Origin of the sequence: Nocardia seriolae NBRC 15557, assembly GCF_007990715.1 — a bacterium.
GTDB lineage: Bacteria > Actinomycetota > Actinomycetes > Mycobacteriales > Mycobacteriaceae > Nocardia > Nocardia seriolae.
Genome location: NZ_BJWY01000001.1, coordinates 55883 through 113553, shown reverse-complemented (window position 1 = coordinate 113553; position 57671 = coordinate 55883). Strand labels below are relative to the sequence as shown.

At 69.7% G+C, this 57671-nt stretch carries 33 protein-coding genes (2 of these 33 running past the window's edge); 13 read left to right on the top strand and 20 right to left on the bottom strand.

The annotated features are described in order from the left end of the window. Window positions 1–27903: the 3' portion of a non-ribosomal peptide synthase/polyketide synthase gene (locus tag NS2_RS00450; RefSeq protein WP_147207044.1), read on the top strand. The gene continues 16476 nt to the left of window position 1, outside the view; the window shows 27903 of its 44379 coding nt (coding positions 16477–44379); the start codon falls outside the window, past its left edge; it ends in the stop codon at window positions 27901–27903. A 161-nt stretch (window positions 27904–28064) separates the two neighbouring features. Beyond that, complete coding sequence (locus tag NS2_RS00445; protein ID WP_033085691.1) at window positions 28065–28634, top strand: Uma2 family endonuclease; 570 nt, start codon at window positions 28065–28067, stop codon at window positions 28632–28634. A 19-nt stretch (window positions 28635–28653) separates the two neighbouring features. Here NS2_RS00445 and NS2_RS00440 read toward each other — a convergent pair whose 3' ends face one another. Then, a complete protein-coding gene (locus NS2_RS00440) occupies window positions 28654–29457 on the bottom strand; it encodes an enoyl-CoA hydratase/isomerase family protein (RefSeq protein WP_033085692.1) in 804 nt (267 codons plus the stop codon). A gap of 179 nt (window positions 29458–29636) precedes the next feature. Between NS2_RS00440 and NS2_RS00435 the strand changes: the two genes are divergently transcribed. From NS2_RS00435 to NS2_RS00425, 3 genes are all read left to right on the top strand, one after another. Further along, window positions 29637–30404: an ABC transporter ATP-binding protein gene (locus NS2_RS00435; RefSeq protein WP_147207043.1), complete on the top strand. Its 768-nt coding sequence runs from the start codon at window positions 29637–29639 to the stop codon at window positions 30402–30404. Further along, a complete protein-coding gene (locus tag NS2_RS00430) occupies window positions 30389–31957 on the top strand; it encodes a hypothetical protein (protein WP_071343552.1) in 1569 nt (522 codons plus the stop codon). Before NS2_RS00435 ends, NS2_RS00430 begins: the two co-directional genes overlap by 16 nt. 232 nt (window positions 31958–32189) lie before the next feature. Continuing rightward, window positions 32190–33608 carry a vanadium-dependent haloperoxidase gene (locus tag NS2_RS00425; RefSeq protein ID WP_052085983.1) on the top strand — a complete coding sequence of 473 codons (1419 nt, stop codon included), beginning with the start codon at window positions 32190–32192 and terminating at the stop codon, window positions 33606–33608. Between the two features lie 31 nt (window positions 33609–33639). Here the strand turns inward: NS2_RS00425 and NS2_RS00420 are convergent, their stop codons facing one another. Next, window positions 33640–34773 carry a GDSL-type esterase/lipase family protein gene (locus NS2_RS00420; RefSeq protein ID WP_228102532.1) on the bottom strand — a complete coding sequence of 378 codons (1134 nt, stop codon included), beginning with the start codon at window positions 34771–34773 and terminating at the stop codon, window positions 33640–33642. A 110-nt stretch (window positions 34774–34883) separates the two neighbouring features. On the opposite strand from NS2_RS00420, the gene NS2_RS00415 reads away from it, so the two are divergent. After that, window positions 34884–35357 (top strand): MarR family winged helix-turn-helix transcriptional regulator, encoded by a 474-nt coding sequence (locus NS2_RS00415; RefSeq protein WP_033085696.1) that lies wholly within the window; start codon window positions 34884–34886, stop codon window positions 35355–35357. Between the two features lie 94 nt (window positions 35358–35451). Then, window positions 35452–36294 (top strand): patatin-like phospholipase family protein, encoded by an 843-nt coding sequence (locus tag NS2_RS00410; protein ID WP_045435825.1) that lies wholly within the window; start codon window positions 35452–35454, stop codon window positions 36292–36294. 6 nt (window positions 36295–36300) lie between these two features. On the opposite strand, the gene atzF is transcribed toward NS2_RS00410, so the two are convergent. The 6 genes from atzF to NS2_RS00385 form a co-directional block, all read right to left on the bottom strand. Further along, complete coding sequence (atzF, locus tag NS2_RS00405) at window positions 36301–37908, bottom strand: allophanate hydrolase (RefSeq protein WP_033085697.1); 1608 nt, start codon at window positions 37906–37908, stop codon at window positions 36301–36303. A 38-nt stretch (window positions 37909–37946) separates the two neighbouring features. Further along, window positions 37947–39881 carry a 5-oxoprolinase/urea amidolyase family protein gene (locus NS2_RS00400; protein WP_033085755.1) on the bottom strand — a complete coding sequence of 645 codons (1935 nt, stop codon included), beginning with the start codon at window positions 39879–39881 and terminating at the stop codon, window positions 37947–37949. Window positions 39882–39955: 74 nt separating this feature from the next. Next, on the bottom strand, window positions 39956–40591 hold the full coding sequence (locus tag NS2_RS00395; RefSeq protein ID WP_033085698.1) for an urea amidolyase associated protein UAAP2: 636 nt from the start codon (window positions 40589–40591) through the stop codon (window positions 39956–39958). 8 nt (window positions 40592–40599) lie between these two features. After that, on the bottom strand, window positions 40600–41334 hold the full coding sequence (locus tag NS2_RS00390; protein ID WP_033085699.1) for a DUF1989 domain-containing protein: 735 nt from the start codon (window positions 41332–41334) through the stop codon (window positions 40600–40602). Then, window positions 41331–41480 (bottom strand): hypothetical protein, encoded by a 150-nt coding sequence (locus tag NS2_RS35745; protein WP_155239121.1) that lies wholly within the window; start codon window positions 41478–41480, stop codon window positions 41331–41333. Before NS2_RS35745 ends, NS2_RS00390 begins: the two co-directional genes overlap by 4 nt. Before the next feature lie 16 nt (window positions 41481–41496). Continuing rightward, window positions 41497–43080, bottom strand: a complete 1584-nt coding sequence (locus NS2_RS00385) for an amino acid permease (RefSeq protein ID WP_045435802.1) — start codon at window positions 43078–43080, stop codon at window positions 41497–41499. A 185-nt stretch (window positions 43081–43265) separates the two neighbouring features. Between NS2_RS00385 and NS2_RS00380 the strand changes: the two genes are divergently transcribed. Further along, entirely contained in the window at window positions 43266–43940 is a 675-nt protein-coding gene (locus NS2_RS00380; RefSeq protein WP_228102531.1) for a TetR/AcrR family transcriptional regulator, read from the top strand. A 25-nt stretch (window positions 43941–43965) separates the two neighbouring features. On the opposite strand, the gene NS2_RS00375 is transcribed toward NS2_RS00380, so the two are convergent. After that, window positions 43966–45279 carry a TerD family protein gene (locus NS2_RS00375; RefSeq protein ID WP_033085701.1) on the bottom strand — a complete coding sequence of 438 codons (1314 nt, stop codon included), beginning with the start codon at window positions 45277–45279 and terminating at the stop codon, window positions 43966–43968. Between the two features lie 136 nt (window positions 45280–45415). Here NS2_RS00375 and NS2_RS00370 point away from each other — a divergent pair, with 136 nt between their 5' ends. Next, the gene (locus NS2_RS00370) at window positions 45416–47047 is read left to right on the top strand and encodes an MFS transporter (protein WP_147207042.1); all 1632 of its coding nucleotides are present in this window, start codon (window positions 45416–45418) and stop codon (window positions 47045–47047) included. Here NS2_RS00370 and NS2_RS00365 read toward each other — a convergent pair. From NS2_RS00365 to NS2_RS00345, 5 genes are all read right to left on the bottom strand, one after another. Next, complete coding sequence (locus NS2_RS00365) at window positions 47035–47541, bottom strand: hypothetical protein (protein WP_143161174.1); 507 nt, start codon at window positions 47539–47541, stop codon at window positions 47035–47037. The two genes, NS2_RS00370 and NS2_RS00365, sit on opposite strands and share 13 nt — an antisense overlap. 116 nt (window positions 47542–47657) lie before the next feature. Beyond that, window positions 47658–48053, bottom strand: a complete 396-nt coding sequence (locus tag NS2_RS00360; RefSeq protein WP_033085704.1) for an NUDIX hydrolase — start codon at window positions 48051–48053, stop codon at window positions 47658–47660. 33 nt (window positions 48054–48086) lie between these two features. Next, window positions 48087–48542, bottom strand: a complete 456-nt coding sequence (locus NS2_RS00355; protein ID WP_033085757.1) for a hypothetical protein — start codon at window positions 48540–48542, stop codon at window positions 48087–48089. A gap of 160 nt (window positions 48543–48702) precedes the next feature. Further along, window positions 48703–49233 (bottom strand): hypothetical protein, encoded by a 531-nt coding sequence (locus tag NS2_RS00350; RefSeq protein WP_033085705.1) that lies wholly within the window; start codon window positions 49231–49233, stop codon window positions 48703–48705. Window positions 49234–49335: 102 nt separating this feature from the next. Further along, window positions 49336–49926, bottom strand: coding sequence for a cysteine hydrolase family protein (locus NS2_RS00345; RefSeq protein ID WP_033085706.1), 591 nt, complete (start codon window positions 49924–49926; stop codon window positions 49336–49338). 137 nt (window positions 49927–50063) lie between these two features. Here NS2_RS00345 and NS2_RS00340 point away from each other — a divergent pair, with 137 nt between their 5' ends. Then, window positions 50064–51050 carry a GlxA family transcriptional regulator gene (locus tag NS2_RS00340; RefSeq protein WP_033085707.1) on the top strand — a complete coding sequence of 329 codons (987 nt, stop codon included), beginning with the start codon at window positions 50064–50066 and terminating at the stop codon, window positions 51048–51050. On the opposite strand, the gene NS2_RS00335 is transcribed toward NS2_RS00340, so the two are convergent. The 5 genes from NS2_RS00335 to NS2_RS00315 all read right to left on the bottom strand — a co-directional run bounded on the left by NS2_RS00335 (window position 51051) and on the right by NS2_RS00315 (window position 54751). Continuing rightward, complete coding sequence (locus NS2_RS00335; protein WP_033085708.1) at window positions 51051–51848, bottom strand: family 1 encapsulin nanocompartment shell protein; 798 nt, start codon at window positions 51846–51848, stop codon at window positions 51051–51053. Next, window positions 51845–52942 (bottom strand): Dyp-type peroxidase, encoded by a 1098-nt coding sequence (locus NS2_RS00330; RefSeq protein ID WP_071811581.1) that lies wholly within the window; start codon window positions 52940–52942, stop codon window positions 51845–51847. Before NS2_RS00330 ends, NS2_RS00335 begins: the two co-directional genes overlap by 4 nt. A 62-nt stretch (window positions 52943–53004) precedes the next feature. After that, complete coding sequence (locus NS2_RS00325; RefSeq protein ID WP_033085709.1) at window positions 53005–53331, bottom strand: cupin domain-containing protein; 327 nt, start codon at window positions 53329–53331, stop codon at window positions 53005–53007. A 113-nt stretch (window positions 53332–53444) separates the two neighbouring features. Then, a complete protein-coding gene (locus tag NS2_RS00320) occupies window positions 53445–53948 on the bottom strand; it encodes a dihydrofolate reductase (protein WP_036546060.1) in 504 nt (167 codons plus the stop codon). Next, on the bottom strand, window positions 53945–54751 hold the full coding sequence (locus NS2_RS00315) for a thymidylate synthase (RefSeq protein WP_147207041.1): 807 nt from the start codon (window positions 54749–54751) through the stop codon (window positions 53945–53947). Before NS2_RS00315 ends, NS2_RS00320 begins: the two co-directional genes overlap by 4 nt. A gap of 45 nt (window positions 54752–54796) precedes the next feature. Between NS2_RS00315 and cobF the strand changes: the two genes are divergently transcribed. The 3 genes from cobF to NS2_RS00295 all read left to right on the top strand — a co-directional run bounded on the left by cobF (window position 54797) and on the right by NS2_RS00295 (window position 56990). Beyond that, window positions 54797–55561, top strand: a complete 765-nt coding sequence (gene cobF / locus NS2_RS00310) for a precorrin-6A synthase (deacetylating) (RefSeq protein ID WP_036546065.1) — start codon at window positions 54797–54799, stop codon at window positions 55559–55561. Window positions 55562–55712: 151 nt separating this feature from the next. Beyond that, complete coding sequence (locus NS2_RS00300; protein WP_033085713.1) at window positions 55713–56066, top strand: VOC family protein; 354 nt, start codon at window positions 55713–55715, stop codon at window positions 56064–56066. Window positions 56067–56123: 57 nt separating this feature from the next. Beyond that, window positions 56124–56990, top strand: a complete 867-nt coding sequence (locus NS2_RS00295; RefSeq protein ID WP_033085714.1) for an Fpg/Nei family DNA glycosylase — start codon at window positions 56124–56126, stop codon at window positions 56988–56990. On the opposite strand, the gene NS2_RS00290 is transcribed toward NS2_RS00295, so the two are convergent. After that, window positions 56983–57671: the 3' portion of a pyridoxamine 5'-phosphate oxidase family protein gene (locus NS2_RS00290; RefSeq protein WP_033085715.1), read on the bottom strand. It continues 4 nt past the right edge of the window; 689 of the gene's 693 nt are visible here — the last part of the coding sequence; the start codon falls outside the window, past its right edge — the gene reads right to left on this strand; its stop codon occupies window positions 56983–56985. The two genes, NS2_RS00295 and NS2_RS00290, sit on opposite strands and share 8 nt — an antisense overlap.

Below are 57671 nucleotides of genomic sequence, written 5' to 3'. Positions count from 1 at the left end.
TGGTTCCTCAACCAGTACGACACCTCCTCGGCGGCCTACAACCTGCCGCTGGCCATCCGCCTCACCGGCGAACTCGACACCGCCGCACTGGAACTCGCGGTCGCCGACGTGGTCCGCCGCCACGAGTCGCTGCGCACCCGCTACCCGGAGCACGGCGGCACCCCGATGCAGGTGGTCGTCCCGGCCGAGGAGATCGCCCTCGACCTGCGCCCGGTCACCGTCACCGCGGCGGATCTGACCGCCACCGTGACCGCGTTCGCCACGCTCGGCTTCAATGTGGCCGAACAGGTTCCGCTGCGCGCCCGCCTGTTCCGGGTCGGCGGCGAGGACTCCACCGAGCACGTGCTGGTGGTCGTCGTCCACCACATCGCCGGTGACGGCTTCTCCATGTCGCCGCTGGCCCGTGACGTCATGCTGGCCTACACCGCCCGCAACCAGGGCGCGGTGCCCGGCTGGGCCCCGCTGGCCGTGCAGTACGCCGACTTCGCCATGTGGCAGCGCGAAGTGCTGGGCTCGGAAGAGGATTCGTCCTCGATCATGGCCCGGCAGGTCGCCTACTGGCAGCGCGTGCTCGGCGGCGTGCCGGACGAGCTGGCGCTGCCCACCGACCGGCCGCGCCCGGCCATTGCCTCGCACCGCGGCGCTACGTTGCAGCGGGCGCTGTCGCCGGAGCTGATCGGCAAGCTGGAAGAGGTTGCCCGCCAGCGCGGTTCGTCGCTGTTCATGGTCATGCACAGCGCCCTCGCGGTGCTGCTGGCGCGGCTCTCCGGTGGCGATGACATCGCCGTCGGCACCCCGGTCGCCGGTCGTGGCGAAGCCGCGCTGGACGACCTGGTCGGCATGTTCGTCAACACCCTGGTGCTGCGCACCGGGATCGAGCCGGGCGAGTCGTTCACCGATCTGCTGGATCGCGTGCGGCACACCGACCTCGACGCCTTCGGCAATGCCGACGTGCCGTTCGAGCGGCTGGTGGAACTGCTCGCGCCCGAGCGCTCGCAGGCCCGCAACCCGCTGTTCCAGGTCATGCTGGCGTTCCAGAACCTGGACCGCACCAGCCTGGAACTGCCGGGGCTGACCGTCTCGACACTGGATCTCGACGAGAACATCTCCCGCTTCGATCTCCAGTTCACACTGTCGGAGCAGGACTCCGGCATGACGCTGGCGCTCACCTACGCCACCGACCTGTTCGACGAGGCCACCGCGGCCGGGTTCGCGCAGCGGTGGATGCGGGTGCTGGAAGCCGTCGCCGCCGACTCGGAGATCGGTGTCGGCGCGATCGACATCCTGGATTCGGGTGAGCGCGCGGATCTGGTGGCCCGTTTCGGTCTGCCCGCCGTCCCGGCGCGCACGCTGCCGGAGCTCATCGCCGACGCCGTCGCCATCGACCCGGCCGCGCCCGCGGTCGTGTTCCAGGGGACGAGTCTGTCCTACGGCGAGCTGGATTCCCGCTCGAACCGCCTGGCGCGCTTGCTCATCGAGCGCGGCATCGGCGCCGAGGACCTGGTCGCCATCGCGGTGCCGCGTTCGGATGACTCGTACTTCGCCGAGTGGGCGGTGTCCAAGACCGGTGCGGCGTTCGTGCCGGTGGACCCGAACTACCCGGCCGACCGCATCGCGCACATGGTCACCGACTCCGGTTCGCCGGTCGGCCTCACCGTGGCCTCGGTGCGCGCGGACATGCCGGATTCGGTCGAGTGGCTGGTGCTCGACGAGCTGGAGCTGAACGCGTTCGCGGACACCGCGATCGCCGACGCCGAGCGGGTCCGCCCGCTACGTCCGGAGCACCCGGCCTACGTCATCTACACCTCCGGTTCGACAGGTGTGCCCAAGGGCGTCGTGGTCACCCACGCCGGTCTGGCCAACTTCACCGTCGAGCAGGCCGAGCGGTACGCGCTCGACTCCTCCTCGCGCGCACTGCATTTCGCGTCGCCTTCGTTCGATGCGTCGATGCTGGAATTCCTGCTCGCCATCGGCAAGGGCGGCACCCTGGTGGTCGTCCCGCCGGGCACCTACGGCGGCGAGGAGCTCTCCGAGCTGATCCGCCGCGAGGGCGCGACCCACGCGTTCATCACCCCGGCCGCGCTGTCCACCTTCGGACCGGCGGGCCTGGACTCGCTGCGCGTGCTGGTCGCCGGTGGTGAAGCCGTACCGGCCGATCTGGTCGAGAAGTGGGCGGTGCCCATTGGTGAGGGGACACTGCCGGACGGCGCCATTCGTGCCTTCCACAATGGCTACGGTCCGACCGAGACCACCATCATGACCAACATCAGCGACGCGCTGGTGCCGGGCGATCTGGTCACCATCGGCGGCCCGATCCGGGGTATGCAGTCGCTGATCCTCGACAACCGGCTGCGGCCCGTTCCGGTCGGTGTCGCGGGTGAGCTCTACCTGTCGGGCATCCAGCTGGCGCGCGGCTACCACGCGCGTCCGGGCCTGAGCGCCGACCGGTTCGTTGCGAACCCGTATGTCGCGGGCGAGCGCATGTACCGCACCGGTGACGTGGTGCGCTGGACCCCGGACGGCCTGGTCGAGTACGTCGGCCGCTCCGACTTCCAGGTCAAGGTGCGTGGTTTCCGTATCGAGCTCGGCGAGATCGACGCGGCCCTGGCCTCGCACGAATCCGTCGACTTCGCGGTCACCGTCGGCCACAAGAACGCCGCGGGCGCGACCTCGCTGGTGTCGTACGTGGTTGCCACGCCGGGCCATTCGATCGATGTCGCGGCCGTGACCGCGCATGTCGAAGGCCGCCTGCCCGCCTACATGGTGCCGTCCTCGGTCATGGTCATCGACCGTGTCCCGCTGACCCCGGTCGGCAAGCTGGACCGCCGGGCGCTGCCCGAGCCGGTCTTCGCGACCGAGGTGGTCTTCCGCGCGGCGCGCAATGCCCTGGAACAGACCATTGCCGAGGTCTTCGCCGAGGTGCTCGGCCTGGAGCGGGTCGGCATCGACGACTCGTTCTTCGCGCTGGGCGGCGACTCCATCGTCTCCATCCAGCTGGTGTCCCGCGCCAAGGCGCGCGGCGTGGTGTTCTCGCCGCGCGACGTGTTCGAGCAGCGCACCGTCTCCGGCCTGGCCGCCGTCGCGGAAACCTCGGACGGCCAGGGTGATTCGGCCCCGCAGCTGACCGAGCTGCCGGGCGGTGGCGTGGGTGTCATGCCGCTGACCCCGGTGGTGCGGTTCATGGCGGGCCGCTCCGGCGAGTTCGGCCGCTTCAACCAGACCATGGCCCTGGAACTGCCGATCGGCATCGATCGCGTGGGCATTGCCGCCACCGTCGGCGCGGTCATCGACCGCCACGACATGCTGCGGGCGCGCCTGCGCCGGGTGCCGGACGCGGACTGGATCGTCGAAACCGCCGCCCCCGGAACCATCGACGCGGATTCGCTCATCGACCGCACCGAGTTCGACGCGGGCGTCACCGACGCCGAGCTGGTCGAGATCGCCACGGCCGCACTGGACGCCACCCTCGACAAGCTGGATCCGGCTGCGGGACAGGTCATCCGGTTCGTGTGGCTGGAACCGTCCGACAGCTCGCGCGCCGGTCGCCTCGTCGTCGTCGCCCACCACCTCGTGGTCGACGGTGTCACCTGGCGAATCCTGGTGCCGGACTGCGTCGCCGCCTGGGGTCAGCTGTCCGCCGGACAGACCCCCGAGCTGGTCGCGCCCGCCACCAGCATGCGCACCTGGGCGCACGCCCTCGAGCGGGAAGCCGCCACCGAGGAGCGCGTGGCCGAACTCGCGTTCTGGCGCAATGTCGTCGAGGGCCCGGACCCGCTGCTCACCGAGCGCGCCATGGATCCGGCCGTGGACGTCACCTCGACCATTGCCAAGCATCGCGTCGAGCTGTCGGCCGAGGCCACCAAGGCGCTGCTGACCACCGTGCCCGCGCTGTTCCACGGCGGTGTGAACGACGGTCTGCTCACCGCACTCGCGTTGGCGGTGGCCAAGTTCCGCGCCGCCAAGGGACTGGGGGAGAAGGCCGGGGGGCAGGACACAGCCCTCGTCCGGCTGGAAGGCCACGGGCGTGAGGAAGAGGTCGTGCCCGGCGCCGACCTGTCCCGCACGGTCGGCTGGTTCACCGCGATCTTCCCGGTGCGCTTCGACCTGTCGGCCATCGACGTGGACGCCGCCCTCACCGGCGGGCCCGCCATGGGCCGGGCCATCAAGGCCATCAAGGAACAGCTCCTCGCCGTGCCGGACAAGGGCATCGGCTACGGCCTGCTGCGGTACATGAACTCCGACACCGCCACCCAGCTGCCCAAGCAGCTGCCGGGGCAGGTCAGCTTCAACTACCTGGGCCGGGTCAACGAGGGCGACGTGCCCGAGGCGCTGCGCGGGTTCGGCTGGATCCCGGCACCCGAGCTGGCCGATCTGGCCGGTGCCTACGACGGTGACATGCCCGCCATGGCCCCGATCGACATCAACGCCATCGTGGTCGGCGAGAAGCTGACCGCGAATATCGGCTACCCCGCCACGCTGCTCAGCGCCGCGGAGATCGCCGAGTTCGCGGCGCTGTGGACCTCCGCGCTGGAAGCGGTTGCCGCGCACGCCGATTCCGCGCAGGCGGGCGGGCACACCCCGTCCGACTTCGGACTGGTCCGCATCACCCAGCGCGATATCGACGGCTGGGAGAAGCAGTACGGTGCGCTGAGCCAGGTGTGGCCGCTGTCCGCGCTGCAAGCCGGTCTGCTCTTCCACGCGCAGCTGGCCGCCACCTCGGTGGACGTGTACACCGCGCAGGCCGTGCTGACCCTCGAGGGCCGCGTGGACGCCGACCGGCTGCGGTCGGCCGCGCAGGCGCTGCTGGGTCGCCACGAAATCCTGCGCACCGCCTACGTGAACGACGCCTCCGGTGCGCCGGTGCAGATCGTCATCGACGGCGTGAAGGTGGCGTGGACCTACCACGACCTCACCGATATCGCCGACCCGCAGGCACGCACCGCCCGCGCGGCCGAGATCCTGGACGCCGACCGCGTCCAGCGCTTCGACCTGACCGAACCGCCGCTCATCCGCTACACGCTGGTGCGCACCGACGCGACCAGCTACCAGCTGGCCGTGGCCAACCACCACATCCTGCTCGACGGCTGGTCCATGCCGCTGCTCATGCAGGACCTGCTGGTGCTCTACGCCACGCACTCCGACACCGCGGTGCTGCCGCCGGTGCGGTCCTACCGCTACTTCCTGGAATGGGTTGCGGCGCAGGATCGCTCGGCGTCCATCGCGGCGTGGCAGAACTCGCTGCGCGGCGTCTCCGAGCCGACCCTGCTCACCCGCCCCGACGCGGGCCGCGAGATCACCGCCCTGTCCGGTGAGTACTTCTTCGACCTGGACGAGACGGCGACTTCACGCCTGACCGCGCTGGCCGCCGAAATCGGCGTCACCCCGAACACCGTGCTCCAGGTCGCCTGGGGCATCCTGCTCGGCCGCCTCACCGGCCGCGAGGACGTGCTGTTCGGCACCACCGTCTCCGGCCGCCCGGCCCAGCTGTCCGGCGTCGAATCCATGGTGGGCCTGTTCATCAACACCGTCCCGGTGCGGGTCGCCTTCGATCCGGCCGAGTCGGCGCGCTCGCTGCTCACCCGCACCCAGGGCGAGCAGGCCGACCTGCTGGACCACCACTACGTGGGCCTGGCCGACATCCAGTCGGCCGCGGGCATCGGCGGACTCTTCGACACCCTGGTCGTGTTCGAGTCGTATCCCGTTGACGCCGACGGCATCCGGTCCCAGGCCGCCGATATCGACGGCATGGCCGTCACCGGCCTGGACGCCGCCGACGCCACCCACTACCCGCTCACCCTCATCGCCCAGCTCGACAGCCGCCTGCGCATCCGCGCCGGTTACCTGCGCGACTTGTTCGACGAGGACACCGTTCGGCGCATCGCCGATCGCCTGCTCCGCGTGCTGACCGCCATCACCACCGAGTCCGCCGCGGCCGTGGGCGATATCGAACTCGTCGATGCCGCCGAGCGTGAACAGGTTGTGACGCTGTGGAACCGGACCGAGTTCGACACCGAGCCGGTCCTGCGTGAACTCACCTCGGCCGAGCCGACCGGTACCGCCGCCGCGACGCTGGTCGCGCTGTTCGAGGCGCAGGCCGCACGGACGCCCGACGCGGTCGCGGTCAGCTTCGAGGGGACAAGTCTGTCCTACGCCGAGTTCGGCGAGCGGGTGCACCGTCTGGGGCGCTGGCTCATCGAGCGCGGTGTCGGCGCGGAATCGTTTGTGGCGCTGGGTATGCGGCGCTCCATCGATCTGGTGGTCGGCATGTACGCGGTCGCCGTGACCGGTGCCGCCTACGTGCCGCTGGATCCCGATCACCCGGCCGAGCGCACCGAGTACATTCTCGAGACCGCCGACCCGGTGACCGCGCTGACCTCCGGTGAGGATCTGCCGATCAACACCGCGCAGGTGCGCATCGACCTGCTGGATCTCGCCAGCTACTCGGCCAAGCCGATCACCGACGCGGATCGCCGTGCCCCGCTGCGGGATTCGAACACCGCCTACGTCATCTTCACTTCCGGTTCGACCGGTCGGCCCAAGGGCGTGGCGGTGCCGCACGCGGCCATTGTCAACCGCCTGCTGTGGATGCAGTCCGAATACGGTCTGACCGCTGACGATGTGGTGATCCAGAAGACCCCGGCCACCTTCGACGTGTCGGTGTGGGAGTTCTTCTGGCCGTTGCAGATCGGCGCGAAGCTGGTCGTCGCCAAGCCCGAGGGCCACCGCGACCCGTCCTACCTCGCCGATCTCATTGCCCGCGAGGGCGTCACGGTCAGCCACTTCGTGCCGTCCATGCTCGCGGTGTTCGTCGCCGAGGAAGCCGCCGCGCGCTGCACCAGCCTGCGCATGGTCTTCGCCTCCGGTGAAGCGCTGTCGCCCAAGCCCTCGCACAAGCTGCGCGAACTGACCGGGGCCGAGCTGCACAACCTGTACGGCCCCACCGAGGCCGCCGTCGACGTCACCTACCACCAGGTCGTGGACGCCGACGTGGACTCGGTGCCGATCGGCCGCCCGGTGTTCAACACCCAGGTGTACGTGCTGGATTCGCGACTGCGGCCGGTGCCGGTCGGCGTCGCGGGTGAGCTGTACCTGGCGGGCGTCCAGCTGGCGCGCGGCTATGTCGGGCGACCGGACCTGTCCTCGGATCGCTTCGTGGCCAACCCCTTCGGGGACTCCGAGCGCATGTACCGCACCGGTGACCTCGTCACCTGGACCGCGGACGGCGAGATCGAGTACATCGGCCGCACCGACTTCCAGGTGAAGCTGCGCGGTCTGCGCATCGAGCTCGGCGAGATCGAATCCGCGCTCACCGCACTGGATTCCATCGCGCAGTCGGTGGTCGTGGTGCGCCACGACCCGCACGCCGGTGATCAGCTGGTCGGCTACGTCATTCCGGCCGCGGGCCACACCGTGGACGTGGAGAAGGTGCGCGCCGAGATCGGCGAGAGCGTGCCGTCGTACATGGTGCCGTCGATCCTGATGGTGCTGGACGAATTCCCGCTCAACGCCTCCGGCAAGCTGGACCGCAAGGCGCTGCCCGCACCGGTGTTCGAGGCCGCGGTGTTCCGCGCCCCGACCACCCCGGTCGAGCAGATCGTGGCCGGTGTGTTCGCCGAGATCCTCGGACTGGACCGGGTCGGCCTGGACGACGACTTCTTCGCGCTCGGCGGCAACTCGCTCATCGCCACCCAGGTGGCGGCGCGACTGTCCGCGGCGCTGGACGCCCAGCTGGGTGTCCGCGAGATCTTCGAGGCCTCGACCGTGGCCGCGCTCGCGGCGCGGGCCGAAACCCATTCCGGCGCGGGCACCCGCCAACCGCTGGTGGCGCAGGACCGGCCGGAGCGGCTGCCGCTGTCGCTGGCCCAGCAGCGCATGTGGTTCCTCAACCGGTTCGATCCCGAATCGGCCGTGGACAACATCCCGGCGGCCGTGCGCCTGTCGGGTCTGGTGGACCGCCAGGCCCTGCAGATCGCCGTCGCCGACGTGCTGGCGCGGCACGAGTCGCTGCGCACCCGCTACCCCGAGATCGACGGGCAGGCGTTCCAGGAGATCGTGCCCACCGGGCAGGTCATCCCGGACCTGACCCCGGTCGAGGTCACCGAAGCCCAGCTGCCGCAGGCGCTTTCGGAGCTGGTGCTGACCGGCTTCGACGTCACCGTGGACGTGCCCTTCCGGGCCCGGCTGTTCGAGATCAGCCCCACCGAGCACGTGCTCGCGCTGGTGGTGCACCACATCTCGGCCGACGGCTTCTCCATGGGCCCGCTCACCCGGGACGTCATGACCGCCTACGGCGCTCGCGTCGAGGGCGGCGAACCGGGCTGGCAGGCACTCGATGTCCAGTACGCCGACTACGCGCTGTGGCAGCGCGCGGTGCTGGGTGACGAGCGCGACGCCGAATCGGTGATCTCGCAGCAGATCTCGTACTGGCGCGACTCGCTGGCCGGGCTGCCCGACCAGCTGGACCTGCCCGCGGATCGGCCGCGTCCGGCCGTGGCCACCGGCCACGGTGCCACCCACGTCTTCACCATCGACGCCGAAACCCATGCCAAGCTGGCCGAACTCGCGCGCACCCGCGGCGCGACCCTGTTCATGGTCATGCATTCCGCACTGGCCGTGCTGCTGTCGCGCCTGTCGGGCGAGCAGGACATCGCCATCGGCACCCCGGTCGCCGGTCGTGGTGAACGCGCCCTCGACGACCTGATCGGCATGTTCGTCAACACCCTGGTGCTGCGCACCGAGGTCGACGGGGGCCGCGGCTTCACCGAACTCCTGGACGCGGTGCGCGGCACCGACATTCAGGCCTTCGGCCACGCCGACCTGCCCTTCGAGCGCCTGGTCGAGATCCTCAACCCGGTCCGCTCGCAGGCCCGGCACCCGCTGTTCCAGGTCATGCTGTCGTTCCAGAACACCGGCATCACCGAACTGGAACTGCCCGGCCTGACCGTCAGCGCGGTCGAGCTGCCCATCGACACCGCCAAGTTCGACCTCCAGCTGGTGCTGACCGAGCAGGTCGGCGCGGGCCAGGGCAACGGCCACGGTGCGACCCCGGCCGGTATCACCGCCGAATTGATCTATGCGACGGACCTTTTCGACGCATCGACCATGACCGCCTTCGGTGAGCGCTTCGCCCGCCTGCTGGCGGCCATCGCGGCCCGTCCGGAACTGCCGGTCGGCGATATCGACCTGCTCGATCCCGCCGAGCGCGCGCTGGTCCGGTTCACCTGGAACCGCACCGCCGGTTCGGTGAGCGACCTGCTCGCCGAGCGCACCGGCGCGGTGCTCGCCGACGACGCCTCGCTGGGCTGGGCCGATGTGCCCGAACAGCGACTGGCCGATGCGCTGCACCTGGCCTCCGGCGATGCCGCGGACACCCTGCTCACCCAGTTCGAGGCGCATGCCGCACGCACGCCTGAAGCGATCGCGCTCAGCTCCGACGGCCACGCCCATACCTCCCAACGGGCTGCTCTGTCCTACGGCGAGTTCGCGTCTCGCGTGCACAAGCTGGCCCGCCACCTGATCGCGCAGGGCGTCGGCCCGGACACGCTGGTGGCCCTGGGCATCCGCCGCTCCACCGACCTGGTGGTGGCGATGTACGCGGTGCTGGCCGCCGGTGGCGCGTACGTGCCGCTGGATCTGGACCAGCCCGCCGACCGCATCGACTATGTGCTGGAGACGGCGCAGCCGGTGGCCGTGCTGACCACCACGCGCGACGGTTTCGGCTACGACGCCGCGTCGGTACTGGTCGTCGACGCACTCGACGCGGAGCTCGCGGACTACTCCGACGCGCCGCTGACGGATGCGGATCGGCTTGCCCCGCTGCGGTCTTCGAACGCCGCTTACGTCATCTTCACCTCGGGTTCGACCGGTCGCCCGAAGGGCGTGGCGGTGCCGCACGCGGCGGCCGTCAACCAGATCGCGTGGATCACTTCGGAATACGGCCTCTCGGCCGATGACGTGGTGCTGCTGAAGACGCCGCAGACCTTCGACGTGTCGGTGTGGGAGCTGTTCGGCACGCTGGCCGTCGGTGCACGCATGGTCGTGGCCACTCCGGACGGACATCGGGATCCGCAGTACCTGGCGGATGTCATTGCCGCCGAGGGCGTCACCATCACTTCGTTCGTGCCGTCCATGCTCAGCGTGTTCGCGAGCGGCGCGGCAGCGGAACAGCTGTCCTCGTTGCGGGCGCTGCTGATCGCCGGTGAGGCGTTCACCTCCGACGTGGTGCGTGCCTTCCGCAAGGTCAGCTCGGCCGAGCTGCACAACCTGTACGGCCCGACCGAGTTCACCGTGCACGCCACCTACGCGCCGGTCTCCGACGACGTGCAGGGCGCGGTTCCGATCGGTCGCCCGGTATGGAACGCCCAGGCGTACGTGCTGGATTCGCGTCTGCACCCGGTTGCCCCGGGTGTCGCGGGTGAGCTGTACCTCGCGGGCAGCCAGCTGGCGCGCGGTTACGTCGGCCGCGCCGACCTGACCGCGGATCGCTTCGTGGCCAACCCCTTCGGCCCCGGCGAGCGCATGTACCGCACCGGCGACCTGGTGCGCTGGAACAGCGACGGCTCCGTCACCTACCTGGGCCGTACCGACTTCCAGGTGAAGTTGCGTGGTCTGCGCATCGAGCTCGGTGAGATCGAATCCGCGCTGACCGCACACGCTTCCGTGGCGCAGGCGGTCGTGGTGATGAACTCCGACCCGCGCACCGGCGACCGGCTCGTCGGCTACGTGGTGCCCGCCGCAGGTGCCATCGACCTGGACGCGCTGCGTGAGCACCTGCACGCGCAGCTGCCGTCCTACATGGTCCCGGCGGCCTTGGTGTCGCTGGATGTCATGCCGCTCAACGCCAATGGCAAGCTCGACCGCCGGGCCCTGCCCGAGCCGGAGTTCGAGGCGCGCGAATTCCGCGCTCCAAGGACCAAGGTTGAACTGACAGTCGCCGACGTCTTCGCCGAGGTTCTCGGCACCGACGCCGCCATCGGCCTCGACGACGACTTCTTCGAGCTGGGCGGCAACTCGCTCATCGCCACCCAGGTGGTCGCCCGCCTGGGCGCGGCCCTGGACACCCGCATCCCGGTGCGCGTGCTGTTCGAGGCCCCGACCGTGGCCGGACTGGCCGCGCGTCTGGAGACCGAGTCCCGCACCGGCCGCCGCCCCGCCCTGGTGGCGGGGGAGCGGCCCGACGAGATCCCGCTGTCGCTGGCTCAGCAGCGCATGTGGTTCCTCAACCGCTTCGACACCGCCTCGGCCGTCAACAACATCCCCCTCGCGGTCCGCCTCACCGGCGACCTCGACGTGGACGCCCTGCTGGCCGCCGTCGGCGACGTGCTGGAACGGCACGAGGTGCTGCGCACCATCTACCCGGAGAACGCCGAAGGCCGTGGCGTGCAGGTCATCCTGCCCGCCGACCAGGTCCGCCTGGACTCGGCCGCCAACGCCGGCATCTTCGGCGGCGGCACCGGGCTGGCCCCGATCGCGGTGGCCGAGGCCCAGCTGCGCGAGCGCATTGCCGAACTGGTGCTCACCGGCTTCGACGTGACCGCCTCCGCGCCGGTGCGCGCCGGGCTGTTCCGCGTCAGCGACGCCGCCGCGCCCACCCACGTCCTGGTCTTCGTGGTGCACCACATCTCCGGTGACGGCTGGTCGGTGCGCCCGCTCGCCCGCGACGTCATGGTCGCCTACGCGGCCCGCGCCAATGGTGAAGCGCCGCAGTGGGCTCCGCTGCCGGTGCAGTACGCCGACTTCGCGCTGTGGCAGCGCGAGACCCTCGGCGACGAGAACGACGCCGACTCGCTGATCTCCCAGCAGGTCTCCTACTGGAGCAGCGAACTGGCGGGCCTGCCCGACCAGATCGACCTGCCCTCGGACCGCCCGCGCCCCGCGGTCGCGTCCAATGCCGGTGGCGTGCACGAGTTCTCGATCGACTCCGACCTGCTGGCCGGACTGCACGGCCTGGCTCGTGAGCACGGCGCGTCGCTGTTCATGGTCGTGCACGCGGCCTTCGCGGCCCTGCTGGCGCGACTGTCCAACGGCGACGACATCGCCATCGGCACCGCGGTCGCCGGTCGTGGCGAGCAGGAGATCGACGACGCCATCGGCATGTTCGTCAATACCCTGGTGCTGCGCACGGCCGTCGGCTCCGGCGAGACCTTCACCGAGCTGCTGGCCCGCACCAAGGACACCGACCTGGCCGCCTTCGGCCACGCCGACCTGCCCTTCGAGCGCCTGGTGGAGATCCTCAACCCGGCCCGCTCGCAGGCCCGGCACCCGCTGTTCCAGGTCATGCTGTCGTTCCAGAACACCGGCCCGGCGACCTTCGCCCTGCCCGGACTGGAAGTGGCGGGCGTGCCCCTGGACGTGGTCACCGCCAAGTTCGACCTGCACCTCAACCTCACCGAGCACGCCGACGGCAACGGCATGACCGCTGAATTCGCCTACGCCACCGACATGTTCGACGCGGGCACCATCGCCGGGTTCGGCGAGCGCCTGGTGCGGATGCTGTCGGCCGTGGTCGCGACCCCGGCCGCGCTGATCGGTGACATCGAGCTGCTCGACGCCGCCGAGCGCCGCCAGGTGCTGCGCGGCTGGAACGCCACCGAATACGACGTCAAGCGGGTCGCGCTGGGCGGCAAGAAGATCGCCGCCGAGGTCACCCTGGCCTCCATGTTCGAGGCGCAGGCCAAGCAGACTCCGGGCCTGACCGCGCTCGTGTTCGAGGGCACGGAACTGTCCTACGGCGAGTTCGCCTCGCGCGCTCGTCAGCTGGCCCGCCACCTCATCTCCGAGGGCGTCGGACCGGACTCCTATGTGGCCCTGGGTATGCGCCGCTCCTTCGAGCTGCTGGTCGGCATGTACGCCGTCACGCTCGCCGGTGGCGCGTACGTGCCGCTGGACCCGGACCACCCGGCCGAGCGCAACCAGTACGTGCTCGATATCGCCGAGCCGGTGTGCGTGCTCAGCACGACCCGGGACGGTTTCGAAACCACCACGCGCACACTGCTGATCGATGAGCTGGAGCTGTCGGGCTACTCCGACGCCCCGATCACCGACGCGGACCGCGTGGCCCCGCTGCGCGGCGACAACACCGCGTACGTGATCTTCACGTCGGGTTCGACCGGCCGCCCGAAGGGCGTGGCGGTGAGCCACAGCGCCATCGTCAACCGCCTGGTCTGGATGCAGACCGAGTACGGGCTGTTCGACGACGATGTGGTGCTCCAGAAGACCCCGGCCACCTTCGACGTGTCGGTGTGGGAGTTCTTCTGGCCCTTGCAGATCGGCGCGCGCCTGGTCATCGCCAAGCCGGACGGCCACCGCGACCCGGCCTACCTGGCCGAGCTGATCATCGAGAACGGTGTCACCACCGCGCACTTCGTGCCGTCGATGATGTCGGTGTTCGTCGCGGAGGAGAAGGCGGCCGAATGCACCTCGCTGCAGCAGGTCTTCGCCTCCGGTGAGGCGCTGCCCGCGCCGACCGCGCAGAAGCTGCGCGAGCTGACCGGGGCCCGCCTGCACAACCTGTACGGCCCCACCGAGGCCGCGGTCGACGTCACCTACCACGAGGTCGAGGACACCGACGTGCTGTCGGTGCCGATCGGCGCGCCGGTCTTCAACACCCTTGTGTACGTGCTGGATTCGCGTCTGCACCCGGTCGCCCCGGGTGTCGCGGGTGAGCTGTACCTGGCGGGCGTCCAGCTGGCGCGCGGCTATGTCGCGCGGCCGGATCTGACCGCCGACCGCTTCGTCGCGGACCCGTTCCACGACGGTCAGCGCATGTACCGCACCGGTGACCTCGTGAAGTGGACCGGCCGTGGCGAGATCGAATACCTGGGCCGCACCGACTTCCAGGTGAAGCTGCGTGGCTTGCGTATCGAGCTCGGCGAGATCGAGTCCGCGCTCACGGCAATCGATGCCATCGCCCAGTCGGTGGTCGTGGTCCGCAGCGACGAGCGCCTCGGCGAACAGCTGGTCGGCTACGTCATCCCGACCGCCGGACACGGCATCGACGTCGAGGCCGTGCGCGCCGAACTCCAGGACGGCCTGCCCGGCTACATGGTCCCGACCGCCTTCGTGGTGCTGGACGCCTTCCCGCTCAATGCCTCCGGCAAGCTGGATCGCAAGCAGCTGCCCGCGCCGGTGTTCGAGGCCAAGGTCTTCCGCGCCCCGTCCACCCCGATCGAGGAGATCGTGGCGGGCACCTTCTCCGACGTCCTCGGCGTCGGCCGGGTCGGCCTCGACGACGACTTCTTCGAGCTCGGCGGCAACTCGCTGATCGCCACCCAGGTCACCGCCCGCCTCGGTGCGGCCCTGGACACCCCGCTCGCGGTGCGCGATCTGTTCGAAGCGTCCACCGTCGCGGCGCTGGCCGCCCGCGTGGAACGCAATGCCGGTTCGGGACGTCGTCCCAGCCTGGTGGCCGGTGAGCGGCCCGCGCAGCTGCCGCTGTCCCCGGCGCAGCAGCGCTACTGGTTCCTCAACCAGTTCGACACCAGCACTTCGGCGGTCGACAACATCCCGCTGGCGGTGCGCTTCACCGGCGCGCTGGACCTGTACGCCATGCAGCAGGCCATAGGCGATGTGATCGCGCGTCACGAGGTGCTGCGCACGGTCTACCCGCGCTCGGCCGACGGGCCGCACCAGGTGGTGCTGTCCACCGCGCAGACCGATCTGACGCTGGTGCCGGAGGCGGTGACCGAGGCCGAACTGCTCGGCAAGATCATCGAATTCGCCATGACCACCTTCGACGTCACCGTCGAGGTGCCGCTGGCGGTGAAGATGTTCGCCATCACCGACAGCGCTGTATCAATTGACGGCTCGGCCGTCGCAACCCAGCACGTGCTGGCTTTCACCGTTCACCACGTCTCCGCCGACGGCTCCTCCATGGGCCCGATGGCGCGCGACATCATGGCCGCCTACGTGGCCCGCGTGAACGGCGATGTCCCGCAGTGGACCCCGCTGCCGGTGCAGTACGCCGACTACGCGCTGTGGCAGCGCGCGGTACTGGGCACCGAGGACGACGCGGAATCGCTGTCGGCCAAACAGGTCTCGTACTGGACCCGCGCCCTGGCCGGGCTGCCCGACCAGCTGGAGCTGCCCACCGACCGGCCGCGTCCGCCGGCGCAGTCGTTCCACGGCAAGGCGCTGCGCTTCGATATCGACGCCGAGCGCCACGCCAAGCTGCACGAGCTGGCGCGGGCCAATAACGCCTCGCTGTTCATGGTCGTGCACGCCGCCCTCGCGGTGCTGCTGGCCCGCCTGTCGGGCACCGACGACATCGCGGTCGGCACCCCGATCGCGGGCCGCGGCGAACGCGAACTCGACGACCTGATCGGCATGTTCGTCAACACCCTGGTGTTCCGCACCCAGGTCGACGGCAACGACACCTTCGCCGAACTGCTCTCCGAGGTCCGCGAACGCGACCTGGAAGCCTTCGCCAACGCCGAAGTGCCGTTCGAGCGCCTCGTCGAGGTGCTCAACCCGGTCCGCTCCACCGCGCGCAACCCGCTGTTCCAGGTGGGCCTGTCGTTCCAGAACCTGGCCGAGACCGCCTTCCAGCTGCCCGGCCTGCACGTGGCCGCGGTCGAATTCGACTCGCAGCTGGCCAAGACCGATCTGCACGTCACGCTCTACGACCGGTACACCGAGGACGGCACCCCGGCCGAGATCCTCACCGAATTCGGTTACGCCACCGACCTGTTCGACGAATCGACCGTGCGGTCCTTCGCCGACCGGTTCGTGCGCGTGCTGGACGCCATCCTGGCCGACACCTCGGTGCCGGTCGGCGATCTCGACCTGCTCGACGAGGATGAGCACGCGCGAATCCTGAAGCGGTGGAACAACACCGCGCAGGATGTCGACAACGTGTTCCCGGGTGCGTCCGAGGCCACGCTGATCTCGCTGCTGGACAAGGCTGTCGCCGACGACCCGAAGGCCGTGGCCATCGTGGCCGACACCGCCGACGGCGCGGAGAATGTGACCTACGCCGAGCTCGACGCCCGCGTGAACCGGCTCGCCCACGAGCTCATCGCGCGCGGCATCGGCACCGAAGACCGTGTGGCGCTGGCCATCCGGCGCTCCACCGACCTGGTCGTCGCCATGTACGCGGTCGCCAAGGCCGGTGCCGCGTACGTGCCGATCGATCCGGATCAGCCCGCCGAGCGCGTCGGCTACATCCTGGAGACCTCGGCTCCCAAGGCCGTACTCACCACGGCGGCAGTCGGTTTCGAGACCGAACTGGCCGAGGTGCTGACCATCGACGAGCTGGACCTGTCGGGCCACTCGCCGAAGCCGGTCACCGATGCGGAGCGGGTGCGCGCGCTGACCGCCGCCAATACCGCCTACATCATCTTCACCTCCGGTTCCACCGGCCGCCCCAAGGGTGTGGCGCTGCCGCACGGCGCGGTCGTGAACCAGTTGCTGTGGAAGGTCACCGAATTCGGGCTCGACCCGGCCGACGCGGTGCTGCTCAAGACCGCCGCCACCTTCGACCTCTCGGTCTGGGAGTTCTGGGCGGCCGCGGCCTGCGGTGGCCGCATGGTCATCGCCGCGCCCGACGGGCACAAGGATCCGGCCTACCTCAACGAGCTCATGGCGCGGGAATGGGTGACCACCCTGCACGTGGTGCCGTCGATGCTGGACGCGCTGCTCACCGACGGGCTGCCGGATTCGCTGTGGCGCATCCTCGCCATCGGTGAGGCGCTGCCCGGACCGCTGGCGCAGCGCGTGCTGCGGGAGCGGCCGCGCACCGAGCTGTTCAACCTGTACGGCCCGACCGAGGCCGCGGTGTCCATCACCAACCACCGGGTCACCGAGCGCGACGAGCTGTCGGTGTCCATCGGCTCGCCCGAATGGAATTCCCAGGTGTACGTGCTGGATTCGCGTCTGCGGCCGGTGCCGGTGGGCGTGTCCGGCGAGCTGTACCTGGCCGGTGCGCAGCTGGCGCGCGGCTACTACGGCAGCCCGGACCTGACCGCGGACCGCTTCGTGGCGAATCCGTTCGACGGCAACGGCTCCCGCATGTACCGCACCGGTGACCTGGTGGCCTGGCAGGCAAACGGGGAGCTGGAATACCGGGGCCGCACCGACTTCCAGGTGAAGATCCGCGGTTTCCGCATCGAGCTCGGCGATATCGAATCCGCGCTGCTGCGCGTGGATTCGATCGCCTCGGCCGCCGTGGTCGCGCACACCGACCCGGTGCTGGGCGACCGCCTGGTGGCCTACGTGGTCGGCACCGACGGCGAGCCGGACAAGGCACAGTTGCAGTCGGCGCTGGCCGCCGAGCTGCCGTCGTACATGATCCCGTCGGTCTTCATGCCGCTGAACGCGTTGCCGCTCAACGCCAACGGCAAGCTCGACCGCAAGGAACTGCCCGAGCCCACCTTCGAGAAGGCGGTCTTCCGCGCGCCCGTCAGACCGATCGAGCAGATCGTGGCGGGCGTGTTCGCCGACGTGCTGCGCGTCGAAGCCGGGCGCATCGGCCTGGACGACGACTTCTTCCAGTGGGGCGGCAACTCGCTGCTGGCCACCCAGGTCGCCGCGCGCCTCGGCGAGGCGCTCAACACCCGGGTGCCGGTGCGACTGCTGTTCGAGGCGTCCACCGTGTCCGCGCTCGCGGCCCGCGTGGAACGCGACGCCGGGGCCGGTGGCCGCAAGGCGCTGACCGCCGGACCGCGACCGGAGAACATTCCGCTCTCGCTGGCCCAGCAGCGCATGTGGTTCCTCAACCGCTTCGACACCGCCTCGGCCGCCTACAACGTGCCGGTCGCGGTGCGGCTGTCCGGGCTGCTCGACGAGGACGCGCTGCGCGCGGCCATCGCCGATGTGGTTGCCCGCCACGAGATCCTGCGGACCATCTACCCGCAGACCGAGGACGGTCCGGTGCAGGTCATCCTGCTGCCGGCGCAGGCCGTGCCCGAGCTCGAGGTGCGCACCGTGAGCTCGGACGAGGTCGTGGGCGCGGTGGTCGAGCTGACCTCCACCGCCTTCGACGTCACCGCCGAGGTGCCGATCAAGGTGGCGCTGTTCAAGATCGAGGGCAGCGAAGTGGCTCCGGCCGCCGCGCCGTCGGAGGCCGCGGCGCACGCGGCGGCCTACACCTTCGACTTCGCCGATATCGCGCCCACCGGGCAGTACCCGGCCGTGGACCCGAACGCGCCCGCGCCCGCGGAATACGTGCTGGCGCTGGTGATTCACCACATCTCCGGTGACGGTTCCTCGGTGGCCCCGCTGACCCGGGACCTGATGACCGCCTACGCGGCGCGCTCCATCAAGCAGGCCCCGGGCTGGACGCCGCTGGCGGTGCAATACGCGGACTACTCCGTGTGGCAGCGCGAACTGCTGGGTGACGAGAACGACGCGGAATCGCTGGCCGCCAAGCAGGTCGCGTACTGGAAGCAGGCCCTCGCCGGTCTGCCCGATCAGCTGGATCTCCCGGCCGACCGGCCGCGTCCGGCGGTGCAGTCCTTCGCGGGCGGCAAGATCGACGTCCGCATCGACGCCGAGCTGCACGCGGGGCTGGTGGAACTGGCCCGCGCCGAGGGCGCGACGCTGTTCATGGTCGTGCACACCGCGCTCGCGGTGCTGCTGTCGCGACTGTCGGGCTCCGACGACATCGCCATCGGCACCCCGATGGCCGGTCGTGGTGAGGCCGTCCTGGACGACCTGATCGGTATGTTCGTGAACACCTTGGTGTTCCGCACGCTGGTCGACGGCGGCGAGCCGTTCGCCGAGCTGCTCTCGCGTCAGCGCGAGACCGACATCCAGGCCTACGCCAATGCCGACGTGCCGTTCGAGCGCCTCGTCGAGGTGCTCAACCCGGCCCGTTCGACCGCGCGGCACCCGCTGTTTCAGGTGGGTCTGTCCTTCCAGAACCTGACCCGCTCCACCCTGGAACTGCCGGGGCTGAGCGTGGCCGGGCTCGACGTGGACACCGAGCTGTCGCAGTTCGACCTGCACCTCATCGTCTCCGACATCTACGGCGAAGACGGTGCGGCACAGGGCATCACGGGCATCCTGACCTACGCCACCGATATCTTCGACCGCGCCACGGTGGACGGGTTCGCGCAGCGGTTCGTGCACCTGCTGCGCGAGATCGTGGTCGCGCCGCGCACCGCGGTCGGCGAGATCGAACTCCTCGCCGCCGCCGAGCGGGCCGAGATCCTCGATGCGCGCAACAACACCGCGCACCAGGTGGATTCGGCCGCGACGCTGGTCTCGATGCTGAACGCGACGGTGGCCGCCAAGCCGACCGCCATCGCGCTGATCGGGCCCGACGGCGAGACCGTGACCTACGCCGAACTCGGCGCGCGGGTCAACGGCCTTGCCCGGCACCTGATTTCGCTCGGTGTCGGCCCGGAGGCGCGGGTCGCGCTGGCGCTGCGGCGCTCGGTCGACCTGGTCGTGGGCATGTACGCGGTCTCGGTCGCCGGTGGCGCGTACGTGCCGGTGGATCCGGACCAGCCCGCCGAGCGGACCGGGTACATCCTGGAAACCGCCGCGCCGGTGTGCGTGCTGACCAACGCGGCCGCCGAATTCTCGACCGACATCGCGCCGCTGTTCTACATGGATCGCGAAGCGATTCCGTTGGGGGTGGCGGCGGGGCGACGGGAGGGCGATGAACTGACGCTGTCGAACTCGGCACCGGTCACCGATGCCGAGCGGGTCGCACCGCTGCGGCCGGTGAACACCGCCTACGTCATCTTCACCTCCGGTTCCACCGGTCGGCCCAAGGGCGTGGCGCTGCCGCACGCTGCCATCGCCAACCAGTTGCAGTGGAAGAGCGCGGAATTCGGGCTCGGCGCGGATGACGCGGTGCTGCTCAAGACCGCCGCCACCTTCGACCTGTCGGTGTGGGAGTTCTGGTCGGCCGCCGTGTCCGGCGGACGACTGGTGATCGCCGCTGCCGACGGGCACCGGGATCCGGCGTACCTCAACGAGCTGATGGCCCGCGAGCGGGTCACCACGCTGCACGTGGTGCCGTCCATGCTGGACGGGCTGGTCACGGCCGCCGATGGGGCGCTCAATGATTCGCTGCGCCGGGTGCTGGCCATCGGTGAGGCGCTGCCCGCCGCGGTGGCCCAGCGCTTCCGCGCGGCCAACCCGGACGCGGCGCTGTTCAACCTGTACGGCCCGACCGAGGCGGCGGTGTCCATCACCACGCACCTGGTCACCGATGCCGGCACCGGCTCGGTCTCCATCGGTGTGCCGGAATGGAATTCGCGGGTCTACGTGCTCGACGCGCGCCTGAACCCGGTGCCCGACGGCGTCTCCGGTGAGCTGTACCTCGCCGGTGCGCAGCTGGCGCGCGGCTACTTCGCGCGACCGGACCTGAGCGCGGATCGCTTCGTCGCGAACCCGTTCACGGTCGGCGAGCGCATGTACCGCACCGGTGACCTCGTCGCCTGGTCGGCCGACGAAGCGCGGGGAGGCGGAGCGGAGCTGGAGTACCGGGGCCGCACCGACTTCCAGGTGAAGATCCGCGGCTTCCGTATCGAGCTCGGTGAGATCGAGGCGGCGCTGCTGGCGCTGCCGGAGGTCGCGCAGACCGCGGTGCTGGCCAAGCAGGACGCCAAGACCGGTGACCGGCTCGTCGCCTACCTGGTGCCCTCGGGCTCGGGTGTGGATGTGCCGCTGGTGAAGTCGGCGCTGAGCGCCGGGCTGCCGTCGTACATGGTGCCGTCGGCGTTCGTGGTCCTGGATGCTCTGCCGCTCAATGTGAACGGCAAGCTGGACCGGAAGGCGTTGCCGGAGCCCGAGTTCGAGACCACCGCCTTCCGCGCGCCGTCGACCCCGATCGAGGAGATCGTCGCGGGCGTCATCGCGGAGGTCCTCGGTATCGAGCGGGTCGGCGCGGATGACGACTTCTTCGCCCTCGGCGGCAACTCGCTGCTCGCCACCCAGGTCGCCGCGCGCATCGGCGCGGCCCTGGACGCGCGGGTGCCGGTGCGCGCCGTGTTCGAGGCGTCGACCGTGGCGGGTCTGGCCGCCAAGGTCGAGCAGCACGCCGGTGCGGGAGATCGCAAGGCGCTCACCGCCGGACCGCGACCGGAGAGCGTGCCGCTGTCGCTGGCTCAGCAGCGCATGTGGTTCCTCAACCAGTTCGACACCGCCTCGGCCGCCTACAACGTCCCCGTGGCGGTGCGGTTGACCGGTGCGCTGGATGTGGCGGCGCTGGGCGAGGCGGTCACCGACGTGATCGGCCGCCACGAGACGCTGCGGACCATCTACCCGCAGGTCAACGGTGCCGCGACGCAGGTGATCGTGCCTGTCGCGCAGGCGGTTCCGGACATGCGGCCGGTCGTCGTCTCCGCCGAGTCGGTGACCGAGCGCATTGCCGCGGTCATCACCACCGGTTTCGACGTCACCAACGAAGTTCCGGTGCACGCCAAGCTGTTCCGCGTGGAGGGCACCACGGAGTCCATTGACGGCACCGCCGTCGAACACGTCCTCGTGTTCGTCACCCACCACATCGCCGCCGACGGCTGGTCCATGGGCCCGCTCACCCGCGACGTCATGGTGGCCTACGCCGCCCGTGCCGCCGGTGTCGCGCCCGGCTGGGCCCCGCTGCCGGTGCAGTACGCGGACTTCTCGCTGTGGCAGCGCGAGCTGCTCGGCGCGGAGGACGACGCCACCAGTCTCATTTCGGCGCAGGCCGCCTACTGGCGCACCGCGCTCGACGGGCTGCCCGACGAGCTGAACCTGCCCGCGGATCGGCCGCGCCCGAATGTGCAGTCCTTCCAGGGCGGCCGGGTGCTGTTCCCGATCGGCAACGATCTGCACCGCGGACTCCAGCAGATCGCGCGCACCAACAACGCGACCATGTTCATGGTCGTGCACACGGCGCTCGCGGTATTCCTGGCGCGACTGTCCGGCACCACCGACATCGCCATCGGCGCGCCCATCGCGGGCCGCGGCGAGGCCGAGCTGGACAACCTGATCGGCATGTTCGTGAACACCCTGGTGCTGCGCACCGAGGTGACCGGACGCGACAGCTTCACCGAACTGCTGGCCAAGGCCAAGGACGGCGATCTGCAAGCCTTCGCGCACGCGGACATTCCGTTCGAGCGGCTCGTGGAGATCCTCAACCCGGAGCGGTCCACCGCGCGGCACCCGCTGTTCCAGGTGGCGCTGTCGTTCGAGAACCTGCCCGAGAGCTCGTTCGAACTGCCGGGGCTGCGGGTCGCGGCGGTCGACTTCGAGAACGATGTCGCCAAGTTCGATCTACAGCTGACGCTGACCGAGGCTCCGGCCGACGCTCGTATCTCTGATGCGCAAAGCACAGGCGCGGGCATGTACGCCGAATTCGGCTTCGCCCGCGACCTGTTCGACCAGGCCACCGTGGAGGGCTTCGCCCAGCGGTTCCTGCGACTGCTCGGCGAGATCGTCTCCGCGCCGCGCACCGCGGTCGGCGACCTGGAGATCCTGGCCGCCGACGAGCGCGCCGACCTGATCGCCCGAACCGGCGGTCCGGCCATCACGCCGCGCACGCTGCCCGAGCTGCTGGCCGACGCCGTCGCCAACAACCCGGTCGGCGAGGCGGTCGTCTTCGACGGGCAGGGTCTGGGCTACGCCGAACTCGACGCGGCTTCCTCGCGTCTGGCGCGCATGCTCATGGAGCGCGGTGCCGGGCCGGAAACCCGTGTCGCCGTCGCCATCCGGCGCTCGTTCGAATCGGTGCTGGCCATCTGGGCCGTCGCCAAGTCGGGCGCGGCGTTCGTGCCGGTCGATCCGTCCTACCCGGCGGACCGCATCGCGCACATGATCGGCGACTCCGGCGCGGTGCTGGGCCTCACGGTCTCCGCCGAGCTGAACGGGCTGCCGCCGGTCGAGAGCCTGGCGGGCTGGATCACCCTCGACGATCAGATGACGCACGCCGAGATCGCCTCGCACTCGGCCGAACCCGTCACCGACGCCGAGCGGTGGGCCCCGGTCCGGCCCGAGCACGTCGCGTACGTGATCTACACCTCCGGTACCACCGGTGTGCCGAAGGGCGTCGTGGTCACCCACGCCGGTCTGGCCAACTTCGCGGTCGAGCAGGTCGTTCGGTACGGCCTGGATTCCGGCTCGCGGACACTGCATTTCGCCTCGCCGTCGTTCGACGCGTCGATCCTGGAGTTCCTGCTCGCCGTCGGCGCGGGCGGCACCATGGTGGTCGTCGCACCGGGCGTCTTCGGTGGCGCGGAACTGTCGGAACTCATGCGGCGCGAGCGGGTTTCGCACGCGTTCATCACCCCGGCCGCGCTGTCCACCTTCGATCCCAAGGGCCTGGACTCGCTGCGGGTGCTCATCGCCGGTGGTGAAGCCGTGTCGCCGGACGTGGTCGCCAAGTGGGCGGTGCCGATCGCCGAGGGAACCAAGGCCAACGGCGCGGTCCGGGCGTTCCACAACGCCTACGGTCCGACCGAGGCCACCGTCGCCACCAATATCAGTGGCACACTGGCACCGGGCGAGCCCGTCACCATCGGCGGACCCATCCGCGGCATGCGGGCCATGGTGCTCGACGCGCGGTTGCGGCCGGTGCCGGTGGGCGTCGCGGGTGAGCTCTACGTGTCCGGTATTCAGCTGGCGCGCGGCTACCACGAGCGGCCGGGGCTGAGTGCCGAGCGGTTCGTGGCCGACCCGTACGCGGCGGGCGAGCGCATGTACCGCACCGGTGACGTCGTGCGGTGGACCGCCGACGGCACGGTGGAGTACGTGGGCCGCAACGACTTCCAGGTCAAGGTGCGCGGTTTCCGCATCGAGTTGGGGGAGATCGACGCGGCACTGGTCTCGTACGAGTCCGTGGACTTCGCGGTCACCGTGGGTCACAAGACCGCGGCCGGGGCCACCGTGCTGGCGGCCTACGTGCTGCCCGCGCCGGGACAGACCATCGACACCGCCACGCTGAGCGAGCATGTCGCCGGTCGCCTGCCGGAATACATGGTGCCGTCGGCCATCACGGTCCTCGACGCGATTCCGCTGACCCCCGCGGGCAAGCTGGATCGCCGGGCGCTGCCCGAGCCGGTGTTCACCGCGCGCGACTTCCGCGCTCCGGTCACCGAAATGGAATCGGCCATCGCGGAGGTGTTCGCGGAACTGCTCGGAGTCGAGCAGGTCGGCGCGGACGACTCGTTCTTCGCGCTCGGCGGTGACTCGATCCTGTCGATTCAGCTTGTCTCGCAAGCGAAGGCGCGCGGCATTGTGTTCTCGCCGCGCGACGTGTTCGACAAGCGGACCCCGGCCGGACTGGCCGAGGTCGCCACGCTGCGCGGTGAGACCGAGCAGGAGAAGCTGGCCGAGCTGCCGGGCGGCGGTGTCGGTGACATCCCGCTGACGCCGATCATGCACGCGACGCTGTCGAGTGGTGCGCCGTTCGAACGGTTCTCGCAGACCATGCCGCTGCGACTGCCGGACGGCATCACGCGTGAGGTGCTCGTCGGGGCCATCGGTGCGCTGTTCGATCACCACGATGTGCTGCGGTCGCGACTGCGCGGGAACGCTTCGGAGGGCTTCGAGTTCGAGGTCCTGCCGCGCGGAGCCGTCGATGTCGACGCGCTCGTGCACCGGGTCGAGCTGGCCGCCGATGTCTCCGATGAGGAGCTGACCCGGGTCGGCAGCATCGAATTCGATGCCGCGCTCGGACGCCTGGATCCGGCCAATGCCGCCATGGTGCAGTTCATCTGGTTCGCCTTCGCCCCCGAGGGTTCCGACGAGGCGCGCGTCCGCCGCGACGTGCTGCTCATCGTCGCGCACCACCTGGTGGTCGACGGCGTGTCCTGGCGCATCCTGATTCCGGACCTGGGCCTGGCCTGGTCGCAGGTGGCCTTCGATCAGCCGCTCGCCCTGCCGGAAACCGGTACGTCACTGCGGCGCTGGGCGCACGCCCTGGTCGAGGAGTCGCGCAATGAGGCGCGGGTCGCGGAACTGCCGTTCTGGCAGCGGGTCACCGAGACCCCGGATCCGCTGCTCGGGTCGCGGGCCTTCGATCCCAAGGTGGATACCTTCGCCACCGTGGAGCGCATCGAGGTCAGCGTTCCGGCGTCGGTCACCGAGGCCGTGCTGACCGCGGTGCCGGGTCTGTACCGGGGCGGCGTCAATGACGGGCTGCTCTCGGCGCTGGCCATGGCCGTCGCGCGCTGGCGCGGCGAGACCGACGGTGGCTCGGCGCTGATCAAGCTCGAGGGCCACGGCCGCGAAGAGGAAATGGTTGCGGGCGCGGATCTTTCGCGCACGGTCGGCTGGTTCACCGCCGCCTTCCCGGTGCGGCTGGACCTGAATGGCGCGGATCTCACCGAGGCGTTCGCGGGCGGAAACGCCCTGGGCGACATCGTGAAATCGGTGAAGGAACAGCTGCTGGCGCTGCCCGACAAGGGTCTGGGCTGGGGTCTGCTGCGCTACCTCAACGGCGAAACCTCTTCGCAGCTGCGCGATGTCGGCCAGATCAGCTTCAACTACCTGGGCCGCATGTCGGCGGGCGAGGTGCCCGAGGGTATGGCCGAACTCGGCTGGGTGCCCGTCGACGACCTGGGCCGCCTCGATGGCGAGATGGACGCGGACATGCCCGCGAACGCCACCCTCGACATCAATGCCATCGTCACCGACGGCGAGGACGGCCCGCAGCTGGGCGCGGCGTTCTCCTACCCGCGCGGTCTGCTCGAGCGGGAACGCGTGCAGGAGTTCGCGGATCTGTTCGTGGCGGCGCTGACCGCGCTGGCCGAGCACGCCAAGCGGCCGGAGGCGGGCGGCTTCACGCCGTCCGACCTGCCGCTGGTCGAGGTCGGGCAGACCGACATCGAGGTGTGGGAGAAGGCGTACCCGGCGCTGTCGGATGTGTGGCCGCTCTCGCCGCTCCAGTCCGGTCTGCTGTTCCACGCGCTGCTCACCCAGAACACCGTGGACGTCTACACCATTCAGACCGTGCTCGACCTGAGCGGTGTGGTGGACGTGGACCGGTTGAAGGTGGCCGCGCAGGCCATCCTCGACCGGTACCCGAGCCTGCGGACCGCGTTCGTCACCGACTCCGACGGGCGCGCCCACCAGGTCGTGCTGGATCGGGTCGAGGTGCCGTTCAACCTGGTCGATCTGACGGATCTGCCGGAGGCCGAACGCAATCCGCGCATGCGGGAACTGATCGACGCCGACCGCGGCGCGCACTTCGATCTGTCCTCCGCTCCGCTCATGCGGTTCAACGTGTTCCGGATCAGCGACGAGCTGGTGCACCTGGTCATCACCACCCACCACATCCTGTTGGACGGCTGGTCGATGCCGCTGCTCATGCGGGATCTGCTGGTGCTGTACGCGGTGCGCGGCGACGTGTCCGCGCTGCCGCGGGTGGCGTCGTTCCGCAACTACCTGGCCTGGCTGGCCGGACGGAACCGGGACGAATCCCTCGAGGTGTGGAAGCGCGCCCTGACCGGGGTCAGCGAGCCCACCCAGCTCGCGCCCGCCCCGAGCCGGGACGAGAACTACGAGATCGCCCGCCACACACTCGATATCGACGCCGAACGCACCCGCGCGCTCACCAAGCGCGCCGGTGAACTCAACGTCACCCTGAACACGCTGATCCAGACCTCCTGGGCGGTGCTGATCGGACGCCTCACCGGGCGCAGCGACGTGGTGTTCGGCGCGACCGTGTCCGGTCGCCCGGGCGATCTGCCCGGCGTCGAATCCATGGTGGGCCTGTTCATCAACACGGTGCCGGTGCGCATCCGCGTCGATGACCGGCTCACCCTGGCCGGGCTGCTCCAGCGCGTCCAGGCCGATCAGGCCGAGCTGCTCGAGCACCACCACATCGGGCTCACCGAGATCCAGCGGTTGGCCGGTGCCGGAGCCGATTTCGACACCATGATGGCGTTCGAGTCCTACCCGGTCGACAAGGACGCCATTGCGGCGGCCAGCTCCATCGACGGCATGTCGGTCAGCGGTGTCGGCATCAACGACGACACCCACTACCCGATGAGCCTGGTGATCATGGCGGGCGAGTCCATCGACATCTCGATGCGCTACCTCACCAGCCGCTTCACCGCGGACGAGGTCGCCACCCTGGCCGCCCGCCTGAACCGCATCCTGGAGGCGCTGCTCGGCGATCCGGAGGGCCTGGTCGGCGACATCGATATCCTCGATGCCGGCGAACGCGCCCGCATCCTCGCCGAAAGCGCCGTCACCCCGGCCGATTCCGGCGCGGAACCCGCCCGCGTCGGCACCGCCACCGTGGCCAATGTGCTCGCCGAGGTCGTCGAAGAAGACCCGCAGGCCCCCGCCCTGCTCTCCGACGGCCAGGAGATCGCCTACCACGTCCTGGACCGCCGCAGCTCCCAGCTGGCGCGCCTGCTCATCGACCGCGGCGCGGGCCCCGGCGACATCGTCGCCGTAGCCCTCCCGCACACGGTCGACGCGGTCGTCGCCGTCTGGGCCATCCACAAGGCAGGTGCCGCGGTCCTCTTCGCCCACGGTCTCTCCTTCGGCGAAATCCTCGCCGCCGGAGCCGGTTTCGGCATCACCCAGGAACCGGCAGCCAGCAACGTCCGCTGGCTCGTCCCCTCCGATCCGAAGATCCAGGCCGACCTCGCCACCCGCCCCGCCCACCCGGTCTCCTACACCGACCGAGTCCGCCCCCTGTCCGAATCCGACCCCGCCTTCATCCACCGCACCGCCGAAACCTGGATCACCCTCACCCAATCCGAGGCCCTCGACCGCGCAGCCACCCTGCGCGCCGACCACGAAATCGACTACGAGTCGACCACGTACACCACCGCCTCCATCGGCGCGGCCGCCATCAACGAATTCCTGGCCTCCGCCACCGCCGGAGCCCTCTCCGTCCTCCCAACCGGCGACATCCCCGCCGACCTGGAAGACGGCGAGGTAACCCACTGGTTCACCACCGCAGGCGACCCCACCGATGAAGCCCCCGAAGAAGTCCGGGTGATCACCGACTGACTGCAACTCACCGGTGGCGAACGAACAGATGTTTGTCACCGGCGAGTCGTCCGCGGTATCGGGCTAGCCTCGACGTCGTCGGTGGTGGTTGTTCGACATCAGCTGCGAATCAGGGGGTGTTTGCCTTGGCGATGCCAGTGCCCGAGCTGGACAATTCGACTATGCACGTGCCCGCTTCCGATCGCTGGACCGCCGCCGATCTCGATCACCTTCCCGAGAACGGACTCAGGTACGAGGTCCTGAATGGCCAGCTCGTCGTGAACGCGGCACCGAAACCGATCCATCAGCGGTTCGTATCCGAATTGGGGCGAATACTCGAACACGCACTACCGGACGGGCTCTACATGATCCCCGGTGTCGGAGTGCTCATCGGCGATGACGAGCCGATTCCGGATCTGCTGGTGTGCACCGGGCCGATTCCATGGGACGAACGAGGGATACCCGTCGACCGGGTGAGACTCGTAGTAGAAGTCGTCTCACGATCGACCGCTGCGATGGACCGCCGGGTCAAGCCCGACCTGTATGCGGACGGTGGGATTCCGAATTTCTGGCGGATCGAGACGAGCCGGTTCAAGGGCCAGTTGTCGGGCGAGAACCTCCCGGTACTTTTCGCGTATGGGCTCGCCGAATCGGGCGAATACGAACAGGTCGCTCGCTGCCCTGCCGGTCGCGCGGCCGCCCTGAATCTACCCTTCGACATCGCCTTCGATCCCGGCTCTCTGCTGCCGTAGCCGGAGTCCCGGCATCGGGTCATGGGAGGTCGTGGGGGTTGCTGGTCCAGTTCGGAGGGCGGCGGTCCAGGTAGGCGCGGACGCCTTCCTTGGCGTCGGGCTGGGACATGAGGAGGAGGTGGAGGTTGGTTTCGGAGGTGCCGATTCGGGTCGCGTCGTTTTCGAAGGTGGACCAGAGGAGTTGTTTGGTGGCGGCTATCGCGAGGGGGGCCGTGTTGACGGCGATGGTGTGAGCGAGGGATTGGGCAGTGGGGAGGACCTGGTCGGCGGGGAGGGATTGGGTTGCCAGGCCCCAGGATTCGGCTTGGGTGCCGTTGAAAGTTGTTCCGGTGAGGAGTAGTTGGGCTGCTCGGGAGATGCCTATGAGGCGGGGGAGGGTCCAGTGGGAGTAGGCGTCGCCGATCATGCCTCGTTGGACTTGGATGATGGCGTATTTGGCCTCGGTGGCCATGATGCGGAGGTCGCATTGGAGGGCCAGGGTCAGGCCGATGCCTAGGGCGTGGCCGTTGACGGCTGCTATGACGGGTTTGTGCAGGCGCCATGCGGGCATGTCTATGCCCGCTGCGCTGAAGTCGGCGGCGGGGTCGGTGAACGTCGACTCGCCCGCGCTCAGGTCGGCTCCCGCGCAGAAGGCGGGTGGGTGGCCGGTCAGGACTATGGCTCGGACCTGGTCGTCGGTGTCGCAGGCCCGGTAGGCCCGCGATAGCTCCGAGCCCATTTCGCGGGTGAAGGCGTTGCGGCGGTCGGGGCGGTTCAGGGTGATCGTCGCTACGCGGTCGGAGACCTCGACGGTCAGGGTTCGGTAGTCGCCATGTCCGGTCATGGGGTTGATCATCGATGGATCCGGAGTCGGGGGCATCTCCCAATCCCGCCTGATGCACACGTCAGGACATCATTTCGGCGGGGGTGGTTGCGGTGGGGGGTCGGCGGCGCGATATGTCTGGCAGTGAAGTGGGACGCTTGTCGTCAAAGGGCGGTAGGCGGGGCTTCGAGGAGGGTCGGATGACTGTCGATGGGCGACCGGCGTTGGAGCTGGATGGGCTCTACAAAGGGTTCGGGTGGCCTTGGGTGGTCGAGGGGGTGAGTCTGGCGGTGCCCGCGGGGTCGTTCTTCGGGCTGGTCGGGCCCAACGGTGCGGGCAAGACGACCACGTTGTCGATGGCGGTCGGGTTGTTGCGGCCGGATATGGGAAGCGCGCGGATCTTCGGAAACGATGTGTGGTCCGACCCGGTGCGGGCCAAGGCCGTGGTCGGGGTGCTGCCGGACGGTCTGGCGTTGCCCGAGCGGCTGACGGGGCGGGAGTTGCTGAACTTCACCGGACTCCTGCGCGGGATGGACAAGGCGACCGTGGTGGGTCGCGTGGACGAGTTGTTGCACGTGCTGGAGTTGGACGGCGCGGAAAACACTGTCGTGGTGGATTATTCGGCCGGTATGCGCAAGAAGATCGGGCTGGCCACCGCGCTGCTGCACGCGCCGAAGCTGCTGGTGCTGGACGAGCCGTTCGAGGCCGTGGATCCGGTGTCGGCGGGCACGATCCGCACCATCCTCCAGAGGTTCGTTGCCGCCGGGGGATCGGTGGTGCTGTCCAGTCACGTGATGGCCCTGGTGGAGACGATCTGCGATCGGGTCGCGGTTATCAGCCGCGGGCGGGTGGTGGCGGGTGGGACCCTGGCCGAGGTGCGGGGCGAGGGGACCCTTGAAGAGGCGTTCGTGCGGCTCGTCGGCGGGCGCGTGGGCGGCGAGGAGGGGCTGTCGTGGTTGGCGTCCTGATCCGGATGCGGCTCACCATCACCCGGCGGCACATGCGGGAAGGGCGTGCGGCGCTGAGCTTTTGGCTCGGCACCGGCTTCGGTCTGATCGCGGCGCTGGTGACCGCGCTGCTCGTCGCCACCGCGCACGAGACCGTGCACGGCGGCGTCACGGTCGCGGCGGCGCTGTTCGCGGCCTGGACCCTGGGCTGGATCTGCGGGCCGGTGCTCACCGGCAGCAGCGACGAAACCCTGCAACCCGAGCAATTCCGGTTGCTGCCCTTGACGACTCGGCAACTGGCCTACGGATTGGGCGCGGCCGCCTTCGTGGGCCCCGCCCCGATCGTCAACCTGATCGCGTTCGGGAGCCTGGTGTTCGTGGCGGCCCCGATCGGCTTGGGCGCCATGGCGATCGCCGCCCTCGGCGCGGTCCTGCAACTGGTGTTCGTGGTGGTGCTGTCGCGGGTCGTGGTGGCCTGGCTGGGCGCGGCCATGCGTTCGCGGCGCGGTCGGGACCTGGGCGTGCTGTTCGCCGCCCTCATCGGATTGGCCTACTACCCACTGAATCTGCTCATCTCGGCGGTCGGGCCGAAGCTGGAGGGCGACCACAGCGCGCTGTCGACCACCCTGCGCGCGGTCCCGTCGGGCTGGGCCCCCTACGCCGTCGAGGCCGCCGGTCGCGGCAACTACCTGCTCGCCCTGCTGGCGCTGCTCGGCCTGGCACTGCTCGCGCTGATGCTGTGGCAGGCGTGGGCGGTGCTGCTGGAGCGCCGGCTCACCACCCCGTCCTCACCCGAGGGGCAGGTGGTCGACACCGGCGGCGGCCTGCTGGAACGCTTCATCCCGCCGACCCCGGTCGGGGCCATGGTCACCAAGGAACTGCGCACCTGGTGGCGCGACGGCCGCCGCCGCGCCGCCCTGCTCCCGCTGCTGCTCATCGGCTTCGTGCTGCCGATCTTCCTGTCCATCCGCACCGGCGGTAGCGGAACCGTCCCGTTCTCGGGCGCTTTCGTCGTCTGGCTGGCCACCATGTCCAGCACCAACCTGTACGGATTCGACGCCACCGCGGTCTGGCAAACGCTGGTGACCCCGGGCGCGGCACGCGCGGATGTCCGCGGCCGCGCCTACGCCTGGCTGCTGCTGGTCGCGCCGCTGTCCGTGCTCGCCACGCTGATTCTGCCCGGCGCGCTGGGCCAGGCGTACCTGTATCCCTGGGCGCTGTCGACGATTCCGGTGCTGCTGGGAGTGGGTGCGGGCGCGGTGGTGTTCCTGTCCACGCACGCGGCCTTCGCGCTGCCGCCCCAGCGCGGCAACCCCTTCGCGGGCTCCGGCAACCCCGGCTGCATGAAGATGCTGATGCAGCTCGCGGTCGGCCTGGTGCAGTTGCTGGCCGCGGCCCCGGTGCTGGCGATCCTGGGAGTCGGTGCGGCCCTGCACATTCCGCTACTCGAATGGGCGGCACTACCGATCGGTCTGGCGCTCGGCGGGTTTGCGGCCGCCCTCGGAATCCGGCTCGCCACCACCCGATTGGAGACCCGTGGCCCGGAGCTGCTAGCCGAGGTAAAACCGCGCTGAGCTGGCGATTCAACTCCTCGAACCCGTAACGAACACTCCCGGAGCCCGACGCGCCGCTACTCGGATCGGGGTCGATCACGACCCCGGAATCGGGTAGCGAACTACTGCGGAAATCCGGCGGCGCGCCCCTCATTCTGAATCTCGCGGGCGGCAGCGGGGTGTCGACCGGGAAGCCGGAAAGCGCCCCGCATGCCACTCGCGCAGTGCTCGGAACATTTGGGAGACAGCGAAAGTGGATCAAATCCTGTATTGGAATGCGGTGGCGCTGGAGTCGGATCGCATGGCGCACACCGAGATCAAACCCGTGGAACGCGGGTCACGCGGTCCGGCCGGCAGTTCCCGTGCCCTGGCCATGGTGCACCTGGCCATGCACGATGCCATCTTCAGCATCTTCGGTGCCCCGCACGGCACCTGGCTGACCGCACCACCGGTGGCGGCCAATGGCGCCGCGCCCGACGCCGCCATCGCCGTGGCGGCCCACACCACGCTGTCGGCGCTCTACCCGGCGCAGACCGCACGCCTGGACCGCGCCCTGCGCGAGGCCGGACTGCGCGGGCCCGGCACCGGCCGCGGCAGCACCCACGGGCAGAACGTCGGCCGCGCGGTCCTCAAGGCCCGCACCGGCGATCCGAGTCTGGCCGACACCGACTACCACCCCGACCCCACCCCGCCCGGCCACCGCCCGGACCCGGTCAACCCGAAACAGGGTTACTACGCACCGCATTACGGAGCCCGATCCCGCTGCTTCGCCACCACCAGCCGCTACACCCTCGACCCGCCACCGAAGGAGACCGACCCCCGCTACCTGGCCGCCGTGCGCGAGGTGCGTGCCAAAGGCCTTGCCGCCGAGGCCGTTTCCGGGCTCCCGCCCGGATCGCCCGCCCGCACCGCCGACGAAACCCTGCGCGGGGTGTTCTGGGCCTACGACGGCGCCAGACACCTGGGCACCGTGCCCCGCTTCCACAACCTCGTCACCCGGGTCGTCGCCGCCGCCCGCGGCAATGACGTGGAACAGAACGCCCGCCTGTTCGCCCTGGTCAATACCGCCCTCGCCGATGCGGCCATCCTGTGCTGGGACGACAAATACCGGCACAACCTGTGGCGGCCCATCCTCGGCATCCGCGAGTACGACCCGACCCTGGGCCCGGACGCCATGCCCGGCAACGGACTCGACGGCGATTGCGATCCCGGCTGGCTGCCGCACGGCGCGCCCCGCAGCAATGAGATCGCGCCCAATCTCACCCCGCCCTACCCCGCCTATCCCTCCGCGCACGCCACCTTCGGCGGCGCGGCCTTCCAGACCATCCGCCGCTACTACGACATCGCGGCCGACGGACCCGACATCCTCACCGACGGATTGGGTTTCGTCTCCGAGGAATTGGACGGCGAGACCACCGACAATCGCGGCGTCCAGCGCCCCCGGCACGTCCGGCGCTTTCCCGGCGGCCTGTGGCAGATGATGGAGGAGAACGCGCGCAGCCGCGTATTCCTGGGCGTCGCCTGGCCCTTCGACGCCTTCGCCACCGACCTGACCGGTCACATGGACCTGTCCCAGAACATCGGCGGCGTCCGGCTCGGCCGCGATATCGCGGATGACCTGTGGGCCAGCGGATTGCGGCAGGACCAGGCCGCCGCCCCGCGACTGCCATGACCTGTCGCTCCGTGGCTGCCTCGGTCGCGGCTCACGCGCGATGGAATGCCTTCGGCAGCACGGTGAGATCCACCGTCTCCGCCATGACCCGGGCCCCGGCGTCATTGAGGTGCATGCCGTCGCCGCTGTCCAGATCGGGTCGGATGAAGTCGGGGTCGGCCGGATTCTCCACCGCCGCGGCCACATCGAAGACGGCATCGAACACGTCGGTGGCACGCAGCCACGCATTGACCGCGCGGCGCACCGGAATGCCCTCGGCCACCGCCAGACCCGGGTAGATCGCCCCGCCGAACGGCCCGATGGTGTTGGCGTATATCGGAAGTCCCGCCGCGTGCGCCCGCTCGGCCAGCGCGGTGAAACCGGCGATCAGCGCCTCGGCGGTCGCGGTCCCGGCCAGGATCAGGTCATTGATGCCGAAGTTGGCCCACACGGCCGCCGCACCCGGCACCGCGAGCACGTCCCGGTCGAACCGGGCCAGGCCGTGCTCACCGATCTCGTCGGCCAGCAGCCGGTTACCGCCGATGCCCTGGTTGACCGCCCACCCGGTGGTGAGCCGATCGTTGAGCACATCCACCGAACGCCGGTTCGCGCCGAGCGTGGAACCCGCGCCTTCGAACCACGAGTCGCCGAAGGCCACCAGCACCGGAGCTTCGGAATCGGCAGCGACGTCGATTCCGGTGAGGAAGAACCGCGCAGCGGTCTCCTCGGCATCGGACGGTGCAGCGTCGCCCGTCCGATCGCCGGTGGTGATCCAGCTGGTCTCCACCGGGAACTGCGCGAAGGCGGGCAGGGCCGGTTCGGGCAGGTACACGCTGACCGTCAGCTCGGTCCCCGCCTCCACCGCGAACTCGATCGGGTCGCTGACCAGATCGACTCCGGCGGGAATCCGGACCGACGCGGACCCCTCGAACCGCACGGGGGTATCGGTCTCCGGCACGATCTCGCCACCCGCCTTGCGCACCGCGATCCGGGCCGCGCCGATCGCCAGCTCCTCCGCGCCGTACCGGTTGGTCAGCCGGATCCGCAGCCGCGACCCGGCCCCGCCCACCCGCACCACCTGGCGGACCGTCTCATCGCCGAAGGCGCGCGGCTCGGCCAGCTTGATCTCCTCGGCCGGATTCACCAGCGGCGCACGGTATCCCGCCACCCAGTGTTGCGTCGTCATCGGAACCTCCATTTAGTTGCACTGCGGAATATTGCGCTGACAACAAGATATCCGAAATGTTCCGCGTGTCAACTATCCCCAGTGAAAACGTCTGGTTTAGGCTGGTCGCCGTGGATCCCAAGCATCTCTTCGACGACCCCCGCCTGACCGCCGTCGGCCTGCTCTACGAGGCGCACGACGGGGTCATCGCCCGGTTGGAGGAGACCTGGAAGCGCAACGGCCTGTCCGGTCTCGACCTCAATGCCCTCACGCGTCTGAGCCGTTCGCCCGGGCGCAAGCTCCGCATGACCGACCTGGCCACCCAGACCAGGCTCTCCACCAGCGGCGTCACCCGCCTGGTGGATCGCCTGGAGCGCAACGGTTTCGTGCGCCGCGAGGCCGACCCGCACGATCGCCGCAGCTCCTACGCGGTGCTCACGGCGGCGGGCGCGACCCGCGTGGCCCGCGTGCTGCCCGCGTACCTGGAGGGCGTCGAGCGCTGGTTCACCGGCCTGCTCAGCCCCGAGCAGCTCGACCAGCTCACCGCCGGGCTGCGCATCATTCGCGACGCCACCAATCCCGAAGCCACCCAGCAGGCGGAATAACCGAGGCCGCCGCCCAGCTGTCCCACATATCGCCGACCCAGCCGGTAGCTTTCAGACCGCAGGGTATGAGCTGGTGCAGAAAGTGGGAATGGGTATGACGACCGAACGGGCGCTGGTCATCGGTGGCGGTGGGGTGGCCGGAATCGCCTGGGCCACCGGCATTGTGGCCGGGCTGGCGGATGCGGGCGTGGATGTGACCGGGGCGGATCTGTTGCAGGGGACCTCCGCCGGATCGAATGTGGCGGCGCAGCTCGGCAGTGGCCTCGAGCTCGCGGAACTGGTTCGGCGGCAGGTGGATCCGGCGGTGCAGAGTCGCGAGATCGTGCCCTCCCTGGAGAAGTTCGCCGGGCTGTGGGAGAGCCTCGCGGCGACCATCGAAGAGCTGCCGGTCGATTCGGTCGAGCGCCGTCGCCGCATCGGCGCGCTGGCATTGAGCGCGGAGTCGGTGCCCGAGGCGGAACGGCGGGCGGTCATCGAAAGCCGTCTGCCCGTGCACGAATGGCCCGCGCGCGAGCTGCGGATCGTGGCGGTCGATGCCGAGACCGGCGAGCTGCGGGTGTTCGACAAGGACTCCGGGGTCGGACTGGTCGACGCGGTGACGGCCAGTTCCGCGGTGCCCATGGTGTGGCCGTGCGCCACCATCGACGGCACGCGCTACACCGACGGCGGCGTACGGACCGCGGTGAACGCCGATCTGGCGACGGGCTACGGCCGCGTGCTGGTGATCGCGCCCATGCCGGACGCCGAACTCGAGGCGCACGTGGCGGGCCTGGTCGACACCGGGGCGCGGGTCGAGGTGATCGCGCCCGACGAGGCGTCGGTCACCGCGTTCGGCGCCAATCCGCTCGACTCCGCCACCCGGGTCCCGGCGCTGGAAGCCGGTCGCGCCCAGGCGAAGACGGACGCGGCCCGCATCGCGGCGCTCTGGCGGGACTGAACCGCCTCAGCCCACCGCACCGGCCGCCAGGGCCGCGCGCCAGCCGCCGTATTCGCTGATGTCCTTGGCGGATTCGGCGGCCGCGCCGGTGCAGCCGAAGCCGGTGCGCCAGGTGCCGTCGGACAGTTCGACGGCACCGAGTTGCATCGGGGCGGGCAGGTGCGCCAGGAACCGGCCCAGGGCGGCGGGGGAGAGCAGCCAGCGTTCCCCGGCGACGGCGACGCCGGATTCGGTTGCCGGGACCGGGGTTACGGCGGGTTTGGGCGGGACGGTGTCCAGCGCGGCCAGCCGGTAGTTGGCCGCGGTCTCGACCGGACCGCACCAGCGCGCGCCCAGCGCGGTCAGCTGATGCTCGAGCGGCTGTCCGCGCAGATGCGCGCCGAAGACGATCAACTCGGTGGCCGGTGCGACGGTCGTCGGCCAGGCCCGTTCGAGCGTTTCGGTCCCGGTGATCAGAGCCGCGATATCCAGCGCGACCGCGTCCTCGAAGGCGCGCGCCAGCACGGTGACCCCGAAATACGGCTCGTCGGTCGGTATCGCGACCGCGCACAGATCGAACAGATTGCAGAAGTTCGTGTAGGTGCCCAGTCGCGAGTTGACCCCGATGGGGTCGGCCGCGACCTCGGCGATGGTGGGATGCGTGGGCGCGGTCGGGGTCAGCAGCGCGTCGGTGCCCGCGAGGCTCGCCATGGCGGTGGCGCGCAAGCGTTCCAGCTCGGCCAGGTCGGTGACCAGCCGGTGGGCAGGTAGCTCGCGCGCCGAGCGGACGATGGATCCGACCGTGGGATCGACCGATTCGGGGTGCGCGTCGACGAATTCGCCCACCGCCGCGTAGCGTTCGGCGACCAGCGCGCCGTCGTAGAGGAGTCGCGCCGCCGCCAGGAAGGGGGCCGGATCAACCGCCACGATCGTCGCGCCACGCTCACGCAGTGAGGCGACCGTGCGCTCGAAGGCGCTGCGCCACAGCGGATCCAGATCCGGCAGGTCGGCGAAGACCGCGACCACCGGCCGCGGCGGTGCGGCGAGCCGGACATCGGCGGGCCACGGCCGGTCCGGCGCGCCCGCCGCCATCACGCTCATGGCCAGATCGGCCCGGTGCAGATCCGCGGCGAAGACGGTCACGCAATCGTAGGAGCGGCACGCGGGAACGACGCCGTCGGTGGAGAGCACGCCCACGGTCGGCTTGATGCCGACCAGACCCTGAAACGCCGCCGGTACCCGTCCCGAGCCCGCGGTATCGGTGCCGAGGGCGATATCCGCCGCCCCGCTCGCCACCGCCACCGCCGACCCGGAACTCGAACCGCCGCTGACGTATCCGGGCCGGGTGGCGTTCTCGACGGCGCCGTAGGGCGAGCGGGTGCCGACCAGTCCGGTGGCGAACTGATCGAGGTTGGTCTTGCCGACCACCGCCGCCCCGGCCGCGCGCAGGGCGTCGACCACGGGTGCGTCCCGGTCCGGGGTGTAGGCGAAATCGGGGCAGGCCGCGGTCGTGGGCAGCCCCGCGACATCCACATTGTCCTTGACCGCCAGCCGCAGTCCCGCCAAAGCGCCGGTGGCGGTGGCGATTTCGGCCTCCACCTCGGCGGCCGGGCGGCGGTTGATCCACACGTTCATGCTCGAACTCCTCGACGGTGCAGGGATACGGCAGGGGCTCAGGGCGTTTCGGCGAGTTCGCCCGCCTCGCGCCAGGAATTGCGTTCCGCGGTGAAGGCCTCGGCCTGGCGGGCCCGGAACTCGGCGATGGCAGCGGCATTGTCGGCCAGGAACTTCCGATAGTCGACGAGCCGGAATTCGCCGTCCTCGGCCGCCAGCCGTCCACGGCCCGCGGCGGTGTCGGCGCGCAGGTCGAGGAGTTCCTCGGCGCTCACCGGGTACCAGCTGATGCGGTCGAAATACCGCAGCAGCCAAGGGTCTTCGCTGATCCCGCTGGAGCGGTGATCCCACACCTGCGTGGTGCGGCCGACGAACTGGTAGCCGCCGGGGCCCTCCATGCCGTAGATGCACAGGTACGCGCCGCCGATGCCGACCGCGTTCTCCGGCGTCCAGGTGCGGGCGGGGTTGTACTTGGTGGTGACCAGCCGGTGTCGGGGGTCGGTGGGAGTGGCCACGGGCGCGCCGAGGTAGACGTCGCCGAGGCCGAGGACCAGGTACTCGGCGGCGAACACGGTGTCGAAAACCTCGTCCACGGAGGCCAATCCGTTCATCCGGCGGATGAATTCGATATTCCACGGGCACCACGGGGCGTCGGCTCGGACACCGTGCATGTAGCGGATGATGGCCTCGCGGGCGGACGGATCGTCCCAGGACAGCGGCAGCCGCACGGTGCGGCTCGGCACCACCAGCTCGTCGGCGGACGGCAGGTCGGCCTCCACCTCGGCCAGCAGGTCCAGGAGTTTGCGGGTGGGCAGGCGGTCCGGGTCATTGCGGATCTGCAATGAGCGGACACCCGGCGTCAGCTCGGTGATGCCGGGCTCGGACCGCGCCAGCAGTTCCTGGTGCAGTGCGTGGACCCGGGCGCGCAGCTCCAGATCCAGTGTCATATCGCCGTATTCGACGAGCAGCCCGTCATTGCCGGCCCGCCGGTAGGTGACCGTCGCGTCCGTGGCGTCGCGGCGGGCGAGCACACCGTCGTCACCGTCGCCACCGGTCGAGAGCACCACCGGCCAGGCGGCGCGGCGCTCGGCCCCGAGCTCCCGCAGCGGGGCGGCGTGGTCGGCGCGCACCGGTACGAAGCGCACCCGATCGCCCGGCGTGAGCTGGCCCAGCTTCCAGCGCTCGGCGGCCACCACGGTGACCGGGCAGACGAAACCGCCCAGGCTGGGGCCGTCCGGGCCGAGCAGGATCGGGGTGTCGCCGGTGAAGTCCAGCGCGCCGATCGAATACGCGGTGTCGTGGATGTTCGACGGGTGCAGTCCCGCCTCGCCGCCGTCCAGGCGCGCCCACTGCGGCTTCGGGCCGACCAGGCGCACGCCGGTCCGATCGGAGTTGAAGTGCACCTCGTAATCGGTGCCGATGATGGTGTCGAAGTCGTTGCGGGTGAAGAACTCCGGCGCACCGTGTGGCCCCTCGGTGACCGCCAGCTCCCAGCGGCGGGTCAGCACCGGCTGGTCGTCACCGGTCACCCCGGCCGTCACCCGTCCGGGGGTGCCGAGCGTGAACGCGTCGCCGATCGCCAGCGCCCGGCCGGTGCCGCCGCCGAACTTGCCGAGGGTGAAAGTCGAACGGCTGCCGAGGTATTCGGGCACCTCGATACCGCCCGCCGTCAGGATGTAGCACCGCATGCCCGGCCCGCGCACCATGCCGACATCCAGCACGCCGCCCGCGGGCACGAGCACGCTGCGCCACTGCCGCACCGCGTGGCCGTTCACGGTGACGGGCACCGGCGCGCCCGTCACGCACACCCAGGTGGCGGTGTCGAACCGCAGCGCGGGACCGCCGAGGGTGCACTCCAGCCCGGCCGCGCCCTCGGGATTGCCCAGCGCCCGATTGCCCAGGCGGAAGGACAGATCGTCCATCGGGCCGGACGGTGGCACGCCCACGTGCCAGTAGCCGACCCGTCCGGGCCAGTCCTGCACGGTCGTCTGCATGCCCGGCCGCAGCACCTGGAAAGTGGCTGCGGGGGAGGGCTTCTCGATCACGCCGGGATCGGGTAGGACGGCCGTCATCGGGTCACCACCATGCGCACCGGCGTCGGATCGAAGCCATTGCAGGGGTTGTTGATCTGCGGGCAGTTGGAGACCAGCACCAGGGTGTCGGTCTCGGCGCGCAGCGTGATCTTCTTGCCGGGCGCGGAAAGCCCGTCCACGATCCCCAGCGTGCCGTCCGCCTCGACCGGAACGTTCATGAACCAGTTGATATTCGACACCAGATCCCGCTTGCCCAGCCCCCACTTCAGCCCCTCGGCCAGGAAGTTCTCCACGCAGGCGTGCTGGTGGCGGGTGTGGTGGCCGTAGCGCAGGGGATTGGACTCCTGCGAGCACGCGCCCGCCACCGTGTCGTGATTGCCGACCTCGTCCGCGACCACCGTCATGAGCGGCGTCCCGTTCTCGCTCAGCAGCACGCTGCCGATGGTCAGGAAGATATTGCGCTGCGCGGCAATGGTGGCCTGCGCGCTGTACCGGTCGGCGTGGTCGGCGGCGTTGTAGAGCAGGCAGTCCACGGCCTGATTGCCGTGCAGGTCGATGATCTCGAGCCGCTCCCCGGCGCGCACGATGGTCGACCAGGGCGAACGCGCGGGAACGGTCTCGTCGAGCACGACGGTGTGAGCGGTGGTGGCAGTGCTGGTTGCAGTGATCATGCCTGGACCTACAGAGTGCGGGCGTGCCAGTCCTGTTCGGTGTTCTCCAGCGCGCGCAGGTATTCCGGATCGGTGCTGTGCGGCCGGGCCAGCTCATCGGGCGCGGACCAGGCCACGAGGTCGAGTTCGGTCGCGGCAGTGGGATCCAGCGGATGCTCGGCATTGGAAACGAGCAAGGTCACCGGCAGGTGCACCAGCAGATCCACCGCGGCACCCGCGCCCGCGCCGCCCGAAACCGTCAGCGCACCATCCGATTCCACCCGCACACCCCGGAAGAACGACACCGTCGGCCCGATATCGCGAGGCTCGAGCCCCTGCTTGACCCCGGCCAGCCGCAACCCCTGCCGCGCGGCCGGGGAAGGGCCGCACAGCGTGTCGTGCCGCCCGGACGAATCCGCGACCACCGTGGCCAGCACCCGGCCCTGATCCGACAACAGCGGATGCCCGATCCCCGGATACGCCGGCCACGGCACCTTGACGGTATCTGCGACATTCAGTCGCTCCCACGGAGATTCGGCCCGCAACAGGAGCAGATGCGCACACGCCGCGCCGAGCGGATCCGACAGCCGGACCCGGGTACCGCGCGCCAGCACGACATTCGCGTACCCGCCTGCGGGTATCCGCTGCGCGAGGGTGATTCGCGCCGGATCCACGCCGACCGGGAGATCGGGCCCGCTGCGGGTCGCGGCCCCGGCCTGCGAACGGGCGTGCGCCCGAGCCCCAGAGGTGTTCGCTGTGGTCATTGCAACTCCGTTCCCTGGTTGTCGCCGGAAGCCCGGCCGGCGCGGCGCTCGCGCCACCGGCGGTAGGCGCGGCGCAGCAGATCGTCGAGCAACACGGCCAGTTCCGGCCGTCCGTGCAGACGCTGGTCGGGTTCCGGCGAGATCATCGGAATGTCCTGTCGGTCAGGCGGTCTGGGTGACGGGCGCGATGCTCGCCGCCGTTGCGGCGGGCGTCACGATGCGGTGCACCACCACACCCACGGCCACGGTGAGCAGCACGAACAGCGGTGCGGCCCAGAGCATCCACCAGTCGCCGCCGGTCGGGGTGTAGACCTCGCTGCGCGGCCAGGCCAGGTTGATCTCCATGGCGATGCCCCACAGCACGGCCAGCGCGTTGATGGCGATGCCGTAGCGGCCCAGGGCGAACAGCTTCGTTCCTTCGGCCGCATCGGCGATATCGGCGGGCCAGCCCTTGATCCGGCGCACCAGCAGCGGCACCGTGACCAGCAGGTAGGCCAGGTAGAGCATGACGATGCAGACGCTGGCCAGGGTGGCGAAGACGGCCGCGTTGCCCAGATTCAGCAGCAGCAGGCCGATGCCGAGCGCGCCGATCACCACGGCGGGCCACACCGGGGTGCCGAAGCGGGGGTGCACCGCCGAGAGCTGCTTGGCGAAGGGCAGCCGCCTGTCGCGGGCCATGGAGAACAGCAGGCGCGACCCCGCGGTCTGAATCGCCAGGGTGCACACCGTGATCGCGCACGCGACGCAGGCCAGGATCACCTTGCCGGGTGCGCTGCTCAGCTTGGCCTCGATCACGTACGCCAGTCCGCCGCTGCCCAGCGACCCGTCGGTCAGGCTCGGGGCGGCCATGAGCGCGCCCAGCAGGATCAGCCCGCCGCCCAGCCCCGAGACGGCCAGGGCCGAGAGAATGGTGCGGGGCGCGACGTGCCGCGGATTCTTGGTCTCCTCGGAAAGCTCACCGGCGGAGTCGAATCCGACCATGACGTAGGCGGCCATCAGGCCCGAGGCCAGGAACGCGGCCCAGTACGGCCCCGGCGCGGCCTGGTCGGTCTGCACGACCACGCCCGGTCCGCGATCGGTGTGGGTGAAGAACACCGCGATCACCGCGCACACGCCGATGATCTCGATGGTCACGCCCAGCGAATTGATGCGCGCCATCCAGTCGATGCCGATCACATTGACGACCGTGGTGAGCACCAGCAGCACGCTGCCCAGCAGCACCGCGTTGGAGGCCCCGTCGTGCGAGGTGAGCGCGCTGTCGGTGCCGATGATCTGGAACCCGGACCAGATGCTGGGCAGCACCACCTGCAACGCGATGGCGGCCGCCGCGGCGGTGACGATCTGGGCGATGATCATCATCCAGCCCGCGAACCAGCCCACCACCTCCCCGGCCAACCGGCGCGACCACTGGTAGATGCAGCCCGAGATCGGGTAGCGCGCCGCCAGTTCCGCGAAGTTCAGCGCCACCAGGAACTGGCCCGCGAACACCAGCGGCCAGGTCCAGAAGAAGGCCGCGCCACCGAAGGAGTAGCCGAAGCCGAAGAACTGGAAGATCGTGGTCAGGATGGAGACGAAGGAGAATCCGGCCGCGAAGGAGGCATAGCGGCCGAGCTTGCGGTGCAGGACGGGTTGATAGCCGAAGCGCGCCAGATCGGCGCTGTCCGCGCTGGTATCGGCGCTGTCGGTACCGGTATCGGGGAGGCTCGGCGGGTGATCGGGGACTATGGCGTCGGCGGAGGCAACCATGGCGGCGAGTCTTTCGCGAGGGGAATATCTATCAAGTGAAAGGTTTCCAGTCGCGATGGCGTGGCCGGTGACGCCGATGTATCGGTCGCATGGCCGGGCGTAACTTCTGGGTTGCCGCTATTTCTGTCAAATGACAGAAAACTCACCTCGCTGGTCGGCCCCGGCGGTAGGCAAGAATGGCCTACGTGACCCAACTCGGACCCGGCCGTCCTCGACTCGAACCCCGCCGGCGCGCAGGCCAGACCCCGCGCGCCGAAATCCTCGACGCCGCCGCCGAGTTGTTCACCAGCCACGGCTACGGCAATACCTCCACCCGCGCCGTCGCCGACGCCGTCGGCATCCGGCAGGCCTCGCTCTACCACCACTTCGCCGCCAAGGACGACATCCTCGACGCGCTGCTCGCCGAAACCGTCACCACCCCATTGGAACTCGCGGGCAAGCTGGCCGACCGGCCGGAACCGGCGGCGGTGCGGCTCTACGCCCTGGCCTGGTTCGACGTCAGCCAGCTGCGCGCCGGGCGCTGGAATCTGGGTGCGCTCTACCTGCTACCCGAACTGCGCAGCGATCGCTTCGCGGTCTTCCGGGAACGGCGCGACGAACTGCGCCGCCACTACGAAACCCTGTCCGCCGCCGTCATCGCCGAGGCCGGATCGGGCGCGGTGGCCGGGGCCGAACTGCTGCCGTTCCGGCTGGTGGAATCGGTCATCAATATGCGCTCCGACGAGGGCACGGCCCCGGAGTACGCCGAGCAGCTCATCCCCGAGGCCATTCTGCGACTGCTGTGCTGGTCCGGATCACTGGCCGAAACCCGGCTGGCCGCACTCGAACTGGCGGCCCTGTTTCCACCCGAGCAGGACTGAGCGGCCTCCCGAACCGGGTCGAGTCTCAGGACTTGCCCTTCGCGGTGCCCCATTTCAGGCCCCACTCGTAGGTCTGATCCACCGCCAGCTTGCCCCAGAACCGGCGGCCCTCGGGCGGGCGCACGAACCGGCCCTCGCGGCGCACCACCAGCTCGCCGTTCAGATTCTCGATCAGCGCCAGCACCATTTCGCGCGAATCATCGTGGCAGCCGCCGACTTCCATCTCGATCGGCGGTGAATTGCGGGGGTACAGGGTCGCGGTGGCGTGCACGCCCCGGAAGTCCTGCGCGCCCTCGTAGAGCGAGGCGAACACCAGGATGCGGCGGAAGTCGGCGGTGTGATCGAGATTGATGGACAGGTTCTCGCCCGAGACACTGCCACCGGTCCGATCGTCCTGGTCCAGGGCGATGAACGGGGGTTTGTGCAGCTGCCCGAAGGTATCCAGCGCGCTCACACAGCCTTTGGAGCCGTCGGCGAGCTCCCAGAACGCGCACAGATCCAGATCCAGGCCGCCATTGCCCGCGCGCTTACGGCTGAACAGACCGCCGGAACTGGGCACCGACCAGTTCAGGTTCACCCGCATGATCCCGCCGGTCGCGCCCTGCTTGGTCAGCGAGACCGCGGGGGCTTCCTTCGTCAGCGAGATCTTGCCCAGATTCACCCGGGGCTCGTGCGCGGGCGGCGGCGGAACGACCGGCATCGGTGGCATCGGGTGCGGCGGGGGCGCGATGGGCTGCGGCGGCATCGGGGGCCGTGCCGGTGCGATGGGTTGCGGTGCCGCGGTGGGCTGTGGGGGCGCGGTGGGCTGTGGGGGCGCGGCAGGCTGCGGGGAATCGACCGAGATTCCGAAATCGGTTGCCAGACCTGCCAATCCGGAGTCGTAGCCCTGGCCCACCGCGCGGAATTTCCAGCCGCCGTCGCGGCGGTACAGCTCGCCGAGCACGAACGCCGTCTCCGAGGTGGCGTCGGTGCTGTCGAACCGGGCCAGCTCCGCGCCGTTCACATCCACCAAACGCACGTGCAGCCCGTGGAATTGGGCGAAGGTGCCGCTGTCGGCCGAGGCGGCCAGCACGATGGTGTCGATCTGCGGTTCGACCCGGTCGAATCGAACCGAGAGCGCGTCGACGACCTGCGGCCCCTGCCGCTTACCGAGGTGCCGGACCGCGCCGGAGGCGTGCAGCTGCTGGTTGTAGAAGACGAAATCCGCGTCCGAGCGGACCCGGCCACCCGCGAGCAGCAAAGCGGAGGCATCGGCGTCGGGAACCCCGGGCCCCGTCTGCCACCCCAGTTCGATCCGAACCTCGGAGACCGCCACCGGAACGTTGGAACCCTTCGACATCGACACGGATCCAAAATATCCGATTCGATCGGCCGCCGTTCCGGGCCGAGTGGTCTGCAAATGTCCGGTTGGCCGAGCACCTCGCCCTAGACTGTCGAACGGTCATGCGGCACATTGCTGGCAAACGGGAGCGTGGATGACGGAAACGCAGCTCGAACTCGGTCGCAGGAAATGGATCACCCTCGCCGTGCTGGCGCTGGGCCTGTCCATGGTGGTGCTGGACGGCACCATCGTCGCGGTCTCGCTGCCCGTCATCATCGCCGAGCTCCAGTTGAATTTCAGTCAGGCGCAATGGATCAACAGCATCTACGCGGTCGTGCTGGCCGCGCTGCTGATCACCAGCGGACGCCTCGGCGACCGGCTCGGGCGGCGCAGGATGTTCGCCCTCGGCGTGGTCGTCTTCCTGCTCGGCAGCGTGCTCGCCGCCCGCGCGCACGGCGCCTGGCCGCTCATCATCGGGCGCATCGTGCAGGGCATCGGCGCGGCCGGGGTCATGCCCGGCACGCTCGCCACCATGAACGCCATCTTCCGGGGCCGCGACCGGATCATCGCCTTCGCCGTGTGGGGCTCGGTCATCTCCGGCGTCGCCGCGATCGGGCCGCTGCTCGGCGGCTGGCTCACCACCTACTTCACCTGGCTGTGGATCTTCCTGGTGAACCTGCCCCTGGGCGTGCTGGTGCTGATCGGGCTGGCGCTGTTCGTGCCCGAGACCCGGATGGCCAAGGCCGCGCCCGGCCTGGACGTGGACGGATTCCTGCTCAGCGCAGCGGGTTTCGCGCTGCTGGTGTTCGCGCTCATCGAGGGGCAGACCTACGGCTGGTGGAAACCGCTGCGGGAATTCCCGCTGGCCGGCTGGAACTGGCCCGTCACCGCGCCGGTCTCACTCATCCCGATCCTGCTCGCGCTCGGCGTGCTCGCACTGGTGCTGTTCGTGCGGTGGGAGCAACACCGCGTGCTGATCGGGCGTTCGGGGCTGCTGGATCCCGCGCTGTTCCGGATTCCCAGCTTCCGATGGGGCAATATCACCGCGTTCATGGTGGCGCTGGGCGAATTCGGACTGCTGTTCGTGCTGCCGCTGTTCATGGTCAACGTGCTCGGGCTCTCGACCCTCGGCGCGGGTTATGTGCTGGCGGCCATGGCCGTCGGCGCGTTCCTGGCCGCGGGCATCGCCGAGGGGCTGGTGCGCAAGTACGGGCCGGTGCGAGTCGTGCAGATCGGGCTGGGTTTCGAGGCGGCGGCGGTCGCGCTGACCGCACTGTTCGTCAGCCCGCACATCTCCGGCTGGTGGCTGGCGGTGCTGCTGATCGGGTACGGCATCGGGCTCGGCATGGCCTCGGCCCAGCTCACCGGAACCGTGCTGGCCGATGTGCCGCGGGAGAATTCGGGTCAGGGCTCGGCCACCCAGTCCACGGTGCGGCAGGTCGGATCGGCCTTCGGCACCGCGCTCATCGGTGCGCTGCTCTCGGGTGCGCTGGCCCACGATCTGCCGAAACGGTTGTCGGCGGTGCCGGACCTGCCCGCGCATGTCGCGGACTCGCTCGCCACGGCCACCCGCGAATCGGCGGGTGGCGCGATCGAGAGTGCGCGCGAGCATCACGGCGCCGCGGCCATCGTGGACGCGCTGAGCCGGGCGTTCACCGACTCCACCCGCACCACGCTGCTGGCCGCGGCACTGTTCCTGCTGGTCGGGCTGGCCTCGGCCACCCTGATCCCGAATCGGCCCTATACCGGGGAGCCCGCCGACGACGAGGCGGCTCAGAGCAGCTGACCGTCGTGACACAGGCCCGACGAGCGGTGCGACGTCTTCGGTTGCGTCACACCGGGATCGAAGCTCCACTGCGCGACCGGGCCCGCGGACTTCCAGAGCAGGCCGCCGCTGGTCGGGACGGCCTCGAAGACATCCTCGACGCCGGAGATGAGCTGATCGCCGACGCAGTAGTCGTCGTAGTCGGTGCCCGGCTGCCGCGCGCCGGCACTGAACCGGCCCGCCGGATTCGAATCCGCGCCCGGATTCGGCACCGTGCTCGCGCCCGCCGCGCCACCGCGGAACCAGTGCGGCCCGGCCGCATCCGCGCCGCAGGTGTAGGCCGATCCGCCCGCGACCACCTGCGACCCCGGCGCGTGCGCTGCGCCCGCCCACAGACAGGCCGTGTCGAAACGGGTGTGGGACATCGTGTCGAAACGGGTGTCGGACACCGTTCCGAAGCCGAGACCACCCGTGGCCAGCGCGGCCGCGGCGAGCAGAGTAAGCGGTTTCAACACTGCGATCACCCTTGATTCGGTGCTATCCGGAATCCGGATCATCGCGCCCGACGGGCGCGGATCCGGTTGGCGTAGATGCCATTCAGGAATAGCCGGGGTGGTTACAGCGGTGCGGGTCAGTCGATCGCGCCGAGCGCGTGCAGACGGCGGAAGACCAGCAGCGATCCCGGCGCGACCTCGTCCATGGCCGCGTACTCGTCGAGGGTGAACCAGCGCAGCTCGGCGATCTCGCCCGAGGGCCGCGGCTCGGCGGCGAGCTCGCCGAGGAAGCAGGTCATGTGCAGGCGGGTGCCGGGCGCGTGACCGTAGGCCTCGGCCTCGAAAACCCCCAGCTCGCTCACGCCCGTCGTGCCGATCCCGAGCTCCTCGCGAATCTCCCTGTGCAGGGCCATTTCCGGCGTCTCACCGGGATCGATCTTGCCGCCCGCCATGTAGAAGACGGTCTTGCCGGTGGACCGGGTCTGCAACATGCGCCGATCCCGGATATGAGCCAGAGCAGCGGTGCGAATCACCGTCCCACCCTAGCCAGGGGTGGCGGCGCGGGATCAGCAGGCCACCCGGCCGAGCCGCCTGCCGCCCTTTCGATCCATGGCCCCGACGGCCCGGACCGCCGCGGCGATCGCCACCACCGGCGGCACCCAGCGGGCCTCGCGCGGCATGACGCTCCAGGCGGCGGCGCGGCTCGCGTCCGGCAGCGGCACCCGGGTGCCGTCGCCGTGCACGATCGCGCCCGCGGCACGCAGACTCTCGATGGCCCGCGCGGCCTTGGCCACGCCGACGACCAGATGGATCTCCCGCCGCTGTGCGCCGTGCACCTCGATGACCGGACCGGACATATTGTTGGCGCGCAGGTAGCGACGCACTCCGGCCGCGACGGCACCGGTGAGTTCGACGGCCGCGATCTCCGGGCCGGTGATCAGGTCGATTCCGTCTCCGGTCGACTCGATGGTCCATCCGTACCGCCGGTAGTCCGCTGCCACAATGCTTGTCGCCACGATCATCACCCTCACATTCGCCGCTGTGCGTCCCATGCGCCGCGGCTGTGAGATTCCGAAGAGGACGCTGCGATTTTCACCAGCCACCCCAAGGATTTTGGAGCGGCGGCGCGGCGATCACATCGTCCTGCGGTCGTCGATGGCTCGGGGACAACCCCTAGGTGGATCAGTGGGTGGGCGGGGCGATCTTCCAGTGCCGCTGCAGGGCGTCGGCGATCTCGGGGAGGATGGTCACCGGAATTCGCTTTTGCCGCAGGATGGTTCGAATCTCGTTGATCTGCTCGCGTTTGCGCATGTCATAGGCGTTCGAGATGGGCCGCGTCACAGGCGGAACGGACAGCAGCACCAATTCCTGATGCGGTTCCACCCCGCCGTTGAGATCCAGCGCCAGCGCCCACCGCCCCCGCTCGTCCAGCGCGAATCGGCCCGCCACCACCCGATCCCAGGCCAGGGTCGAGGCGCCCCACGGGGTCCGGCACCGAATCCGCTCCTCGGTCAGCTCCACCGTGTCCCGCCCGAACAGCGCGAACAACACCGCCACCGCCCCGGCCGCACCGAAGAACAGTCCCGTGAACACCCGGTTCAACCCGAACATCCCCACCGTCCCCGCACAGACGACGACCGCCACGGCCACCCCCGCGACCGCGTCCACGGCCACCCGCCGCCCCGGCACCACGCCCGCCCGCACCACCGACATCCACCTCCCGAAACCGACTGCCGGACACGGTACCCGGCGGCGCACCCCGCCGGCCGCGGCGCCCGGCCCGGGGTAGCCGCGGCGGGTGCCGGGACCAGGGCGTTACCCGAGTTCGGCGCCCGTGGCCACGACGACGCCGTAGAGGTCGGCGATGGTGGCCAGGGCGCTGTCGTGCAGTTGCTCTGCGGTGACCTCGCCCACCGCCGATTTCAGGGGGCGGGTGGCAGAGGCGTCGGCGACCACCGTGGGGTGGTTGCCGCGCAGGAAGGCGCCCTCGGCGGTGAAGGTGACACACATGTGGGTCATGAAACCGGCGATGATGACGTTCTTGTGGCCCGCGGCGTCGACGTGGGCGGCGAGGTCGGTGTCGACGAAGGCGTTCGGAACCGTCTTGACGACAACGGGTTCGACGTCGAGCGGGGCCACGCTGGGGTGGATCCGGCCGATCTCGGCGGTGATGTCGTAGGGGGTGCCGACGCCGCCGTCATTGATGATGTGGATGACCTTGCCGCCTGCCCGACGGGTGCGGGTGAGCAGGTCGGCGGCGGCGTCGAGGGCGGGCTGCCAGCCGGTCAGTTCCATGACGCCGCGGGTGTAGGTGTTCTGGTAGTCGACCAGGATCAGGGTGGCGTCGGCGAGGGTGGCGGGGGTCCGGTCGAAGCCGTTGAGGTCGCGCAGGGTCTGGGCTGACATGGGGATTCCTCCGGAAGTCGATGGGTCGCAGCCGCTTTGCGCGGCGGACGTGGTCCACGCTATGGCCCGGCGGGCGTGTCGGAAATGTCATGTAACCTGCAAATCCGGACATCGCCGCTTCGGCCGGACGGAGGATCGTGGGCACCCTGGAACGATGCGTGGTCATCGTGCTGTTCGATCGCGTCGACGTGCTGGACGTGACCGGGCCGCCGGAGGTCTTCGCGCTTCTTCAGCGAGAGATGAACGGGAACACCGGGTATCACGTGGCACTGGCCGCTGCGACCCTCGATCCGGTGACGACCTCGGCCGGAGTCCGGGTGCTGCCCGACGTCACCTTCGCCGAGATCGCCGAGCGCCCCATCGACACCCTCGTGGTGCCCGGCGCGGTCGAGGTGGACGGGGACGGGCGGGTCCGGGCGCTCAGCGATCCGGCGGTGGTCGAGTGGGTAGCCGGACTCGCCACCCATACCCGCCGCATCGCGTCGGTCTGCGTGGGCGCGCACGTTCTCGCCGACGCCGGACTGCTGGACGGCAAGCGCGCCACCACGCACTGGTCGACCGCGCAGCAGCTGGCGGCCGAGCATCCGGCCGTCGAGGTCGATGCCGACCCGATCTTCATTCGCGACGAGAACACCTGGACCGGTGCGGGACTCACCGCCTGCCTGGACCTGGCGCTGGCGTTGGTCGCCGAAGATTTCGGCGACGCGCTCGCGCTGCGCGTGGCACGGCAATTGGTCATGTTCCTGAAAAGGCCCAGCGGACAGAGCCAATTCAGCGTGTCGCTCGAACCGATCTCGACCACGCGGCGCATCGACGATCTGCGCCACTACATCACACGCAATATCGGCAAGCAGCTCACCGTCGCCGACCTGGCCGAGCAGGCGCACGTCAGCGAACGGCAGCTGACGCGCATCTTCAAGACCGATCTCGGCACCACCCCGGCCGCCTATATCGAGTCCGCGCGAGTCGAATTCGCGCGCAATCAGCTCGAGACGACCGACAACACCCTGGAACGCGTCGCGACCCTGTGCGGGTTCAACACCACCGACACCCTCACCCGGGCGTTCCGGCGCACGCTGGACACGACGCCGACGGAGTATCGAAACCGCTTCCGGATCAACTGATCACGCCTCGAGCGCGACCGCCGCCTCCGCCGTGTACACCAGGAACGTCAGGCTCTCCTGGAAGTACAGCTGCACCGACTGGGCATCGTGCGAGAGGTAGCCGATCGACAGGTCCTGACCCAGCTGGAGATCGAAATCGCCACCGCGCGTGGACAGTACGAACGCGCCGTCGATGGCCGGGGCCCAGATGATGTCGCCGTCGATGAGCCGCTCGATGTGCGTGCGGATCGGGTGCCCGTGGTCGGAGGTCTCGCTCACCGCGGTGAACAGGTCGGCCGACAGCAGCACCGAGTACGGGTCGCCCACACCGGCCAGGCGCAGCTTGCTCAGCGCCTGCGCGACCGCCTCCGGCGCCAGGCGCGGATCGCCCGGCAGCTTCACCGGCTCGCACGAGGTGGAGGCCCGGATACCGGTGATACCGGCCGCGGGATAGCCCTCGAAAATGGCGCGGTCCTCGGCGAAGGCGATCTTCTTGGCGGCCTCCTTGACCGCGTCCAGATCGGTGTCGCGGGCCCCGCGCTCCACATTGTCGAGTTCCTCGCGGGTCAGCGTGAACGGCACCCGCAACTCGATCAGCGGCAGTACCACGCGCTGGCGGGCCTGCACGCCGTCACCGGGGGAGTTGATGGCGGCGGTGCGGCCCAGCCCGACCGCGGAGAAGCCGGTGCCGTGCGGACCCGACAGGTCCACCACGCGGCGACCGGCGATGTGCCGCTTGAAGGTTCGCGTCGCCTCCTCCTCGATGGCCGACCAGGCCTCGGAGGTGATGGGCGCGAGTTCGCGATGCAGGTTGTTCATGCGTTACTCCTTCTCAGCGTCCCGATACCCAGGGAACCGTCCCCGGACACGGTGTCTAATTTGCCTCCGCTTCGCTCCGGCTGTCCACGGCCCTGCAAGCTCGATTCTTCCCTCCTCCGCTCCTCCGCTTCGCTCCCCCGCTCCGTCAGTCCAGAATCGAGCCGGGCCGCGGACGCTGCGGGCGAGTCCGGTAGTGCGTCGAAAAACCCTGCATGCGGGGCGAAGAACGAAGTACCGGTCACCGCGGTGGAGAAATCCAGGATGCGGTCGTAGGCGGCGTCGGTGCTGCCCAGGAACATTCGGGTCAGCATGTTCTCGGTAATGGCCGGGTCGTCGGCGTAAGCGATGTAATAGGTGCCGAATTCGCCGTCCTGGACCGAGCCGAACGGCATATTGGCGCGCACGATATTGCCGTTGATCGCCTGATCGTTCACGGCCACATGCGAATTCGCGGGCTTGTCATCGTCGGACAGCTCGAAGTCGTCGAGCTTGGTGCGCCCGATGACCTTTTCCTGCTCGGTGGTGGACAGCGCCTTCCACCCGCCCAGATCGTGCAGGTACTTCTGCACGATCACGTAACTGCCACCGGCGAATTCGGGATCCTCTTCACCCACCAGCGCGGCGGTGGCGGCGAGCGGGCCCTCGGGATTCTCGGTGCCGTCCACGAAGCCGAGCAGATCGCGCTGCTCGAAGTAGCGGAACCCGACCGTCTGATCGACGATGGTGGCCGCCCCGGCCAGCCGCTCGGAGATCTTCATCGCCAATTCGAAACAGGCGTCCTGGGTTTCGGACTTGATGTGGAAGAGCAGATCGCCCGGTGTGGCCGGGGCCCGATGCCGCTCGCCCGCGAATTCCGGAAACTCGTGCAGCCGTGCGGGTTTCGGACCGGAGAACAGGCGGTCCCAGGCCGCGGACCCGATGCTGGTGATGCACGCGAGACCCGAACCGGGAACCCGGAATCCGACGGAACGCCGCAATCCGGGCAGATCTGCGAGCAAATCCCGCACCACCGCCTCGCCACCCTCGTCGACCGTGGCGACGAGGAAAAGCGCGGCCGGCGTGAGCGGGTCGAGGATCGGCTGTGGCTCACCCATGATCAACAGCCTATGCCCCGACCCCGACAACCGAATCGCCCGGTGGCCCCGAGGCGGTCGCGCTACTTGGCCACGGTCAGCAGAAACGCCACGTCATCGATGGCCTTCACGCTGTGGCGGGCGTTGGGGATCACAATCAGGTCGCCCGCCGAACCCTTCCACTCATTGGTGCCGCTGATCAGGGTGAGCACCCCGCTCAGTACGACGAGGGTGGCCTCGCCGGGATTCTCATGCTCGGCCAGGGTCTGTCCGGCCGTCATGGCGATCACCGTCTGGCGCAGGCTGTGGGTGTGGCCGCCGTAGATGGTCACCGAACTGCGTCCGCTCGAGGCCGTGGCCGCCAGCTTCAACTGCTGGCGAGCGACCGCGGTCAGCGATTTCTTGTCCATGGACTGCCTTTCGCCGGAGTATCGCTGAGTATGCCGGACGCGACCGGACCGATCCGCGGTTTCGAGGCGCGTGTGCAGGAATTGCCGGACCTGGGATGGCGGCGTTATCGGACTTACCGCAACCCCGGGGAAACGCGGCGATAACGGCGGAAGCGGTAGCGCAGACCGCTCGTCGACTCCAGCCAGGCGTTCTCGTCGGCGCGCCAGGCCGGGTCGATGTCGGGGGCGAAGGTGTCGCCGTCGATATCCGCGTCGACCTCCGTGACCACCAATTCGGTGGCCAAAGGCATTGCCGCGCGGTAGATCTCACCGCCACCCATGATCCACACCGAGAAATCGCCGACCAGTTCCAGCGCCTCGGTCAGCGACCCCGCCCGCTCCGCACCGTCGGCCGACCAGTCGGCCTGCCGGGTCACGACGATATTGCGGCGACCCGCCAGCGGCCGGAATCGCGCGGGCAGCGAATCCCAGGTCTTGCGGCCCATCACCACCGGATGCCCCAGGGTGACGTCCTTGAAGTGCGCCATGTCCTCGGGCACCCGCCACGGGATGGTGTTGTCCCGCCCGATGATTCCCTTCGGCGTCTGCGCCCAGATCAGCCCGATCGTGCGGCTCATACGGCGACGGGCGCCTTGATCGCCGGATGGTGCTGGTACCGCTGGATTTCCACGTCCTCATACGCGTAGTCGAACAACGTCGGCGCGGGCCGCAGGTGCAGCTTCGGGAACGGGTACGGCTCGCGGGTCAGCTGCTCGCGCACCTGCTCCACGTGATTGTCGTAGATGTGCACGTCGCCGCCGGTCCAGATGAATTCACCCGGCAGCAGTTCGGTCTGCTGCGCCACCATGTGGGTCAGCAGCGCGTAGCTGGCGATATTGAACGGCACGCCCAGGAACAGGTCGGCGCTGCGCTGATACAGCTGGCACGACAGCTTGCCATCGGCCACGTAGAACTGGAAGAAGGCGTGGCAGGGGGCCAGCGCCATCCTGTCCAGCTCCGAGACGTTCCACGCCGAGACGATGATGCGGCGCGAATCCGGATCGGTGCGCAGCGTCTGCAGCACCTGCGAGATCTGATCGATGTGGGTGCCGTCCGGGGTCGGCCAGGACCGCCACTGCACGCCGTAGAACGGGCCCAATTCGCCGTTCGCGTCGGCCCATTCGTCCCAGATGGTGACGCCGTTGTCCTGCAACCACTTCACATTGGAGTCGCCGCGCAGGAACCACAGCAGCTCGTAGACGATCGACTTGAGATGCACCTTCTTGGTGGTGATCAGCGGAAAGCCCTGCGACAGGTCATATCGCAGCTGATGGCCGAAGATGCTGCGGGTGCCGGTTCCGGTCCGATCCGCCTTGGGGGTGCCGGACTCCAGCACCAGTCGGAGCAGGTCCTCGTATTGGGTATCTCGAGCGCTCTCCACGCCTGGCAACCTTACCCACCGGGTGGCCTGGCAAAGTTACCCACCGTGCGGAAACTGTTTGTGATCGGAATCGGGGCGGGGGACCCGGACCAGGTGACGGTGCAGGCCGTCAAGGCAATGCGCCAGGTAGACGTGTTCTTCGTCATCGGCAAGGGGGCCGACAAGCAGGAACTGATGGACGTGCGCGCCACCATCCTCGCCGAGCACGCGACCCAGCCGCACACGATCGTGGAGATCCTCGACCCGCCGCGCGACCGCAGCGTGCCGGGCAGCGGCGCGGACGCCGCCTACCAGGGCGCGGTCGCCGACTGGCACGAGGCGCGGGCCGAACTGCTGGAACGGGCCTTCACCGAAACCGACGGCGTGGGCGGCATTCTGGTGTGGGGCGACCCGGCGCTGTACGACAGCACGCTGCGCATTGTGGAGCGGGTACTGGAACGGGATCGAATCTCCTTCGATTGCGAGGTGATTCCGGGCATCACCAGCGTGCAGGCGCTGGCCGCGGCGCATCGCATCGTGCTGCACGAGATCGGCGAACCGGTCCACATCACCACGGGCCGCAAGCTGCGCGAGGAGGGCTTGGCCGACGGGCAGTCCACGCTGGTGATGCTGGACGGGGACTGCTCGTTCAGCCAGGTCCCCGGCGACGACATCCATATCTGGTGGGGCGCCTACCTCGGCATGCCGGACGAGGTCATTGTCGAGGGCCCGCTGCGGGTGGTCGAGGGCCGGATCCAGCGCCGCCGCGCCGCACTGCGCGAGGCCAAGGGCTGGATCATGGACATCTATCTGCTGCGCCGGGGGCTGTAGCGATTCACTCGCGGGCCGCGCGGGCGCGTTCGATCTCGTTGATGTGCTGCTCGGTCCACTGCCGCAGGGCCGCGATGGGGTCGGCGAGGCTACGGCCCCAGCGGGGTGAGCTTCCGCGGCACCCACACCAAGCCCGAGGCAGAATGACCGCATGGAACGAGTGCTCGGCATCGGCGGCTATTTCCTGCGCGCCGCCGACCCCGAGGCCCTGGGCGTTTGGTATCGCGACTGCCTGGGTCTCGACGGCGACGAACACGGTCTCTGGCAGCAGCAAGCCGGACCGACCGTGTTCGCCACCTTCGAGTCCGATACCGACTACTTCGGATCCCGCACCCAGCAGACCATGCTCAACTTCCGGGTCCGCGACCTCGACGCCATGCTCGCGCAATTGCGCGCCAAGGGCGCCGACGTCGCCGACGAAACCCAGGACGTGGACGGCATCGGCCGCTTCGGCTGGGTCACCGACCCCGCGGGTAACCGGATCGAGCTGTGGCAGCCCGCCTGAGCTGACTCGCCCCGCCGGTAGAAGGACAGTGTCGGTCCTGGTCGGTAGGCTGCGGGGGTGCCCGAATTACCGGAAATCGTGGCGCTCGAGCAGTTTCTGGCCGAGCATGCGGTGGGCGCGGTCGTGGGGCGGGTCGATGTGGCGGCGCTGAGTGTGCTGAAGACCTTCGATCCGCCGGTGACCGCGCTGCAGGGGCGTGACGTGACCGGGGTGGGGCACTGGGGCAAGCATCTCGGAATGGATTGCGACGGGCTGTGGTTGATCACCCACCTGTCGCGGGGCGGCTGGCTGCGGTGGATCGACGAACCGGGAGCCAATCCGCCGAAACCGGGTAAGGGGCCGCTGGCGCTGCGGGTGCACTTCTTCACCCCCGAGGGGTCCACGCCCGCATTCGATCTCACCGAGGCGGGCACCAAGAAGCGGTTGGCGGTGTGGGTCACCGCCGACCCGCTCTCGGTGCCCGGCATCGCCCGGCTGGGGCCGGACGCCCTGGCGGTGAGCGAACCGGAATTCGCCGAGATCCTGCACGGCACCTCGCAACGTGTGAAGAACGCCCTCACCGACCAGACCCTGCTCGCGGGCATCGGCAATGCCTACTCCGATGAAATCCTGCACACCGCAAAGCTTTCCCCCTTCGCCAACTCCGGCACCCTCGACGCCGAACAGCTGGCCCGCCTCTACTCCGCCATGCGAGCCAGCCTCTCCGACGCCATCCAGCGCTCGGTGGGCCAAGACGCCGCCCGCCTCAAGGGCGAAAAACGTTCCGGCTTCCAGGTTCACGCCCGCACCGGCCTACCCTGCCCCGTCTGCGGCGACACCGTCCGCGAAGTCTCCTACGCCGACAAGTCCTTCCAGTACTGCCCCACCTGCCAGACCGGCGGCAAGATCCTCGCTGACCGCCGCATGTCCCGCCTGCTCAAATAGCGGCGGGCACGGCGTCGCTGCACCTTTGCAGGACATGGGCGGGGACCTCGATGCCCGGGTCCAGGTCGTCGGACGGGATCGGGGCGTCGAAGACCTGGCGGATGGGCAGTACGCCCGCCCAGACACCGCCGGTGGCGATGTCCTCGGCGTCGTCGCGGGGGCCGCCGGTGCGGACCTTGACCGAGGCTTCGGTGAGGTCCACGGCCAGGACCATGGTGGCGGCCATTTCCTTCTTGTTGGGGGAGCGGACCGCGTCCCAGGCGCCGGGGGCGGCCTGATCGACGATGATGCGCAGGGCGTGCATGCGTTCGTCGGGATCGGTGAGTTCGGTTGGGCGGGCGTGGATTACGGCGGAGCGGTAGTTCATGGAGAAGTGCATGGCGGAGCGGGCGTAGACGATGCCGTCGACGTGGGTGACCGTGAGGGAGACGTCGCCGGTCATGGCGGCGCGCATATTGCCGGAGCCGGTGGAGCCGTGCAGGTAGAGGGTGTCGCCGTCGCGGCCGTAGATGGTGGGAAGGACCACGGGGGTGCCGTGCAGGATGACGCCCAGGTGGCAGAGCAGGCCGGCGTCGAGGATGGCGTCCAGGTCGGCGCGGTCGGTGCGGCCCCGCTCCTTGGACCGGGTGAGGCTGCTGCGCGGGGTGGGTGACAATGGGGTCCGGGTCGAAGCTGTCTCAC

Coding starts and splice junctions, on each gene's coding strand:
- NS2_RS00445 (WP_033085691.1), top strand. CDS start 28,065: ATGCACGTGCCCGCTTCCGATCGCTGGACCGCCGCCGATCTCGATCAC.
- NS2_RS00440 (WP_033085692.1), bottom strand. CDS start 29,457: ATGACCGGACATGGCGACTACCGAACCCTGACCGTCGAGGTCTCCGAC.
- NS2_RS00435 (WP_147207043.1), top strand. CDS start 29,637: ATGACTGTCGATGGGCGACCGGCGTTGGAGCTGGATGGGCTCTACAAA.
- NS2_RS00420 (WP_228102532.1), bottom strand. CDS start 34,773: ATGACGACGCAACACTGGGTGGCGGGATACCGTGCGCCGCTGGTGAAT.
- NS2_RS00410 (WP_045435825.1), top strand. CDS start 35,452: ATGACGACCGAACGGGCGCTGGTCATCGGTGGCGGTGGGGTGGCCGGA.
- atzF (WP_033085697.1), bottom strand. CDS start 37,908: ATGAACGTGTGGATCAACCGCCGCCCGGCCGCCGAGGTGGAGGCCGAA.
- NS2_RS00400 (WP_033085755.1), bottom strand. CDS start 39,881: ATGCAGACGACCGTGCAGGACTGGCCCGGACGGGTCGGCTACTGGCAC.
- NS2_RS00395 (WP_033085698.1), bottom strand. CDS start 40,591: ATGATCACTGCAACCAGCACTGCCACCACCGCTCACACCGTCGTGCTC.
- NS2_RS00390 (WP_033085699.1), bottom strand. CDS start 41,334: ATGACCACAGCGAACACCTCTGGGGCTCGGGCGCACGCCCGTTCGCAG.
- NS2_RS35745 (WP_155239121.1), bottom strand. CDS start 41,480: ATGATCTCGCCGGAACCCGACCAGCGTCTGCACGGACGGCCGGAACTG.
- NS2_RS00385 (WP_045435802.1), bottom strand. CDS start 43,080: ATGGTTGCCTCCGCCGACGCCATAGTCCCCGATCACCCGCCGAGCCTC.
- NS2_RS00375 (WP_033085701.1), bottom strand. CDS start 45,279: ATGTCGAAGGGTTCCAACGTTCCGGTGGCGGTCTCCGAGGTTCGGATC.
- NS2_RS00370 (WP_147207042.1), top strand. CDS start 45,416: ATGACGGAAACGCAGCTCGAACTCGGTCGCAGGAAATGGATCACCCTC.
- NS2_RS00355 (WP_033085757.1), bottom strand. CDS start 48,542: ATGATCGTGGCGACAAGCATTGTGGCAGCGGACTACCGGCGGTACGGA.
- NS2_RS00350 (WP_033085705.1), bottom strand. CDS start 49,233: ATGTCGGTGGTGCGGGCGGGCGTGGTGCCGGGGCGGCGGGTGGCCGTG.
- NS2_RS00345 (WP_033085706.1), bottom strand. CDS start 49,926: ATGTCAGCCCAGACCCTGCGCGACCTCAACGGCTTCGACCGGACCCCC.
- NS2_RS00335 (WP_033085708.1), bottom strand. CDS start 51,848: ATGAACAACCTGCATCGCGAACTCGCGCCCATCACCTCCGAGGCCTGG.
- NS2_RS00330 (WP_071811581.1), bottom strand. CDS start 52,942: ATGGGTGAGCCACAGCCGATCCTCGACCCGCTCACGCCGGCCGCGCTT.
- NS2_RS00325 (WP_033085709.1), bottom strand. CDS start 53,331: ATGGACAAGAAATCGCTGACCGCGGTCGCTCGCCAGCAGTTGAAGCTG.
- NS2_RS00320 (WP_036546060.1), bottom strand. CDS start 53,948: ATGAGCCGCACGATCGGGCTGATCTGGGCGCAGACGCCGAAGGGAATC.
- NS2_RS00300 (WP_033085713.1), top strand. CDS start 55,713: ATGGAACGAGTGCTCGGCATCGGCGGCTATTTCCTGCGCGCCGCCGAC.